This window comes from Mesorhizobium sp. B2-2-3, from assembly GCF_006442405.1.
Lineage (GTDB): Bacteria > Pseudomonadota > Alphaproteobacteria > Rhizobiales > Rhizobiaceae > Mesorhizobium.
In genome coordinates, this window is sequence record NZ_VFWC01000001.1 from 57,672 (window position 1) to 115,342 (window position 57,671).

The window sequence follows — 57,671 nt, forward strand, 5'->3', positions numbered from 1 at the left end:
CCACAGCGACTCGGCCATGCCGAAGGCGGCAGCGCCCAGGGCCGCCCGCGGCGGTGAGAGATAGCCGCCGACCGCCGTCACGAACAGGATCTTCAGCCCGTAGACGAGGCCGGAACCGAAACTGACATTGCCGTAATAGAGGCCGGCCATGACGCCGGCCAGCGCGGCGCAGAAACCGCCGAACAGCACTGCGTGGCGGAACACGGCGCGCACATCGACGCCGCACATGGCGGCCGCCTTGGGATCGTCGGAGACGGCGCGCCAGCGCCGGCCGAAATTCGAATGGGCAAAGCCCCAAGCCGCAAGCGCCACCGCCCCCAGCACCACGGCGCAATCGAGCAGCTGGATCAGCGTCAATGTCGCCTTGAAGCCGGCATTCTGCGCGAAAACGACAGGTTGCGCCAGCATAGGCGGCAGCCACAAATCATGCGTGTCGGCGGCGATGCGGCCTGCTTCCGACAAAACCAGCAGGATGCCAAGCGTGGTCACCACGATCGCGTTGGGCGAGCGGTCGGCCAGCGGTTCGAAGACGCTGCGCGACAGGACGCAGCTGATAAGCGCGGCGTAGAGGAAAGCCGCTGCGATGCCGAGCACCACCGCCGCCGTCAGCGTCAGCCACAGCACCTGGTAGCCGAAGGCGGCGGTCAGGATCATCGTCTGTCCGCAAAAGGCGAACAGCGCGCCATAGGCCAGGTTGGTGCGGTGCAGGATGCCGTTGGTCAGCACATAGCCGAACGCCAGCAGCGCATAGAGTGCGCCTGAATGCAGCCCGTTCAGGACCTGCTGGAACAGATACAGCATGCGAAAATCCTCGGGGGCATGTCGCCCAAAGCGCATAGCGGTTTTGGGACGACGATACGCTCCAGACAGAGAGCGGCAATACCCGCTTCAGGGCAGACTTGCATCGTCGAATCTAACTTGTCAAATGCCATTTATCGGTTAGATTTCGGACATGACGGTATCCTGGACCCCGCACCGCTTCACCGGCGGCCTGCTCGCGCTCGACACGGCGAACACCGTCGTGCTGCGTGCCGATCCCGAGAGGACCTTCGACCGTTTTGACGATCCGCGCGAGATCGCCCGCTTCGCGGACGCGGCGAGCGGCTTTCGCGCCGCCGAGCTTGGCGGCAGGCGGCTGGCGGTCTCCGCGCCGGCTGCAATCGCGCCTGTCGTGCTGGCGATCCGCGAGGCGACGGACCGGTTGTTTCGCCACGCGGTGTCGAAAGGCACGGTCGCTACCGATCATCTCTCAGGCTTGCTGGGGGCCTGCGCCGGCGGTCTTGCCGGCAGCCGGACCGAGATCGCAACGCCCGGAAAGCCGTTCGGCGATCCGGCAACGCCGATCGCATTCGAAGCGGCACTGGCGGTTTCCGCCCTGTCGCTTCTGCGCGAGGACACGGTCGCCAGGCTCAGGATCTGCCCCAATTGCTCCTGGCTGTTCGTCGACCGCAGCCGCAATTCCAGCCGCCTGTGGTGCGACATGGCGGTCTGCGGCAACCGCCAGAAGGCAAGCCGCCACTATCGCCGCCGCAGGGCGGCCAATGAGGTCAACAATGTCCAGGATTAGCTCTCGTTCAGCCCTGCTCGGCATAGCGCTGATCGCGGCGATGGCGCTCGGCGCCTGCCGCGACACCGCCAAGGACGGTGAAGGCAAGTTGTTCGAGATTTCGGGCAAGATATTCGTCTTCAACTATCGTCTTGCCAGGGCGACCTATGTCGTGACGCTGCGGCCCCTGCGGCCGATGGGAGAGGGCCAGGTCGCGGTCGCCAGCTTCCAGGATCCGGCCGGCGGCGCGCCGTTGGTGGTCGAGCAGAAGGTCTGGCCCAAGCTCGACAAGGTGACGCTGGAGAGCCCGGCTTTGACCTGCGTCGTCAAGAACAAGCCTTATACGATCGCCATCGCTATCAAGGGCTCCGACGGCGCGGTCCTGCAGAAGATCGACACCACGCTGATGTCCACCGAAGACCAGTCCATCCTGCCCGACCGGCCGCTCGTCATTGACCAGCTCTACACCGCCAATCCCGATCTCGTCGGCCACCCCGACGGCAAGCTGCCGGGCGAGCCGAAGCCCGACTGCTCCAAGGGCACCTGACGCTCGCCGCCAAGCCGAAAAGCAAGCGAAATTTTCGTACGCCGGACATTGCTCGCGGGGCGATTTCATACCGGGCAAGGGATGACGGCGGATCGTTCGTTGCGCGTTGCCTGGCACGTCCGATTTCGTTTGACCTGTCTTGCAAGGGGAGAAAGGATGCGTCATCCGATCCCGACGCTGGCTGCCTGCCCCCGCGCGGCCTCCGCAGAGGAAATGCCTGATGACGCTGCACGACGTCGCGCTCGACGACAAGTTCGACCTGGGGAAGGAACGCATCTTCCTGTCCGGCGCCCAGGCGGTCATCCGCATGCTGCTGATGCAGCGCGAGCGCGACCGCCGCGCGGGCCTGAACACGGCCGGCTTCGTCTCCGGCTATCGCGGTTCGCCGCTGGGCGGCCTCGACATGCAGCTGTGGAAGGCAAAAAAACAGCTCGCCCAGGCCGACATCGTCTTCCAGCCCGGCCTTAACGAGGAACTCGCCGCTACCGCCTGCTGGGGATCGCAGCAGACGGAACTGCTGGGCGAAGGCACCCATGACGGCGTTTTTTCGGTTTGGTACGGCAAGGGTCCGGGGGTCGACCGCTCCGGCGACGTCTTCCGCCACGCCAATCTGGCCGGCTCGTCGAAACATGGCGGTGCGCTCGCTTTGATGGGCGACGACCACATGGCCGAATCCTCGACCAACGCGCATGCCACCGAATTCCTGTTCGTCGACGCCATGGTGCCGATCCTCAACCCGGCCGGTGTCCAGGAGATAATCGATTACGGGCTCTACGGTTTTGCCATGTCGCGCTTCGCCGGCACATGGGCGGCCATCAAATGCGTCAAGGACAACATCGAATCGACGGCCTCGGTCGATGCCTCGATCGAGCGTCTGAACATCGTTAATCCCGAGTTCGACATGCCGCCCGGCGGCCTCAACATCCGCCACGAGATCGACATGCTCGGCCAGGAGGAGCGGCTGCATGAGTACAAGCGCGCCGCCGCGTCGGCCTTCATCCATGCCAACGGGCTGAACCGCGTCGTCTATTCGGGCGGCCGCAATCCCAGGATCGGCATCATCACCATCGGCAAAAGCTATCTCGACGTCCGCCAGGCGCTCGAGGATATCGGCATCGACGAGGCGGCCGCCGGCCGCATCGGCGTGCGGCTGTTCAAAGTCGGTTGCCCCTGGCCGCTCGATTTCCAGCACATTGCCGAGTTCGCGCGCGGCCTCGACACCATCGTCGTCGTCGAGGAGAAGCGTTCGCTGATCGAGGTGCAGCTTCGCGAGAGCCTCTACGGCACCGCCACGCAGCCCGTCATCGTCGGCAAGAAGAACGAGCGCGGCGACTGGCTGTTTCCGGCCAAGGGCGCGCTCGACCCCAACGAAATCGCCATTGCCCTTGGCGAAAGGATCGTGAAAACCATCGGTCCGTCGGAAGAGATTTCAGCGCGGGTGGCGAAGCTGCGCCAGTTCCAGGCCATGCTCGCAGACGCGTCGGACATCGGCTCCCGCACGCCCTTCTTCTGCTCCGGCTGCCCACACAATTCCTCGACCAAGGTGCCGGATGGCTCGATCGCCGCGGCCGGCATCGGCTGCCATTTCATGGCACTGTGGATGGACAGGAATACTGTCGGCTTCACCGCCATGGGTGGCGAGGGGGCGCAGTGGGTCGGCCAGGCGCCCTTTTCCAAGCGCGACCACATTTTCCAGAATCTCGGCGACGGCACCTACAACCACTCCGGCACGCTGGCGATCCGCTTCGCGCTGTCGTCGGGCGCCAACATCACCTACAAGATACTCTATAACGACGCGGTGGCCATGACCGGCGGCCAGCCGCATGAAGGCGGCCTGACGGTGGACATGATCGCCAGGCAGGTGCGAGCCGAAGGGATCGAGCGCATCGCCGTCGTCACCGACGAACCCGACAAATATGCCGGCAAGGTCGAGTTCCCGGCCGGCGCCACCATCCATCACCGCGACGATCTCGACCTCGTCCAGCGCGAGCTGCGCGGCGTCAGCGGGGTTTCGATCCTGCTCTACGACCAGACCTGTGCCGCCGAAAAGCGCCGCCGTCGCAAGCGCGGAACCTTTCCCGATCCCGACAAGCGGGTCTTCATCAACGAACTGGTCTGCGAGGGCTGCGGCGACTGCGGCGTCCAATCGAACTGCGTCTCCATCCAGCCGGTGGAGACCGAGTTCGGCCGCAAGCGCCGGATCGACCAGTCGAGCTGCAACAAGGATTTTTCCTGCGTCAATGGCTTCTGCCCGTCCTTCGTCACGGTGCATGGCGCCAAGATCCGCAAGGCCGAAGGCATCGCCGGCAAGACCGATCCGCTCGACGGCGTTCCAGCAGCCGCCGAATTCCCGCTCGGCGAACAGGGCTGGGCGGCGATCATCGACGGCGTCGGCGGCACCGGCGTCGTCACCGTCGGCGCCGTGCTCGGCATGGCGGCTCATCTCGAAGGCAAGGGCTGCGGCATGATCGACATGGCCGGGCTTGCCCAGAAGGGCGGTTCGGTGTTCACCCATGTCCGCATCGCCCGCACGCCCGATGACATCCATGCCATCCGTGTCTCGGCCGGCAAAGCCGATCTCGTGCTCGGCTGCGATCTCGTCGTGTCGGGCGCCAAGAAGGTGCTGGCCGCGGTGCGCGAGGGCCACACCATCTTCCTCGCCAACACTGCCGAGATCATGCCGGGCGAGTTTGCCCGCTCGGCCGATTTCTCGCTGCCCATCGAACGCTTGAAGAAGGCGATCCGCACTGCTGCCGGCGACGACAAGGCGCATTTCTTCGACGCCACCCGCACAGCCACCGCCCTGTTCGGCAATTCGCTGGGCGCCAACATGTTCATGCTCGGCTTCGCCTTCCAGCATGGCGGTCTGCCGCTGTCGGCGCAAGCCGTCGAAAAGGCGATCGAATTGAACGGCGAGGCGGTGGGGATGAACATCGCCGCCTTCCGCTGGGGCCGCCGCGCCGCGCATCAGCCGGATTTCGTGCGTGGCCTCGTCCAGCCGGGCAAGGACGGCCAACCCGCCACGATTGCCCAGACGCTGGACGAAATCATTGCCCGCCGGATCGCTTTCCTTTCCGCCTATCAGAACGCCGCCTATGGCAAGCGCTACGCCGGCAGGATCGCTGCCCTGCGCGCAGCCGAAGCCAAGGCCGCGCCCGGTTCGAGCGCCGTGACGGAAGCGGCGGCCAGGAACCTGTTCAAGCTGATGGCGATCAAGGACGAATACGAGGTGGCGCGGCTCTATACCGACGGCTCCTTCGCCGCCGAACTCGGCAAGCAGTTCCAGAGTTACGAAAAACTCGAATTCCACCTGGCGCCGCCGATCCTGGGCCGTCGCGGCAATGACGGCAAACCGAGGAAATCGAGCTTTGGTCCCTGGATGATGAAAGGGTTCCGCATGCTGGCGGCGCTGAAGGGCCTGCGCGGGACAGCATTCGACCTGTTCGGCTACACCGCCGAGCGGCGCATGGAGCGGCAATTGCTGGCGCAATATGAGGCCGACCTGCAACGCGTCGCCAACTCGCTGGCGCCGGACACCATCGAGGCCGCCACGGCCCTCGTCTCGGTGCCGGCACTCATCCGCGGTTACGGCCATGTTCGGCAAGCCAGCGCTCAAAAGGCGGCCGGCGAGCGCCAAAGACTGCTCGAGCGCCTGTCCGGCACGTCAGCGAGGGTGGAACTCCAGGCCGCCGAGTGATGGCCTTGTTTACCTAAAGCCCAATTCTCCCAGTCTGTCCTGCTTTGCGCGCCTTCGGCAAGCCGCCCAAAACCGCTGTTCTAAGCCTTTCTTAAGGCGGATGTGAGATGACGAGGCCTAGCGTTGGGCCGACGACATGGGCAGAACAAAGACCGAAAACATCCCAGCGGATGTTTATATCCAGTTTGTGCGGTCGTTGTTCGACAACGCCCACATGCTGGTGATCGGTGGCGTGTGCTACTGGATCCTCGGACTAATGATCTACTTGCGCACGAACAATCCGTTGTTCCTGGCTTTCTCTTTTGTTCTGCTGTCCATCTGCCTTTACCGCTATTTCGGCATTCGCGCCTTCCGGAAGGCAGGCGGTGTAATAGCCGACGTCCAGGAGGCGCATCGGTGGGAGCGCAACTACATCCTCAAGGGCAGCGTGCAGGGCCTCACGTTGGGCGCACTGTGCTTCATATCGATCTATGTCTATCCCGATCCCTTTGCCGAACTGGCCGCGACGTCGCTGGCCATCGCGACCTTGGTGACGGTTGTTGGCCGGAACTACGGCTCTCCCATTATGGTGCGGGTTTTTTCCGTGACCTTCATTGGTCCGGCAGCACTTGCACTTTTGCTGCGCATGGATGTGCCTTCGGTCATTCTCGGGCTGATGATCATCCCGTTGACTTTCGTCACGATCAACAGCGCCGACCACGTCCGCGATGTGCTTTTCTCGGCCGTCATCGGCCACAAGGAAGCGAGGAAGCTCGCGCTCAGATTCGATCGCGCGCTCAATACCATGTCGCATGGTCTCGTCATGCTTGGCCCGGACGGTCGGGTGGCGGTCGCCAATGCCGAGGCCGCGCATCTGATGTCGCTCAAATCGGCCGATGCGCTGCTTGGGCGGTCAATCCATGGTCTCTTGATGCGCGGCGTCGTGGGCGGCATGCTGGCCCCAAAGGACTGCCGCTACATCGAAGCCCAGCTGACGCGTGCATTGCGCGAGGGCCGCGACCGTAAGGTCCTGGTTTCGCTCGCCAATGGCCAGCACTACGAATTCTCCGCCCGCGAAGGCAGCCAGGAACTCGGGGTCATCACCTTCGAGGACGTGACGGCGCGCGTCGAGGCGGAAGACAAGATCCGCTTCATGGCGCGCTATGACAATCTCACCGGCCTGCCCAATCGCGCCTATTTCCACGAACTGATCGGCGAGGCGATGGCGTCAGGCGACCGTGACCGCCTCTGCGGCCTTGCCGTGCTCGACCTCGACGATTTCAAGAGCGTCAACGACACGCTCGGGCATCCGATCGGCGATGGATTGATCTACGCGGTGGCCGAGCGTCTTGCCGCCGTTGCGGGACAAGGCATCACCGTCAGCCGCTTCGGCGGCGACGAATTCATGGTTTTCTTCGACCGCATAGAGGATGAGAGCCATCTGACCCTTCAGATCGACGAGATCTTTGCAGCGTTGCAAGGGGAGGTGGACGTCGCCGGCCACGGGCTGCGCATCCAGGCCAGCGCCGGCGCCGTGCTGTCACGGGTCAGGGATACCGACGTCGATGCCATGATCGTCAAGGCGGACCTGGCGCTCTATAAGGCCAAGGAGCTCGGCAAGAACGGCTGGCGGCTGTTCGAGGCCGCCATGGACGCTGCGTTCCGCAACCGCCAGCTGATGAAGGCGGATCTGCGCAGCGCGGTGGAAGGCAAGGCCCTGCGCGTCGTCTACCAGCCGATCGTGGCGATGAGCACGATGCGCATCGCCAGCTGCGAGGCGCTGTGCCGATGGGACCATCCCGACCTCGGGCCGATTTCGCCCGGCATCTTCATTCCGCTGGCGGAGGAAATGGGCATCATTTCCGAGATTAGCACCTTCGTGCTGCAGGCAGCCTGCACCGAATGCGCCAAATGGCCGGACCACACCAGCGTCTCGGTCAATCTCTCCGCCAAGGATTTCCGCAACCGGGACGTCATCCAGAAGGTTCGCGACGCTCTGGTCAGCTCCGGCCTTGCCGCCGGCCGGCTGGAGATCGAGGTCACCGAAACTGCGCTGCTCGATGACAAGTCGCTGACACGTCAATATATCGAGGAACTGAAGCAGATCGGTGTGCGCATCGCACTTGACGATTTCGGGACCGGCTATTCGAGCCTGAGCTATCTGCACAAGCTGCCGCTCGACAAGATCAAGATCGATCGCTCCTTCCTGATGGACGTCACCCAGAGCAAGCGTTCGCTGGAGCTGCTGAAGGGCATTGTCAATCTGTCGCGGCCGCTTGGACTTTCGGTGACTGTCGAAGGCGTCGAGACCTTTGAGCAGCTCAAGATCCTGGCCTTGCAAGTGAAACCGGATCTCGTGCAAGGCTTCCTGTTCGGTGCCGCGCTCAGTGCGTCGGGTATCGAGACGATGTCGAATGTCACCTGGCCATTCGCCGCTGACCTGCGTCGCACCGGTAAACGGACGGTCCGTTAGCGCCGTAATTTTCGACTTCGCTCGATTGGATTCCCCGCGCGTTGCGAGTCGCACGATGCTCTTTGATGTCGAACTCAATCGTTCGATGAGAGGATACGGTTCCGCCGTGATTTTGCCTTTGCGCAATGCTGCTGAAAGGTCTTCCTCACTACGCAGATGTATCGGAGGCATGATCCACATCCTCTCAGTGGCAATCGCTCGGACGATTGCTCAGTAAGATATTCTCAAGCGGCTCCCGGCCATTAAGGTTAACGGAATGTAAATCAACAAGATCTAAATTTCGGCTTGTGTCTCATTTCAACTCGAATAGCCTATCCTAGGTCGAATTCGAGGACAGACGATGGATGCTGCAACAGCTACAAGGAATGCGTCTGGCGGGGTAAGCACAGCCGGGGATTCGGTGCTGAATCGATCGATGATGCAACTGCTTGAGCATGTCGATTATCGCCTCATTACCGGGGGCGAGGATTTGGAAGCGATTTACCGGCTTCGCTATAAGTCCTATCTGCGCTCCGGCATGTGCGGCCCGCTCGCCAGCGGCATGTTCGAGGATCGCTGGGACAATCTACCCAATTCCTACCGATTCGGTGTCTATTGCTACGGCGAATTGGTGAGCACAATCCGCTTCCATTACATTTCCATCGAGCACCCGAATTCGCCCTCCGTTGATGCCTATCCGGAAATGCTGATCGAGCGGCTTGCCCGCGGAGAAACCTTCATCGACGGAACCCGCTTCGCAACCGATCCTGATGCCGCGCCGGCACCCGGAGTGCTGCCGTTTCTGACACTCAGGCTTGCCATGGTGGCCTCGCTCTATTTTGGCCAGAACTCTGTGCTGACGCCGGTCAAGGTCGAGCATTCCAATTTTTATTCTCGTTACTTCAATGCCGTGCAGAGGACCGAGGCTAAGGAGTTTCCGGGCGTTCTTACCCGGATCGCCCTGTTCGAAATCCCCGCCGGCGAAAATATGCGCCTGACGCTCGAACGTTTCCCATTCTTCAGGTCGACGCCCATGGAACAGCGGTTGATGTTCGCCAATCCGGCCATCAATCGGCTGACGCCCTTGTCTATCGTGCCGACGGCGAAATATTATCGTGAGGCCGCCTGAGGCCCCTGATTTTGCAAAGCTCCGGAGCTTTCCGGCCAGATCCGCGTTTTGATGACGGCGGCGCGTTGACGCTCCGCGTCTCCATTTCGACGTATCTGCCAAAAGGACCCCGACATGCATATTTCCCAGCTCGCGCTCACGCCGCTTATCTCGCTGATCGCCGGGGTGCTGATCCTGGTCATGCCACGGCTGCTGAACTACATCGTCGCGCTCTACCTGATCATAGCCGGCCTGCTTGGATTGTTTCCGCACCTCGCCGGCTAAAGACGGACAGCGCGGTTGACGCGCCAGCCGGCTTCGTCCGGGATTGCGCGAAAACAAGCAGCCGGAGCGGTTCGGCGATTCTGCCGAACGCAGGGGCGCTTTGCTTCAAATTTCCCTTGAGGCAGTTGTAGGCTGCGATGCGGCAATAGCGCCATTGCTCTCGGCGCGGCTTTTCGCTATGTGCCTGAAAGATGTCTTCGAAGGGGTATTCCTATGGCTGAGCACACGCCGACCGGTCCTGTCGAACTGGGCGCGAAGATGGACTATGCCGAGCACGACCGCACCTATGCGGGCTTCCTCATGCTGGCCAAATACGGATCACTCTTCTGCGGCGCCATACTTCTGGCGATGGCTTTCGGTTTCTTCGCGGGCGGCTTCTTCTCGGCGACTATCCTGTTCGTCCTGATCATGGCCGTCGGCGCCTTCATTCTGCGATAGTCTTTCCAAAACCCCATTGCCTTTGACGTCGCCGGATCCCCCGGCCGACATTTTGCGCAAACAGGTTCCAGCCGAAAGGATCATGCGGTGGGACAGACGGTTTTCATCCCTCGTGAGCTCGATGCGAACGAGCCGCGCGTCGCGGCTTCGCCCGATACGGTGAAACGGCTGGCCGGCCTGGGTCTTGAAGTGGTTGTGGAGGCCGGTGCCGGCACGCGATCGCGCATTCCCGATGAGGAGTTCGCCAAGGCGGGCGCTTCAATCGGCAAGGCCGGCGATGTGGCTAAGACCGACGTGGTGCTGAAGGTGCGCCGGCCGACTGATGCGGAGCTGAAAAGCTACAAGTCAGGCGCTGCGGTCATCGCTATCATGGATCCGTATGGCAACGATGCCGCCGTCGCGGCACTGGCCAAGGCCGGGGTGACGGCCTTTGCGATGGAATTCATGCCGCGCATCACGCGCGCCCAGTCGATGGACGTCTTGTCCTCGCAGGCTAACCTTGCCGGCTACCAGGCGGTGATCGACGGCGCTGCCGAATATGACCGGGCGCTGCCGATGATGATGACGGCGGCCGGCACTGTTCCTGCCGCCAAGGTGTTCATCATGGGCGTCGGCGTTGCCGGCCTGCAGGCGATCGCCACAGCGCGCCGGCTCGGCGCAGTCGTCACCGCGACCGACGTTCGCCCCGCCGCCAAGGAACAGGTCGCCTCGCTTGGCGCAAAGTTCCTCGCCGTCGAGGACGAGGAGTTCAAGGCGGCCGAGACCGCCGGCGGCTACGCCAAGGAGATGTCCAAGGAGTACCAGGCCAAGCAGGCGGCGCTGACCGCCGAGCACATCGCCAAGCAGGACATCGTCATCACCACGGCGCTGATCCCCGGCCGCCCGGCGCCGAGGCTGGTGTCGGCTGACATGGTCGCCTCGATGAAGCCCGGTTCGGTGATCGTCGATCTTGCTGTGGAGCGCGGCGGCAATGTCGAGGGCGCCGAGGCGGGCAAGATTGTGACGACGGCCAACGGCGTCAAGATCGTCGGCCATCTCAACGTGCCGGGCCGCGTCGCGGCCTCCGCTTCGCTGCTCTACGCCAGGAACCTTTTTGCTTTCCTCGAGACCCTGGTCGACAAGGCGACGAAGACGCTTGCCATCAACCGCGACGACGACCTGGTCAAGGCGACCATGCTGACCGACGGCGGCAAGATCGTCCATCCGGCCTTCGCCAAGGCCGACCAGCAGCCGCCAAAGGGCCAATATATCGAACCGCCCGCGATACCGGCCAGCACAATGGTCGCCGATGCTTCGGCGCCCAAGCAAGCCGCGCCTAGGAAAGCCGCGTCCAAGCAAGCCGCCGCATCCAAGCCCTCGCTGCCAAAGTCGCCCTCGCCAAAGTCGCCCTCGCCCAAGCCGAAAGGGACCGCGTGATGGACCAGACCTTGCAGAAAGCCCTCGACCAACTCGACCAGGCAAGTGCTGCCGTCCGGCTGGCGGTGCAGAACCTGGCAAATGCTCCCGGAGGCGCTGAGGCGGCCGGCGACGCCGCACACGCGCTGTCGGGCGGCGCCATCGATCCCTTCGTCTTCCGCCTGGCCATCTTCGTGCTGGCGATCTTCGTCGGCTATTACGTCGTCTGGTCGGTGACGCCTGCGCTGCACACGCCGCTGATGGCCGTCACCAACGCCATCTCCTCGGTCATCGTCGTCGGCGCGCTGCTTGCCGTCGGCATTGCCGCCTCGGGCGTCGCCGCGGGCTTCGGCTTCGTCGCGCTGATGCTGGTGTCGGTCAACATCTTCGGCGGCTTCCTCGTCACCCAGCGCATGCTGGCAATGTACAAGAAGAAGGACAAGTGACGTGACCGTCAATCTCGCCTCCTTCCTATATCTGGTCTCCGGCATTCTGTTCATCCTGGCGCTGCGCGGCCTGTCGCACCCGACCACCAGCCGGCAAGGCAATCTCTACGGCATGATCGGCATGGGCATCGCCATCGCCACCACGCTGGCGCTGGCCACGCCATCGGCCGGACGCTTCGGCCTGATCGTGCTCGGCCTTGCCATTGGCGGCGGCGTCGGCGCCGTCACGGCCAGGCGCATCGCCATGACCTCGATGCCGCAACTGGTCGCCGCCTTCCATTCGCTCGTCGGCCTTGCCGCCGTCATGGTGGCGGCCGCCGCCATCTATGCGCCGGAAAGCTTCGGCATCGGCACGGCGGGCGACATCCACGCCCAGGCGCTGGTCGAAATGAGCCTGGGTGTGGCCATCGGCGCCATCACCTTCACCGGCTCGGTCATCGCCTTCCTGAAGCTTGACGGGCGCATGTCGGGCAAGCCGATCATGATCGGCGGCCGCCATTTCATCAACATCGCGCTTGGCATCGCCTTGGTCGTGCTGATCGTGCTTTTGGTCACCACCGAATCGAAGCTCGTCTTCTGGCTCATCGTTGCCGCATCGCTGGTGCTGGGCGTGCTGCTCATCATCCCCATCGGCGGCGCCGACATGCCGGTCGTGGTGTCGATGCTCAATTCCTATTCGGGCTGGGCGGCGGCCGCACTCGGCTTCACGCTCGGCAATCTGGCGCTGATCATCACCGGCGCCCTGGTCGGCTCGTCGGGCGCCATCCTGTCCTACATCATGTGCAAGGGCATGAACCGCTCCTTCATCTCCGTCATCCTCGGCGGCTTCGGTGGTGAGACTGCGGCCGCGGGCGCTGATGATGGGATCGAGCGCACGGTCAAGCAGGGCTCGGCCGACGATGCGGCCTATCTGATGATGAACGCGCAGAAGGTCATCATCGTGCCGGGCTACGGCATGGCCGTCGCCCAGGCGCAGCATGCGCTGCGCGAGATGGCCGACAAGCTCAAGGCCAATGGCGTCGACGTCAAATACGCCATCCACCCCGTGGCCGGCCGCATGCCGGGCCACATGAACGTGCTCTTGGCCGAAGCCAACGTGCCTTACGACGAAGTGTTCGAGCTCGAGGACATCAATTCCGAATTCGCGCAGGCCGACGTCGCCTATGTCATCGGCGCCAACGACGTCACCAACCCGTCCGCGCGGGATGACAAGTCCTCACCTATTTACGGTATGCCGATCCTCGACGTCGACAAGGCGCGCACCTGCCTGTTCGTCAAGCGCTCGCTCGGCTCCGGCTATGCCGGCATCGACAACACGCTGTTCTACAAGGACGGCACCATGATGCTGCTCGGCGACGCCAAGAAGATGACCGAGGAAATCGTCAAGGCCATGGATCACTGACCCGGTCACATCGTCCGCATGAAGAAGCCCGGCTCGCCGGGCTTCTTCATGCGGATTTCAGACGATGTTCAACGGCTGGTCAGGAACACAGCCTCCTCGTCGTCGCGCTGCCTGCCGCCGAGGGCGGCCGCGGCGCTGGCGATGAAGGCGCCGATGACCAGCGACAGGGCGCCGAGGAGCGCAAATGTGGCGCTCGCCTTCCTGGCGGTATCGGCCGCCTGCTGGGCCTTGGCCTTGGCGTCCTGCGCCTTTGCCAGCAGCGTATCGACACGCGTCTTGGCGTCTGCTTCCGACAGGCCGGTGCGTGCCGCGACCAGCTGCGACAGGTATGTCTTGTCCTCGGGCGAAACCTCGCCAGCCGCAGCGCTGGCGACCAGGATGCGCGATGCCTGCGCCGCCGCCGCCGCGTCGTTTTGCGGATTGGCTGCCGCCAGTCTCGCCGCGTCCGCCGGCCTGAACAACGAGTCCACCAGATAGGATGTGGCATTGTCCGTCGATGCCCCGCCTGCATTGGCCGATGCACCGGCCGAAGCGCCCTGGGCGGCGCCGGCGGCCACGCTGGATACAGCCTGGACGCCGGAACCCACAGCCGCCGACAGCGCCGAGCCGAGTACGCCGACGACCAGCAGCGTCGCCAGCGCCCATGCCAGGAAGCCATGAGCCGTATCCCGGAAATAAACCTCGTCGGTACGCACGCCCACCCATTTGGTGCGCAGCCGGCCGGCAAGATAGCCACCGAGGCCGGATGACAGCCATTGCACGACGATCAGCCAGACCGCGGTCGAAACCGCGAAGCTGGTGATAGAGGCGCTTGAGCCCGACCATGGCGAGACCATGCTCAACCCCAGGCCGGAGCCGAGCAGCATCAGGATGAAGGTCAATGTCGAGGCGGCGAAGGCACCGGCGATGATCGGACCCCAGCTGATAGCGGTGGCGGACGATTCCACCGCGCCGGGATCATCCGTGATCGACAGGGTGGACTGCATGACAGCCCCCTATCGCGCGAAAAGCATGATGAGAAGGATGATCGGGATTGGAACCCCGAGTAACCAGAGCAAGATGCCGCGTCCCATGGGAGCCTCCTTCGCCAGGAATTGTGATCGATACTGTCACAATGCTGGAAAGAAGCTTCCGTTCCGGCGGTTCGAATGAATCTCGCAACGGAAACACTGGCGCGACCGACGCGCGCCAATGGTCCCGGGATGACTCCGGATTAAATGTCCAGATTGGCCACCGACAGCGCGTTGTCCTGGATGAACTCGCGCCGCGGCTCGACCTCGTCGCCCATCAGCCGCGAGAACAGGCTGTCGGCGTCGGTGGCGTCGTTTACCTTGACCTGCAGCAGCGAACGCACGTTCGGATCGAGCGTGGTTTCCCAAAGCTGCTCGGCGTTCATCTCGCCCAGGCCCTTGTAGCGCTGCATGGTCAGGCCCTTGCGGCCGGTCGCGAACACCGCGTTGAGCAGTGCCAACGGTCCCGAGATGGGTTCCGAGACATCCTTGCGGCGCAGCACGGGCGGCGCTCCATAGACGTCGCTGAGCCGCTGCGCGTAGCGGTCGAGCTGTCGCGCATCGGCTGAATTGATCAACGCCATATCGAGATGGGCGTATTCCTTGACGCTGCGCACCGTGCGTTCGAACACATAACCGCCGATACCCTCATTCGAAGTCGACATCCGGCCGGTCCAGCCGCGCTCGGTGTCCTCGGCAATGATGTCGAGACGTTGCGCGATCCGCTCCGCCATCGCATTGGCGCGGCCAAGATCGGCGACGACGTCGGCATTGAGCCCGCCGGCGATCGCCGCCTGCTCCACGACGCCTCTGTTGTAGCGCGTGTGCAGGCCGTTGATGAGCTGGCGCACGGCGAGCGCATCGTCGATCGCCGCCCGCAGGTCCTGTCCGGCGCGAACCTCGCCGGAGCCGAGCGTGAGCGAGGCTTCTTCCAGTCCCGAGCCGATCAGGAATTCCTCGAACGCGCTTTCGTTCTTGATGTATTGCGAGCTCTTGCCTCGCGTCACCTTATAAAGCGGCGGCTGGGCGATATAGAGATGGCCGCGTTCGATCAATTCCGGCATCTGCCGGAAGAAGAAGGTGAGCAGCAACGTCCTGATATGCGCGCCGTCGACATCGGCGTCGGTCATCAGGATGATCTTGTGGTAGCGCAGCTTGTCGGCGTTGAATTCGTCCTTGCCGATCGACGTGCCGAGCGCGGTGATCAGCGTGCCGATCATGTCGGAACTGAGCATGCGGTCGAAGCGGGCGCGCTCGACATTGAGAATCTTGCCGCGCAGCGGCAGGATGGCCTGGTTCTGGCGCGAGCGGCCGCCCTTGGCGGAGCCGCCGGCCGAATCGCCCTCGACGATGAAGATCTCAGACTTCGCCGGATCGCGTTCCTGGCAGTCGGCAAGCTTGCCGGGCAGCGAGGTGACGCCCAGCGAGGTCTTGCGGGTGATGTCGCGCGCCTTGCGCGCGGCCTCGCGCGCCGCCGCGGCTTGGATCACCTTCTCGACCACGACCTTGCCTTCGCTCGGATGTTCTTCGAGCCAGGTGCCGAGCGCCTCGTTGACCAGCCCTTCGACCACGGGCCGGACTTCCGAGGAGACCAGCTTGTCCTTGGTCTGCGAGGAGAATTTTGGGTCGGGAACCTTGACCGACAGCACTGCCGTCAGCCCCTCGCGGCAATCGTCGCCGATCAGCGAGACCTTTTCCTTCTTGGTCAGGCCCGAGGAATCGCCATAGCCGGTGATCTGACGCGTCAGGGCGCCGCGAAAACCGGCGAGATGGGTGCCGCCGTCGCGCTGCGGGATGTTGTTGGTGAAGGCCAGCACATTCTCGTGGTAGCTGTCGTTCCACCACATGGCCACTTCGACGGTGATGCCGTCGCGCTCGGCCCTGATGGCGATTGGTTTGTCGATCAGCGGTTTCTTGACCCGGTCGAGATATTTGACGAATTCCTCCAGGCCGCCATCATAGTGCAGCTCATGCCGCACGACGTCGGCGTGGCGGGCGTCGGTCAGCACGATGCGCACGCCCGAATTCAGGAACGCAAGCTCGCGCAGCCGATGCTCCAGCGTGCCGAAATCGAATTCGACCATCGTGAAGGTCTCGGACGACGGAAAGAAGGTGATCTCGCTGCCGCTGCGGCCTTCATAGGTGCCGGGCTGCTTGTCCTGTTCATAGCTGCCGGTAACGCTCAGCGGCGCGTCGGCATTGCCGTGTGTGAAGCTCATCTCGAAGATCTTGCCATTGCGGCGGATCTTGAGCTTCAGCCAGGCCGACAGGGCGTTGACCACAGAGACGCCGACGCCGTGCAGGCCGCCGGACACTTTGTAGGAGTTCTGGTCGAACTTGCCGCCGGCATGCAGCTGCGTCATGATCACTTCGGCTGCCGAAATGCCTTCGCTGGGATGGATATCGGTGGGAATGCCGCGCCCATTGTCGATGACGGTGACCGAACCGTCGGGATTGAGCGTCACCGTGACGAGATCGGCATGACCGGCCAGTGCCTCGTCGATGGCGTTGTCGACGACCTCATAGACCATGTGATGCAGGCCCGAACCGTCATCGGTGTCGCCGATATACATGCCGGGCCGTTTGCGGACGGCATCCAAGCCCTTCAAAACCTTGATGGAATCTGCGCCGTATTCGGCTTCGGCGCCGTTGGCGTTCTCAGTCTGGTCGCTCATGAAAACCTGTTGTCTAGAGGCGGCTGGTGGAGCGCGAAAAATCGCCCCCGAATCGCGCTTTCAATATGGCCTAGATATAGGCGTTAAAGGTGGTTTTTCCAAGGTTTGCAGGCATTTCCGGGCGGAAAAGCGCACCGTCGGCCAGCTATTGGCGAGAGGCTTTGTCCTTAGCCAGCCGGTCGCGCAGGAATTTTGATCGTGAACTTCTATCTTGGCGCCGGCTGCCGCGATGGCGGCCATCAAAAGCATCAGCAGCAAAGCGCATGGCAAACGCAGGCCGAACCGCCCACCGTTCGGTCGTTTGCCGACATTCCGCCTGTCTACGGCGCGGGCGAGCCGGCTTGCATCAGCCGGCGCGCATCGGCTTCAGCGCCTCGCTCCAGCGCAGCAACTCCTCCAGCATGGTTCTTGCCCCGCCCTGCACCTGCTCGCTCGCTTCGAAGGAGCCGTCGGTCCCCAGCAGCTTCTGATACAGCGGCAGCGCGATGCCTTCCGGAACCGGCATGACGCCGACGGAGGTCAGCAGCGGCTTGAGCGCCTGTGCCGCGCGCAGGCCACCGGAAACGCCGCCATAGCTGAAGATGGCGGCGGGCTTGTATTTCCATTCGCGCGAGAGATAGTCGATCGCGTTCACGATGGCCGGTGCGACGAAGTAATTATATTCCGGTGCCACGAAGACGAAAGCGTCGGCGGCATCGACGGCCTTCGACCAGGCCTTGGTATGATCGTTCAGGTAGTTGCCGAGCCTGGGATGGTGCGGCTCGTCCAGCACCGGCAGATCGAAGGCGGCGATGTCGGTCAGCACCGGTTCGAATTTGCCGTGCTCGCGCGCGAACCGCTCCAGCCAGTGAGCGAAAACCGGCCCGGCCCGGCCCGGGCGGGTGCTGCCGATGATGATGTTCAACTGGTGCTTCAAGGCGGGCTCCTTCGATTGACGGTATCTGTTGGTGACTGTGACCTACGGCAGAGCGCCGTCATGGACAAGACCGCGCCGTTTGGCGAGCGGTCACAATCAGATGATGGGAGCATCGCTCCGTCCCTTCGGGGGCACGGGCTTTTATCGTCAGGCCACATGGACGCGCCGTGCGTCAGTCACTACATCGAACGGAGGCAAGGACTAGCGCGACGCGCTTGCCAGCGGAGCAGCCATGGACACTCAGCCCGCCCCCTTCGTTCCGCCGGCGCCGAGGCCGCGCACATCGCCGCCCTCGACGCTGGAGATGATGCGCATCGTCTACCGCAACCCGCTCGAGCTGTGGGGAGAGCCGACCTACAACGAGCCCTGGATCTCGGTGAACGGCGTCGGTGGACCGCTGGTCATCGCCAATGACCCGGGGCTCATTCGCCATGTCCTGGTCGACAATGCCAGGAACTACAAGATGGCGACGGTGCGCCAGCTCATCCTGCGGCCGATCCTGCGCGACGGCTTGCTGACGGCCGAAGGCGAGGTCTGGAAGCGTTCGCGCAAGGCGATGGCGCCGGTGTTCACGCCGCGTCACATCTTTGGTTTCGCGGGACCGATGCTCAAGCGCACGCTTGAATTCGCCTCCCGCTACGAGGATGGCGGCATCTCCGACATTGCCCACGACATGACGCTGCTGACCTACGACATCCTGGCCGAGACGCTGTTCTCCGGGGAAATCGCGGGGGAGCCGGGCAGTTTCGCCAAGGAGATCGACCGGCTGTTCGAGACCATGGGCCGCGTCGATCCGCTAGACCTGCTGCGCGCGCCCGAATGGCTGCCGCGGCTTACCCGCATCCGCGGCCGCAAGACCATGGCCTATTTCCGCAAGATCGTCAGCAATACGGTCAAGATACGCGAACAGAGACTCAGGCGCGATGCCGATGCCGTGCCGCAGGATTTCCTGACCCTCCTGCTCAAGGCCGAGGGGCCGGACGGGCTGACACGCTCGGAAGTCGAGGACAACATCATCACCTTCATCGGTGCCGGCCATGAGACCACGGCGCGAGCCTTGGGCTGGACGCTCTATTGCCTGGCCGAGGCGCCATGGGAGCGGGAAAAGATCGAGCGCGAGATCGATGCCGTGCTGGCGCGCGAGCCCGATCCGACCAGATGGCTGGACGCCATGCCGCTCACCCGCGCCGCCTTCGACGAGGCGCTCAGGCTCTATCCGCCGGCGCCGTCGATCAACCGCGAGCCGATCGAGCCGGAGAACTGGAGGGATCTCCACATCCCGGGGCGCGCGGCCGTGCTGGTCATGCCTTGGGTCGTCCACCGTCACAGGAAGCTGTGGGACAGGCCGGACGCGTTCATGCCGGAGCGGTTCCATCCGGGCAACCGCGAAAAGATCGACCGCTTTCAGTATCTGCCGTTCGGCGCCGGGCCGCGCGTCTGCATCGGCGCCAGCTTCGCCATGCAGGAAGCGATCATCGCGCTCGCCGTCCTGCTGTCGCGTTTCCGCTTCGATTCCATCGCGCAAACCAGGCCGTGGCCAGTCCAGAAGCTGACCACCCAGCCGCAAGGCGGGCTGCCCATGCGGATCACTTCGCGCCTGTAATCGCCCGCCGTCGGCCTATGTTCAGACCGCCGGTTTTGCGCTGGAACTGGCCGGCCGCGCGAAAACGCCAGAGATAGCTTGGCAGGATCGTCCCGAGCGCATGCGGCTGGATGCCGAGGCCGGCGAGCGTGCGGTTGGCTTTGGCGGCCTCCTCCGACACGACATTATGCTCGCGCAATTGCAGCACCTGGTCCTTGGTCAGCAGCGGGTTGGGCAAGAGGCCCAGGATCGACGCCTGCAGGTTCGCCACCCACCACGGCACCGGAACCAGTAGGCGCTTGCGCTCGATCACCGCGAGCATTTCCTGCATGCTTTCCTTGAAAGTAAGCACCTGCGGGCCGCCAAGCTCGTAGATCTGACCGCCCTTGACCTTGCCATCGACCGAGCGCGCCACCGCTTCGGCGACGTCGCCGACATAGACCAGCTGGAACTTGGTGTGGCCGCCGCCGATCAGCGGCAGTGCCGGCGAATAACGCGCCATGTTGGCGAAGCGGTTGAAGAAACTATCTTCCGGTCCGAAATTGATCGACGGCCGCAGGATCACGGCGTCCTTGATCGTCTCCAGAACGGCCTTTTCACCAAGCGCCTTGGTGCGTGCATAGTTGGATGCGGCTTCCAGGTCGGCGCCCAGGGCCGAAATATGGGTCAGGCCGGCGCCCGCTGCGCGTGCCGCTTCGGCCACGGCGCGAGCGCCGAATTCGTGCACGGCCGTGAATTTCTGCCGCCCGCTCTCATGCAGCACGGCAACCAGGTTGACGACATGATCGGCGCCCTGCACGGCGCGATCGACCGACCAGCGCACGCGCACATTGGCCTGCACGGGCTGGATCTGGCCGACATTGCCGAGCGGCTGCAAATGGCCGGCGAGATCGGGCCGGCGGCAGGCGACCCTGATGCGATAGCCGCGCTTGGCCAAGGCCCGCACCACGTGGCGGCCGACAAAGCCCGACCCGCCGAAAATGACGACGAGCTTGGGGGTCTGCAGGATTTCGGTCATGGCTGGCTCCGGCGCTCGAAAGCTTGGCTGAAGCCGTTTCATAATCCGTTTCGCGTCAAACGCAAAGGGTGACGCGTCGTCGCTGTGAAGCGGCTTTCCCAGGAAAAACAGCTTGGGAATTGCATCAGGACAAATGCGCTTCAGAACGCCTTGCCTGACGCAGAAAACCCCGCCGAGGCGGGGTTTTCCGGATGACATCCATGCGAAGCCAGGGGCCGACGGAGCGGCCTGACCTGAGACGGTATCAGGAGGGCGTGAAGCAAGTACGCCCACCCCAGCCCTGGACATCCGACATGGTGCCACCGACCTTCTTGCAGGCCGCGATGAAATCGGCGCTGCAACTGGCGAATTTCGCGTGACCGTTCTTGCAATAGTGGTCCTCGGTAGCGCCGCCGCCCGGCGCGGCAATGACGCCTGGACTGGACGGCTTGACCGGCGCGGCCTTCAGGTTGGCCGCCTGGGTCGCGCCCATGAACGAGCCGAGGAGAAGGACTGCGGTCAGAATGGTTGTCTTGGTGCTGGTCATGGTGGTATCCTTTCATTGAGGTTGGGCTTTCCGGGACGCGAAGGGCATGCCTTGGCGTGGAGCAGGTTTCGATGTGACTTGCTGTTCCCCCGGTCTGAATCGGGCAAGCTCATCCTGCCCTGGACAGGCATTGGTCGCCCCGACGCTCGAAAAGGTTCAGACCGCGCGCGAAAAAAACACGCATGGCCATGCCGCGGGCAGGCGCCGGCAGCTGATGAGCTGAAAAGAAGAATTTAGTTCAGGCCGAATAGCGCTCGGCGAATTCGGAAATGCGCTGCACCACGGCCTTGGAGACCTTGATGCCCCGTGCCGCGGCCTTCTCCGCCGCCTCGGCCCGGGAGCGGCCCGGTATGTGCACGCCGTAGCGCCGGCGCAGCCGGTCGAGCTGATCCTTCATCCGCTGCTCGAAATCCGGATCGAGCAGCTTGGGCTCGACGGCCAGCACGAACAGGCCGGTGCCGGGATTGTCCGGGCCGCCGGTGAACCAGGGCGCATCGAGCGACCAGTTTGCCCCCGACAGACCCGCCGCCAGCACCTCGACCATCAGCGCGATGTTGGCGCCGCGCTGGCCACCGAAGGCGAGCATGGCCCCCTTCATGGCTGCGGCCGGATCTGTAGTGGGATTGCCGCTGGCATCGAGCGCCCAGCCTTCGGGGATCTTCTTGCCGTCCTCGGCCGCCTTGCGGATATTGACGAAGGCGGTGGCGCTCGACGACTGGTCGATGACCAGCGGCGGACCGTCGGCGGCGGGTGCGGCGAAGGACATCGGGTTGGTGCAATAGACCGGCTTGACCGAGCCCGAACCGGCAAGCACGGCGGGACCGTTGGTGGCGGCGAAGGAGACTAGCCCCTGCGCTGCCAGCCTTCCGGTAAAGTAGCCGAGGGCGCCGCATGTATAGGCATTCTTCTGCGAAAAGATGGCGACGCCGAACAGTCTTGCCGCCTTGGCGAGCTCGTCGAGCGTGCGGTCGAAGCCGGTATGCGCCAGCCCGCCTTGCGCATCGGAAAGATAGACTGCTAGCGCCGGCCGGGTGATCACCGGCTCGGCATTGCCGTCGATGCGGCCGGCCTCCAGCGCTTCGAGATAGTCGATGAAATGCGACAGCCCGACGGTCGAGAGTCCTTCCGCCTCGGCCGATATGATCGAGGCGGTGAGCGATTGCGCCGCTTCCTCGTTGGCGCCCGCACCCAGCGCCGCCATGCGGCACAGCCCGGTTGCCTGTTCGAGACTGAGTTGCATGGCGACTGCCTTTAGTGAGTGGTGAGTAGTGAGTAGTCAGCAATGGGTGGTGGCGACTAGCCACTTCCTACTCACTAACCCCTACTCACTAGGTCCCTAGCCGATCTTGTTCGGAATCCGCGCCTCGATCCTGCCGAAGGCGAAGACCAGAATGCCGGTGATCGCCATATAGATCAAGGCAAGCAGCAGCAAGGGCTCATAGGTGAGGTAAGTGTCCTGTCTGACTTTCGACGAAACGGCGAAGATGTCGATGACGCTGATGGTAGCCACCAGCGGCGTCGATTTCAACTGCAGCACGGTTTCCCCCGTCAGCGTCGGCAGCGCCCGGTAGAAGGCCTGCGGCAGCCAGATACGCCGGAAGATCTTCCAGCGGCTCATGCCGAACGCACGTGCGGCTTCGAGCTGCCCCTTCGGCACGCCGGCAAAGGCGCCGCGCATCACTTCGCCCTCGTAACCCGCGAACGAGAGCGTCAGCGCCAGGACGGCGTAAGGCCATGCCTGCCTGAGATAGGGCCACATCCAGGATTCCCGGATCCACGGATATTGCGGAAACAACGAACCCAGCCCGTAGTAAAGCAGCCACAGCTGTAACAGCAGCGGCGTTCCCCTGATGATGGTGCAGAAGATCTTCGCCGGCGCCGCGAACCAGATCGGGCCGCCAGCCTGTGCCAATCCGACCGGCACGGCGATCAGGAAGCCCAACAGACAGGTGACGGCCAGGATCCACAGCGCGCGCCAGATGCCGAGCAGGGCCAGGCCGTAATATTGCGGCAGCCAGTCCCAGCGCATGAAGAACGCAGCGGACAGCACCAGCCCCAGCGCAATCAGGATCAGCACGATGCGATGCGGTTGCAGCCAGAGCGAGGCGCGAGCCGCGCTGTTGATGATGGCCGCTTCGCTCGCCATCAGTGTGCTTCCTTGATCGAAGGCATGCCGCGCCGCGCCCATTTCTCGACGCGACCAAGAATGAGGTTCGAAAACAGCGTCACGGCCAGATAGAGCATGCCGGCCGCGAGATAGAATATCAGATAGGCCTTGGTGACGCCCGCCGCCTGCCGCGTCGCCAACGTCAATTCGAAGAAGCCGACCACGGCCAGCAGCGCCGTATCCTTGGTGGCGATCAGCCACAGATTGGCGAGACCTGGAATGGCGAAGGGCAGCATTGCCGGCAACGTGATGCGCCGCAAGAGAAGGCCGGGAGACATGCCGTAAGCGCGGGCGGCCTCGATCTGGCCTTGTGGGACGGCAAGGATGGCGCCGCGTATGACCTCGGTCGAGTAGGCGCCTTGGACGAAACCGAGCACCGCGATGCCGGCCACCAGCCCGCTGATGTCGATGCGTTGATAGCCCATGGCGGTCAGCATCTGGTTTATCAGGTCGGTACCGGCGTAGTAGAGGAGCAGGATCAGCACCAGTTCCGGTACCGCGCGCACGATGGTCGTGTAGACCGCCAGCAGGTCGCGCACCACGGGGCCGCCATAAAGCTTGCCATAGGCACCGCCGGTTCCGATCAACAGTCCGACGATCGTGGCGCCGACGGCGATCTCAAGCGAATGCAGCAGCCCAAGCATGAGCGTCCCGCCCCAGCCGACGGGCGCGGGCGACAGGAGTTCGATGATGCCGGCCGCAGAGGCCGGAAGAAATGAATCGATCAGCTTCGCCCCCGGATTGCTGGCTCAATCCGCCGGCGCAAGCCGCCGGCGGCAAGGGTGCGTGGGAAAGGTCGGGTTGGAGGACTTGGCGTCAGCGCCTTGTCTTCCAGCCCATGCGAAGGTCGTCAGTCCGACTGCGTGGCGATGCTACGTCAGTCCGACTGCGTGGCGATGCTACGTCAGTCCGGCTACGTGGCATCGCCACGTCAGTTCGACTGCGCGCCGCTGCCGCCATATATGTCGAAATCGAAGTATTTCTTCGAGATCTCGTCATACTTGCCATTGGCGCGGATCGCCTTGATGCCGGCGTTGATCTTTTCCTTCAGCTCGGTGTCTTCCTTGCGCACGCCGGCGCCGACGCCCGGTCCGAGCACTTCGTCATCCGGAGCCACCATGCCCTTCAGGTCGCAGCAGGCTTTGCCCTGGTCGGTCTTGAGGAACTCGCCAAGCGCGATGGAATCGGCCTGCACCGCATCGAGGCGCCCGGCGGCAAGGTCGTTGTTGGCCTCGTCCTGCGTCTGGTACTCCTTGATCTCGGATGCCGTGGCGCCGAAATGCTTCTTGGCGTAGACGGCATGCACGGTCGATACCTGGACGCCCAGGATCTTGCCCTTGAGATCGTCCGGCGCGGAGCCGAATTTCTGGTCCTTCGGTCCGATGATCGCCGTCGGCGTGTTGTAGTACTTATCCGAGAAGTCGATCGTCTTCTTGCGTTCGTCGGTGATCGACATCGAAGAGACGATGAGGTCGATCTTCTTGGTGGTCAGCGCCGGGATGATGCCATCCCAGGCGACGGGCGTGATGACGCAGTCGAGCTTCTCCTCGGCGCAGACGGCGTCGATGAACTCGATCTCCCAGCCGACCCATTTGCCCGAAGCATCCGGCGAGGTGAACGGCGGATACGGCTCGGCGGCGATGCCGATCTTGACCGGATCGGCCTTGGCTACGCCCATGGCGGCGACGCCGAGCAGCAGCGCTGCGGCGAACGTCTTCAGAACAGTCTTCATTTCACGACTCCCAGTTTGTTGTTGGTTCCCGGTTTTCTTCCGCCCTCGGTTTGCTAGCCGATGTTGCGAATGAATTGCTTGAGCCTTTCGGATCTGGGCGCGCCGAAGATCTGCTCCGGCGGGCCTTCCTCCTCGACCAGTCCATTGTAGAGATAGACGACATGCGTCGCGACCTCGCGCGCGAACTTCATCTCGTGGGTGACCAGCACCATGGTGCGGCCTTCGCGCGCCAGATCGCCGATCACTCTAAGCACCTCGCCGACCAGTTCGGGGTCGAGCGCCGAGGTCGGTTCGTCGAACAGCATGACGCGCGGATTGATCGCCAATGCGCGAGCGATCGCGGCGCGCTGCTGCTGGCCGCCCGACAGGTAGGCCGGATAGACATCCCGCTTTTCGGCGAGGCCGACGCGGACGAGCAGTTTTTCGGCCTGGGCGATCGCCGCGTCGCGCTTGACGCCCAGCACATGCACGGGAACCTCGATGACGTTCTCGATCAGCGTCATGTGGCTCCACAGATTGAAATTCTGGAACACCATGCCGAGCTTGGAGCGGATGCGTTCGATCTGCCTGCGGTCGGCCGGCACGGTATGGCCGTGGCTGTCCGCCTTCAGCTTGATCTCCTCGCCATTGACGCGAATGATGCCGCTGGTCGGATTCTCCAGGCAGTTGATGCAGCGCAACAGCGTCGATTTGCCTGAGCCCGAACCGCCGATGATGGCGATGACCTCGCCGTCGCGCGCCGACAGCGAGACGCCCTTCAGCACGTGCAGCTCACCGAATTTCTTGTGCAGGTTCTCGACGTGGATGGCTTCGGCGGCGCCATTTTGCGCCTCACCGGATGGGGCTGCGGCAACTCCCGCCGTGCTCAACAGGTGACCTCCGTGTAGTCATTGGCAGCTCGTCGAACGTCTACCCGGCTAATCAACATACGCTGTACTGCCCCGCTCCAGACTTCAGCATGGACCCAACTGCGCGAGCCCGTCAATCCCGCTCATTACGGCACTTGCGGCCTTGTTGTGCAAGTGTATAAATAGCCTTTCATGAAATTTTCTCGATTTTTTTCAGCTAAAAAGGGCACCGATGAGCGCTTTCGGATCACAGTCCATGGCGGCGACGCTGCGGCGCGTGCTGATGCGGTCGGCGGCCAACGCCATGCGCGACGCCGACAGATCTGCCTGGCACTATGGCCCGGGGTTCAATCCGGCGAAAGCTGCCTCGCAGCACGCGGCCCTTGCTGAGTTGGTAGCGGCTTCCGGCGCTGAAATCGAATGGGTCGAAGACAAGGCCGACGGACTTTCGGATTCGGTGTTCACGCACGACCCATCGCTGATGACCGGTCGCGGCGCGCTGATCCTGTCCATGGGTAAGCCACTACGCGCCAGGGAGCCCTCGCTGCATGAGGAAACCTACACAAGGCTGGGCATTCCGATCCTCGGCCGCGTCGAGGCTCCTGGTCAGGTCGAAGGCGGTGATTGTGTCTGGGTGGACGCCCGCACGCTGGCGATCGGGCGCGGTGTCCGCTCCAACCAGGAAGGCATCCAGCAGGTTTCCAACCTGCTGACGCCGCTGGGCGTTTCCGTCTACGGCTTTGATCTGCCGCTGTGGCAGGGCGAAGAAGCGTGCCTGCACCTGATGTCGGTGATCAGCCCGTTGGCCGACGACCTCGCGCTGGTTTATTCGCCGCTTTTGCCGGCCCCGTTCTATCAAATGCTGAAGGCACGCGGCATCCGGCTGGTCGAAGGCGATGCCGAGGAGTTCGCTGCTTCCAACGGCCTCAGCCTTAACGTACTGCCGACTAGCCCGCTCAAGGTCATTGCCGTTGCAGGCTTTCCCAAGACCAAGGCCGCGATGGAGGCCGCGGGCTGCATGGTTGAAGTCTTCGAGGCGGATGCGCTCTGCATCGCCTGCGAAGGTGGGCCGACATGCCTGACGCGGCCGATCCTGCGCCAATGAATGCGCCATCCCGCCGCAAGTTTCGTCGCGAGGGCGAGGAGCGGCGGCGGCAGGATCTGATCGAGGCGACTCTGGACAGCGTGGCCGAACATGGGCTGCAGGGCGCCACCTTGCGCACCATCGCATTGCGTGCCGGCGTCACCGCGGGGCTGATCCGGCACTATTTCCCCGGCAAGGAAGAACTGCTGCAGGAGGCCTATACGGCACTGGTCGGCCGCATGACCGAGCAGGCGAAAGCAGCATTGGTCATGGAAGATGCCTCGCCGCGGCAACGCCTTGCGGCTTTCGTCACCGCCAACCTCAACGCGCCGATCATCGACGCGCGGGTTTTTTCGCTCTGGGCAACCTTCATCGGCCGCGCCGGTGCGGATCCGACCCTGGCCCGTGCCCACCGCGAAGGCTATCTCGGCTTTCGCAACGAGGTGGAGGCGGTTGTGGCCGAAGTGCTCGCCGCCGAACAGTGCAAGCCGGACGCAAGCCAGTTGCGCCACCATGCCATCGCGATCAACGCGATCATCGACGGACTCTGGATCGAAGGCTGCCTGGCCGGCGAGATGTTCTCGCCCGGCGAATTGGCGGCGATTGGGATCAAGGCTGTCGAAGCCGAGCTCGGCCTCGAGCCGGAAAGGGGAGAACACTAGTGACCACCATTGGCGAAGCGTTGATTTCACTGCTCGAGGCGCATGGCGTCGACACCGTGTTCGGTATTCCCGGCGTCCACACGGTCGAGCTTTATCGCGGGTTGGCGCGTTCGGGGATCCGCCATGTCACGCCGCGCCACGAGCAGGGCGCGGGCTTCATGGCCGACGGCTATGCGCGCGCCGGCGGCCGGCCGGGCGTCGCCTTCGTCATCACCGGCCCGGGGCTGACCAACACCATCACCGCCATGGCACAGGCGCGCGCCGATTCGGTGCCGATGCTGGTAATCTCGGGCGTCAACGCCACGCCGACGCTTGGCAAGGGCCTGGGCTTCCTGCACGAGCTGCCGGACCAGCGCGGCATGATGGAAAAGGTGGCGCTGTTTTCGCAACGCATCACCGAGGCCGGCGAACTGCCCAGCGCGCTCGCCCGTGCCTTCGCGCTGTTTTCCTCGTCGCGGCCGGGCCCGGTGCATATCGAGATTCCGACCGACGTCATGGTCAAGCCTGCCGATGGGATCGCGGCGGTGCTGAGCAATGCCGCGCCACCGGCTGCCGGGGCGACGGCCATCGCCGCGGCGGCCAGCCTTTGTGCGGCGGCTCGGCACCCGCTCATCCTGGCCGGCGGCGGCGCCAAGCGCGCCGAGGATGCGCTGCGGCGCCTGGCCGAAAGGCTGGGCGCGCCGGTCGTCGAGACGACCAATGCGCGCGGCCTGCTCCACCGCCATCCGCTCTGCGTACCGGCCAGTCCCAGCCTGAAAGCCATCCGCGCGCTGATGGGCGAGGCCGATCTGGTCATTGCCGCCGGCACCGAGTTCGGCCCAACCGATTATGACGGCTATGGCGATGGCGGATTTGTCCTGCCGGCCAATCTGATCCGCATCGACATCGGCGCCGATCAGCTGGCGCGCCGTCCGGCGACGGTGGCCATCCAGGCCGATTGCGCCGAGGCGATCGAAGCCTTGCTTGCCGCGCTCGGCTCGGTCGACGCGGGCAGGCAGGACGGGAAGAACCGCGCCGCGGCGGCGCGAAAGGCGGCTCGCGCCGAACTGACCCCCGTCCATGCGGCGCAGGTCCATGCGGTGGAAGCCATCCGCGACGCCCTGCCGGGCGCGATCATCGTCGGCGACTCCACCCAGCCCGTCTACGCGGCCAACCTCTATTACGATCACGACCGGCCGGGCGGCTGGTTCAACGCCGCCACCGGCTTCGGCGCGCTGGGCTACGGCCCGCCGGCGGCGGTGGGCGCGGCGCTCGCCATGCCCGACGCGCCGATCGTCTGCCTCACCGGCGACGGTGGCTTCCAGTTCACCTTACCCGAGCTCGGCGCGGCGCTCGATGCCGCGGCACCCGTTATCTTCGTCGTCTGGAATAACAGGGGCTATCGCGAGATCGAGACTTCGATGCTCGACGTCGGCGTGGAACCCGTCGGCGTGTCCCCGGCACCGCCGGATTTCTGCAAACTGGCCGAGGCCTATGGCATCGGCGCCGAACGGATCGCCGATACCGGCGCCTTACCACTCGCGCTGAAGCGCGCCCGGGCAACGGGGTTGCCGCGCGTCATCGAAATCACGGTCGAGTGAAGCTTCACGCGGCGTCGATTTTCCTACCTGCATCGTGGTCATTCGCCGGCTTGGCTTTTGCGCGGCAACAATCGCCGCTGCCCGACACATGCAAAGACGCGACGGCTGCCATGTCGAGATATCAATTGAGTGATCGCACGAAAGGCGCGACGCTTCGCGTCGGCGCGGCGAAACAAGCGACATAATCAAAAAAAGACAGGAGCGGTCCAGGATGACGGAAACACTTCAGGGCAGGCATATCGTTGTGACCGGTGGAACCGGTGCGCTCGGCGGCGCGGTCGTCGGCAAGCTGCTGGGCGAGGGCGCGGTCTGCCATGTGCCGAACGCCCATGCCGCGGCACCTTCGCATTTCCCTTTCACCACGCACGAGAACGTCAGGCTGGCGCACAATGTCGACCTCTCCGACTCCGCCAAGGTCGAAGCCTTCTATGCCCAGGTTCCCGCCTTGTGGGGATCGATCCATCTGGCAGGCGGCTTTGCCATGGCGCCGGTGGAGAAGATCGAATCCGCCTCCTTTGCCGAGATGATGGACACCAATGCCCGCACCGCGTTCCTGTGCAGCCGTGCGGCGGTGCGCTCCATGCTGGCGGCGGGCACCGCCGGCCGCGTCGTCAATGTCACGGCACGCGCCGGGCTTGATCCGCGCCGCGGCTCGGGCATGGTCGCCTATGCCGCCTCCAAAGCAGCGGTCGCGGCGATGACGGTGGCCATGGCGGAAGAGCTGAAGCACCAGGGCATCCTGGTCAATGCGGTGGCCCCCTCGACGCTCGACACGCCGGCCAACCGTGCCGACATGCCGGATGCCGATTTCAGCAAATGGGTCAGCCTCGAAGCGGCGGCCGAGGCCATCGCCTACCTTGCCTCGCCCGCCAACCAGGCGATGAGCGGCACGCTGGTGCCGCTCTACGGTCGCGCATAACGCGCATAGTTGACTTCGACGATCCTCGGGCTGCGTCCGAGTTTCCGACAAAGAAGAACCCCGCCGGATCGCTCCGGCGGGGTTTTGTTTCGGGCCTGTGCGAAAGGGCGATTAGCTGCCCTGCTTCTTCAGCGCGGCGCCCAGGATGTCGCCCAGCGAGGCGCCGGAGTCGGTCGAGCCGTACTGGGCGACCGCTTCCTTCTCCTCGGCGATTTCCAGCGCCTTGATCGAGACCTGCAGCTTGCGGGTCTTCTTGTCGAAGGCGATGACGCGGGCGTCGACCTTCTGGCCGACGGTGAAGCGCTCGGGGCGCTGCTCGTCGCGGTCACGGGAAAGGTCGGAGCGCTTGATGAAGGTCTCGATGCCGCTTTCCACCAGCCGCACTTCCAGACCGCCATCCTTGACGCCGATGACCTCACAGGTGACGACGGCGTTCTTGCGCAGCTCGCCTGAAGTCGCCGCTTCGCCAACCGTGTCGCGGGCCAGCTGCTTGATGCCGAGCGAGATGCGCTCCTTCTCGATGTCGACGTCGAGCACCTGCGCCTTGACCATGTCGCCGCGATTGTACTCCTCGATCACCTGCTCGCCCGGACGGGTCCAGTCGAGGTCGGAAAGGTGCACCATGCCGTCCACGTCGCCTTCCAGGCCGATGAACAGGCCGAACTCGGTCTTGTTCTTGACCTCGCCCTCGACCTGGCTGCCGACCGGATGGCTGCGAGCGAAAGCCTCCCACGGGTTCTCCAGCGTCTGCTTGAGACCGAGCGAGATGCGGCGCTTGGCCGGATCGACTTCGAGCACCACGACATCGACTTCCTGCGTCGTCGACAGGATCTTGCCGGGATGCACGTTCTTCTTGGTCCACGACATTTCCGAAACGTGGATAAGGCCTTCGATGCCCGGCTCCAGCTCGACGAACGCGCCGTAGTCGGTGATGTTGGTGACGGTGCCTTTGATCTTCTTGCCGATCGGGAACTTGGTGCCGATCTCCGACCACGGATCGCTCTCGAGCTGCTTCATGCCGAGCGAGATACGGTGCGTTTCCTGGTTGATGCGGATGATCTGCACCTTGACCGTCTGGCCGATGTTGAGGATCTCGGTCGGATGGTTGACGCGGCGCCATGCCATGTCGGTGACATGCAGCAGGCCGTCGATGCCGCCGAGGTCGACGAACGCACCGTAATCGGTGATGTTCTTGACCACGCCTTCGACCACCTGGCCTTCTTCGAGGTTCTGCACGATTTCCGAACGCTGTTCGGCGCGGCTCTCCTCGAGCACGGTGCGGCGCGACACCACGATGTTGCCGCGGCGGCGATCCATCTTGAGGATCTCGAAAGGCTGCGGGTTGTGCATCAGCGGCGACACGTCGCGGATCGGGCGGATGTCGACCTGGCTGCGCGGCAGGAACGCCACGGCGCCGTCGAGGTCGACGGTGAAGCCGCCCTTGACCTGGTTGAAGATGACGCCTTCGACGCGCTCACCCTTGGTGAACTTCTCTTCGAGACGCACCCAGCTCTCTTCGCGGCGAGCCTTCTCGCGCGACAGCATGGCTTCGCCAAGCGCGTTCTCGATGCGCTCGACATAGACTTCGACCGTGTCGCCGACCTTGAGGGTGGATTCCTTGCCCTTGGCGCCGAATTCCTTCAGCGGCACGCGGCCTTCGACCTTGAGGCCGACGTCGATGATGGCCATGTCCTTTTCGATCGCGGTGATCGTGCCCCGGACAACCTGGCCCTCGCCGGAATGGCCGGCGGTGAATGATTCTTCGAGCATGCTCGCGAAATCGTCGCGAGAGGGATTTGCTACAGACATTGTTTCTCCTGGAATACCCCGCATCTTTAGCGGGGCGTGCGCCGTGGGTTAGCGTTGCGTTGGCCTGCCGGCGTTCCGGGCAAAGAGCCCTTGGCCGCTTAAGGCGGCAAGTCCGGCGCATGAAGAATGCTGGCAGGCTGGTTCGTGCCCGATATGGGTATTTCCTTTGCCTCCAGCAACGGAAACTCGAGGGAAAACCCGGATCAGGCCTTGTTTCCCTTGGACAGCACGTCGTCGATGACAGTTCTGGCCGCGAGAAACGCGGCTTCTATAGCCATTTCGCTGGTATCAAGCAAGTGCGCGTCGGGGGCAGGCTTCAAGGGCGAGTCGGCGCGGCCCATGTCACGCTCGTCGCGGCGCCGGATATCGGCGAGGATTTCGGTGAAATCAGCCGTGCCGCCGATGCTCTCGATCTCCGCCAGCCGGCGCCTTGCCCGCACCTCGGCGCTCGCGGTCACATAGAGTTTGATGTCGGCATCGGGGCACACCACGGTGCCGATGTCGCGACCGTCGAGCACGGCACCCGGAGGGGATTTGGCAAACTCGCGCTGTTTCTCCACCAGGATGCGCCGCACCGTTGGAAACACCGCGACCTTCGAGGCCGCTTCGCCAACCGCATGCGCCGACAAGACGGCCCGGTCGAGCTTCGCCAGGTCGACTTGGCGCGCGGCCGTCTCGGCCGCCGAGACATTGTCGAGCGGCAAGCCAAGCCGCAGCAAGGCATGGGCGACGGCACGGTAGGTGAGGCCGGTGTCGAGCAGGTTCAGTCGGTAGTGATCGGCCAGACGCCGGGCGAGGGTGCCCTTGCCGGCTCCGGCCGGACCGTCGATGGCGATGGTGAAGACGTGTGTCATTGGCAGGCCAGCATACCTGAAACCGAACAGCGTAGCGGTCCGGAGAGAGCTTGCGATCCGTCGCGCCCCCCTCTGTCCTGCCGGACATCTCCCCCACAAGGGGGGAGATTGGCAGTTCCGACGCCTCGCTCACTTCTGCAACGCGGGCGATTTGCGAAGGCCGCTGTGACGGCTGATCTCCCCCCTCGTGGGGGAGATGTCCGGCAGGACAGAGGGGGGCGCTGTCCTGCCGGCATTTCAGTTTGGCCCCAACCCATCAACTCTCACCCGATCTCCGCCCCAAGCCCCGTCATCAGGCTCATGAACTCCGGGAAACTTGTCGCGATCATGTTGGCGTCGTCGATGGTCACCGGCTTCTCGGTCGCCAGCCCCATGATCAGGAAGCTCATGGCGATGCGGTGGTCGAGATGCGTCTGCACGGTCGTGTCCGGGCCATTGGGGTGGCCGCCGAGCCCCTTGCCGCCGGGCTTTCCGCGCACCGCGAGCGATGCCTCACCCTCTGTGCAGTCGACGCCGTTGAGCTTGAGCCCATTGGCTACCGCCGACAGCCGGTCGGATTCCTTTACCCTGAGTTCCTCCAGCCCCTGCATCAGCGTCTCGCCCTCGGCGAAGCTGGCGGCAACCGCCAGCACCGGATATTCGTCGATCATCGACGGCGCCCGTTCGGCCGGCACGGTGACGCCCTTGAGTTCGGAGTAACGCACGCGCAGGTCCGCGACATCCTCACCGCCGGCGTTACGCGGGTTCAAGATCTCGATCTGCCCGCCCATCTCCTGCAAAGTCAAAAGCAACCCGGTGCGGGTCGGGTTCATCAGCACGTTTTCGATCACGATCTCGGAACCCGGCACGATCAGCGCGGCCACCAGCGGGAAGCCGGCCGAGGATGGGTCGCCCGGCACGGCGATCGTCTGGCCGGTGAGCTTGCCCTGGCCCTCGATGAAGATATGGCGCACGCCGCGCTCGTCGGTCTCGACCGACAAATTGGCGCCAAAGCCTTTCAGCATCTTTTCGGTGTGGTCGCGCGTCATGACAGGCTCGATGACGGTGGTGATGCCGGGCGTGTTGAGGCCGGCGAGAAGCACCGCCGATTTCACCTGCGCGGAGGCCATCGGCACGCGATAGGTGATCGGGGCGGCATGCTTTGGCCCATGCAGCGTGATCGGCATGCGGTCGCCGGGCGTTGCCTTCAGCACCTGCACGCCCATCTGGCGCAGCGGCTCCAGCACGCGGCCCATCGGCCGGCCTGACAAGGAAGCATCGCCGATGAAGGTCGTTTCCATGTCATAGGTGCCGACCAGCCCCATGGTCAGCCGCGAGCCGGTACCGGCATTGCCGAAGTCGAGCGGCCCTTCCGGCTGCAGCAGCGCGCCGTTGCCGGTGCCGCGGATCACCCATACGTCGCCGCGCTTCTCGATATGCGCGCCCATCGCCTTCATGGCGGCGCCGGTGCGCATGACGTCCTCGCCTTCGAGCAGGCCGGTGATGCGGGTCTCGCCGGAGGCGAGCCCGCCGAACATGAAGGAGCGGTGCGAGATCGACTTGTCGCCCGGCACGCGCGCCGTACCGGAAAGCGCTTGACATTTACGGGCGGTGGCCGGCTTGGAAGCGGCGGCGTGAGACATGGAATTTCCCTGGACGGAATGCCGGCGGGCCGGCGCTTTTCATTTGTTGCGGCGGTCTCGTATCACGGTGGGCCGAAATGGTCATCCCCCATGGTCGACGCTTGACGCTAGGCCTTTCAACGCATGGTTTTGTGACGCCGGCTTTTGGCTTTGACAGCGCTGCAAACAGTGGTTAAGGGGACCACTCTTTTATCGACGAGGCTTGCCGTGGCAAAAACCGAACTTGGCACAAAGCGTATCGACCCTGAAACGGGTCGAAAATTCTACGACCTGAACAAGGACCCGATCGTCTCGCCCTACACCGGCAAGACCTATCCGCGTTCCTATTTCGAGGAAGGCAAGATCGCCGCCCTCGAGGAGGAAGAGGAAGTGGCCGAGAAGGAAGTGGACGCCGAGGACGAGGAGGGCGTAGAAGTCGTCTCGCTCGAAGAGGCTGACGAAGACGTCAAGGGCGACGATCTGCCCGATCTCGGCGACGACGAGGATGATGTCGACCTGGGCGACGACGAGGACGATACGTTCCTCGCCGACGAAGAGGAAGAGGACGACGATGTCGCCGACATGATCGGCGTCGGCGACGACGACGACGAGGTCTGACAAGGCCGGGAACGCAAGCGTTTGCCGGCTTTCGCAGCTTGTGAAGAAAAAGCCGCTGATGAAGGCTTGATATTGACGAAGGGCGGGGTTAGAAGCCGCCTGCACTAACGGCGCGGTCTCCAACCCGCGCCGGATCTCTTCGCCGGAAACGGCGCCGGTTGACTGCCGGAAGTGGGGCCATAGCTCAGTTGGGAGAGCGCTTGAATGGCATTCAAGAGGTCGTCGGTTCGATTCCGATTGGCTCCACCAAACAGTCTCTTTTCCAATTTTCAGGTTTTAGAAACCGGATTTAGCGTCGGACATCGCTGCGCGCGGTAGGCTGATGCGCGCCGCTCAAGTGGTCGACGGGGTCGATTTCGTTCTGGCCGCCCGCTCCAGGGGCAGCGTCATCGCCGAATAGATTGGCAAGTGAGGATGAGCCGGCGGCGCAGCGCGGTGCCGGCTGCCGATTTCACTGCCGTCGGGCGCGCCGGTGCTTACGCAATATGCGGCCATTGACTAAAACGGTTCCTGTTTGATTCGCTTTGAACGGGACCGTCATGAGCAAAGCCCTCACGTCCTTCGCCCTGGTCGCGGTGCTGACAGCGCTGCTCATGGCCTTGAGCCTGGTGGTGGCCAGGCACGGCTACCCCTACGGTGCGATCGGCGTCAGGCGCCTCGACGGCATTGCCGATGCCGGGATGTTCATACCACTCGCCGCCGTCTATTTCTTCAGCGCGCTGCTGATGATGATCCTGCCGATCAGAGCCGCCAGCATCGTGCTCACCCATGCAGCCGATGCCATCTTCTGGACCGTGATCGTGCTCCTTGCCTCCATCGTAGGCTGTCTCGTCGCCAGATGGGCATTCGGCCAGCGCGACGCCCTATGGGCGCTGCTGAACTGGCGGTTCCTGTTTGCGGCGGCTATCGTCGGTTGCCACTTCGTCATGAACGAGCTTCGCCGCAACGTGCTCTTGCGCAGTCTGTTTTTCGTTGTCTTCGCGGCGGCCACGCTGGCCTGCCTGTTCTGGTCGTTCACGCTCTGAGAGCCGTTTCGATCCACGTCCAGAGATAGGATGCCAGGCCGCGATCGATATGGATGCGCAGTCTGTCCCGGTGGCGGTAGACGATGGCGCTGACGCCGGCGAAGGAAAGTGCGGCACTGGCGCTTTCCTTGTTTGGGTCAAGCGTTGATCCGCGCGCGATGAAAGCGTCGATCGCCGAGCCTTTGACCTCGAACACATGAAGTCCAGCGCTGATCGCCGTCACCGCGAAACCTTCCGCGTGCCAACCCGCGGCGATGGCGAGCGGTGTGCTCGACACGACGAGCAGGCGGTCGCGCGCCAGACGCGCCGCATAGCGCTCACCTTGCGCGCTGCCAAAGGCGCCCACGCCGTTGCCATCCATGCCGGATATCCGCGCCCAGGCGTCGAGATCGCCGCTGACCAGCAATTGGTGAAGGCCCGGGATCGTGCGCGCCTCGAGACCCGGTGCACCGATGGTTGCCGACTGCCAGTCCGGCGCTACCGGCCATTTTTGGGCGAGATCACGCATTGAGCCGGTCTCCTGCCGGGTCGAAGGCGCAAGGAGCGGCGATCGTCGCCGTCATCGCCTTGCCGAGATGTTGGATTTCGATCGTTTCGCCGTGGCGGGCCGCACCGCGCTCGATCAGGCCGAGCGCAACCGGCCGGCCAAGCGTAGGGCTCCGGTAGCTCGATGTGACAAAGCCCTGGCTGCGCAGCTTGCCGCCGCTACGCTTGATGCCATGCGCGCCAGTTGGCAGCGGCGCTTCGCCGGACGGGACCGCCAGCCCGACCAGCTGCATGCGGTCGCCGCGCGAAGCCTCTTCGGTGAACAGCGAGCGGCGGCCGACGAATCCGGTCTGGCGCTTTGCCCGCGGGCCCTCGACGCCGAGGTCGTGCGGCAGCGTGGTGCCGTCGGTGTCCTTGCCGATCACGATGAAGCCTTTCTCGGCGCGCAGGATCATCAGCGCCTCGAGGCCGATGACAACCGCATCGAACGCTTGCCCGGCGTCGCGCAGGCGCGCCCACAAAGGCTCGGCGCGATCGGCCCGGATGGAGATCTCGTAGCTTCTGTCGCCGGTGAAGCTGACGCGGGTGATGCGCACCTCGTCGCCGTCATAGCTGCCCTGGCCGACCGCCATGTGCGGCAGCTCGCCATCCTCGAGCGAAAGGCCGAGATCAACCGTCTCGAGCAGTTTCCGGGCGTTCGGTCCCGAAACGGTCAGGGTCGCCATTTCCGCGGTGGCGTTGTGGATGTAGACCGCGCCGCGCCCGAACCGGTCCTGGCGCCACTCCTCCAGCCGCGCATGCACGGCGGCCACGTGCGAGGACGAGCACGACACGACGAAGCGATGCTCGTCTAGCCGCACCAGCACGCCGTCATCGAAGACCACGCCATTCTCGGACAACATGAAGCCGTAGCGGCAGCGGCCCGGCTTCAGCGTCGACATCGTGTTGTAATAGACGAAATCGATGAACGCGGCCGCCTTGGGTCCGATCACCTCGATCTTGCCCAGCGTCGAGCCATCGAACAATGCGACGGACTGGCGGGCGCGGCGCGCCTCGTCCTGGATCGAGCGATCCGTATCGCCGCCGCCGCCGTAGTGGGCCGGGCGCAGCCAGCCGCCATACTCCTGGAACACGGCGCCGCTGGCACGATGCACGCTCTCCAGCGGCAGCCGCCGCACCGGCGCCATCAGTTCGCCGCTGCGCGCGCCGGCGAAGCTCGCCAGCGGAACCGGCGTGAACGGCGGACGATAGGTCGTGGTGCCGACTTCCGGCACCGTGCGGCCGGTGATCCCGGCCATCAGCGCCAGGCCCGGCAGGTTGGAGGTCTTGCCCTGGTCGGTCGCCATGCCGAGCGTCGTGTAGCGCTTCAGATGTTCGACCGAGACGAAATTTTCGCGCGCCGCCAGCTCTATGTCCTTCACCGTCACGTCGTTCTGGTAATCGATCCAGATGCGTCCCTTCGAACCCGGCGTTGGCCATGCCGCTACTATCCCGCTGGTCGCCTCCGTTCCGCTGCTGCGCGGCACTGCTGCCTTCGTCGAACCGAGCGACGCGACGGCTTTCAGCGAGCCGGCGAATACCTCCGACAAGGAAACCGCGCCGGCGGCAGCTCCGGCCACCGCTATGCCCTCGACCGGATCGCCCGGCAGGAAGGCCGCGTGCGCCTCGCTCCAGGCGAGCTTGCCCTTGGCCTGGCCGAAGAGATGGATGGTCGGCGTCCAGCCGCCCGACACCAGCACGCAATCGGCATCGAGCCTGGTGCCGTCGTCCAGCATCACACCCTCGACGCGCAGCTTGCCGGCCGCGGCGGTGAGCGCGCGGCCCTTGAGCATCCGCACCTTGGCGGGCGCGGCGGGCATACCGTCGCGCCTGATGTCGACAAGCGTGACGTCGGCGCCAGCCTCGGCGGCCGCCTCCGCCACTTCATAGGCGCTGTCATTGTTTGCGGCGACGACGATATGGCGGCCGGCCAGCACCGCATGGCGCCTGAGATAGCTGAGCGCTGCGTCCGCCGAGAGAATGCCCGGCAGGTCATTGTTGGCGAATGGCAGGGGCCGCTCGATGGCGCCCGTCGCCAGCACGATCCGGCGCGGCCTGACCCGCCACAGCGTGTCCGGCCGGCCGTCGAAATGCCGCTGGTTAAGCCCGACCAGATTATGGTCGTAGATACCGAAAGCGGTGGTCGAAGGCAGGACCAGGTGACCGCCGGCGGAAAGCCCCGCAACCGTCTCCTCGACCCAGATGCCGGCCGGTTTGCCGTCGATCTCGCCAACTCGGTGACCGAGCGATCCGCCGGGCTTTTGCTGGTCGTCGACCAGCATGACGGACCGGCCTGCGCCGGCCGCCAGCCTTGCCGCTGCCAGCCCGGCCGGTCCGGCGCCGATCACCAGCACGTCGCAATGGTGGTTGATCTGGTCGGCCCGGCCGGGCGACGTCCAGTCCTTGTCTACCTGACCCAGTCCCGCCATGGCGCGAATGCGTGGCTCGAACATGTGCCAGTCCGGCCACATGAAGGTCTTGTAGTAGAAGGCGGCCGGAATGAAGCGGGAAAAGCGGTCGAGGAAGGCGTTGCGGTCGGCCAGCGCATTGGGTGTCGCGTTGACGCTTTTGGCGACCAGCCCGTCGCGCGCCGGCTCGGTCGTCGCACGCGTGTTCGGCGTCGTCTGCGGGCCGCTGATATCCACCAGCGCGTTCGGCTCTTCGACGCCCGCGCCCCAGATGCCGCGCGGCCGGTGGTATTTGAAGCTGCGGCCGACGACCGCGACATCGGCGGCCAGCAGCGCGGAGGCGATGGTGTCGCCGGCGAATCCCTGCACGGTGGCGCCGTCGAAGCTGAAGCGGATCGGGCGCGAGCGGTCGATGGCGCTGCCACCCGTGCTAAGGCGCGAGGCGGTCACGCCGCGTGCTCCCCGCCCAGGGCAGCCGAAGACAGCACCTTGTGCGTAACCGTGTCCCGCTCCATGACGAAGAATTCGCCGCAGTTCATATGCACCCATATCTCGCGCGCCGCGCCTTTTGGGTTGGAGCGCAGATAGAGATAGTTGGCCCAATGCTCGATCGGCACCTCGGCGCCATCAGGCCTGACATTGCCGGCATCGCCGCCATAGTGGAATTCGGTCTCGTCGCGCGGGCCGCAGAACGGGCAAGGGAAAAGCTGCATGGCAAACCTCAGTCTTCGTCTTTATGCATGTCGTCGCCCTAAGGCCGCTCGGCGCTTTTGCGCGACATGCATCAATGCGCGATGCCGGAACCAGCCGCTTCGTCGATCAGCCGCCCGCTGGCAAAGCGGTCGAGATCGAAGGGGCGGCTGATGTCGTTGTGCCTGCCCGTTGCCAAAAGGTTCGCCAGAAGCGTGCCGCCGGCGGGGATCGCCTTGAAGCCGCCCGTGCCCCAGCCGCAATTGAGGAACAGATTTGGCAGTGGCGATTGACCGATGATCGGCGAGGAGTCCGGCACGACGTCGACGATCCCGGCCCATTGCCGCATCAGCTTCAGCTGGCCGAAGATCGGGAACATTTCCAACAGCCCCGCGATCACCCCCTCCAGCGTCGGCAGGTTACCGCGCTGGGCATAGGAGGGAGTGCGGTCGAGCCCGCCGCCGATGACGATCTCGCCCTTGTCGGACTGGCTGACATAGACGCCCGTGCCGGGCGACAGCACCACCGTGTCGAGGATCGGCTTGACCGGTTCGGTTACGCAGGCCTGCAGCGCATAGGAATTGATCGGCAGGCGGAAGCCGGCCTTGGCCGCCAGCACCGAGGAATGTCCTGCCACGGCCATGCCGATGCGGTCCGCGCGGATGGCGCCACGCGTCGTCTGGACGCCGCGGCAGCGGCCGCCCTCGACGATGAAGTCGGTGATTTCGCAGTTCTGGATGATGTCGACGCCGAGTCGGCTCGCGGCCCGTGCATAACCCCAGGCGACCGCGTCGTGGCGCGCGGTGCCGGCCCGGCTTTGCCAGATGCCGCCGAACACGGGAAAGCGCGCATTGGCCGTGAAATTGTAGATCGGCGCCACCCGGCGCACATCCTGGGGCGAAAACAGCTCCGCATCGATGCCGTTGATCTGCATGGCATTGACTGTGCGTGCCCCGATCTCCATTTCGCCGGTCGAGTGGCACAGGCTGACCATGCCGCGCTGCGACAGCATGACGTTGTAGTTGAGGTCCTTCGACAGTCCCTCATAGAGCCGGTGCGCCAGCCCATAGAGCTCGACGCTCTGCGGATAGTAATAGTTGGAGCGCACCACGGTCGTGTTGCGGCCGGTATTGCCGCCGCCGATCCAGCCCTTTTCCAAAACCGCTACTCTGGCGATGCCGTGATTCTTCGCCAGGTAATAGGCCGTCGCCAGCCCGTGGCCGCCGCCGCCGATGACGATCGCGTCGTAGGACGGCTCCGGCTCGGGCGAGCGCCAGGCCGGCTCCCAGCCGGTCTGGCCGGCGAGGCCTTCCTTCAAGAGCGACAAAGCGGAATAGCGTCTGGTCATGGCGTGCTGGAGGAGGTTGGTTCAATGGGGTGAGGCGTAACGCGATTGTACATATATGTCTAGTTCGTGCCGTGGTGTGAAAGCGGCGGCTGTCGCTAACGGCTGCGCGAAAGCGTTTCCTCGACATAGCGTGAAAAATCCTCGACGTCCTGCGCCGTGGGCTCCTGGCCGGTGAAGCTGCGCAGATAGGACGCGACGTGCGGCAGGCGGCTGCTCATCGGTTCGTCGAGCTCGAGCGAGTAGTAGCCGATCTGCATGAAATAGAGCACGCGGGCGCGCACGAAGGCGTCTTCCTCGTCATAGCCGTGGCGCCTGAACATGTCGCGAATGGCGTCGACGCGCTCCTCGTCGGCCTCGTCGAGAGCCCGCCTGATGGCGGGCGATCGCCGGGCCCACGCCCTGATCGCGAAATCCAGCTGCGGATCGAACAGCTTCTCGTCCACCCAGCACTCGAAGATGCTCATCACCCCGCGGATGACGGTCGCGGAAGGCCGCGCGGCGCGTTCGACGATGAACCTTGTATTGGTCTGCCGCCAATAATCCAGCAATTGGTCGAGCAGGTCCTGGCGGCTCTTGAAGTACCAATAGAAACTGGAACGCGACACATCGAGCTTCTGGCCGAGCGTCTGCACACGGACGCTTTCGACGCCGTCCGAAATCAACGTTTCAAGCGCGAGCTTGAGCCAGTCTTCCCGGGTGACCTTGATGTTGCCGGTGGCGCCGGCGCGCTGGGTTGTCGTGTCGGTGGCTTCCATCGGCACGACGCATGACACGCCGCCCCGGGCAAATCAAGACTATGGACATATATGTACATACCCGTTTCGCGGTGATTGGAACGATGTGTCGCCGAAGCTGTTGGGCCAAGGGCGATGCCCTGCGGGCAGCAGGTCGCGCGGGGCCGCGAACCGAGAGACTTTGTCGCGGCCGTCCGCGCAAAGCGTGCTTTCCCGCAGAGCAATTGTCTGGCAAATACAAATTACACAGATGCCGCCGCGCGGCGAACCAGCAGGAAAGACACGACATGGCACCGCTTCGACAGAACCTCATCGACGGCGAGTGGGTCGGCGATGCCGGCTCCCGCAACATCAACCCGTCCGATACCGGCGACATCGTCGGCGAATACGCTTCCGCAGGTGTCGAACAGGCGGCACAGGCGATCGCCGCGGCCAAGGCGGCCTTTCCCGCCTGGTCGCGCTCGGGTCTGCTGGTCCGTCACGCGGTGCTGAAGAAGACGTCGGACGAGATCCTGGCGCGCAAGGACGAGATCGGCCGCAACCTTGCGCGCGAGGAAGGCAAGACGCTGGCCGAAGGCATTGGCGAGACCATTCGAGCCGCCCAGATCTTCGATTTCTTCGCCGGTGAGACACTGCGCCTCTCGGGCGAAGTCGTGCCTAGCGTGCGGCCGGGCGTCGGTGTCGAGATCACGCGCGAAGCGGTCGGCGTGGTTGGCATCATCACCCCCTGGAACTTCCCGATCGCCATTCCCGCCTGGAAGATCGCTCCGGCGCTTGCCCACGGCAACACCATCGTCTTCAAGCCGGCGGATCTCGTTCCCGAGAGCGCCTGGACCATCGTCGACATACTGCACCGTGCCGGCCTGCCCAAGGGCGTGCTCAACCTCGTCATGGGCAAGGGCTCGGTGGTCGGCCAGGCGATGCTTGACAGCCCGGACATCAACGCCATCACCTTCACCGGCTCGGTTGGCACCGGCAAGCGCGTCGCCGCGGCGAGCGTCGAGCACATGCGCAAGTTCCAGCTCGAAATGGGCGGCAAGAACCCGCTGGTGGTGCTCGATGATGCCGACCTCGCTACGGCTGTCGATTGCGCGATCAACGGCGCTTTCTTCTCGACCGGTCAGCGCTGCACGGCTTCGTCCCGGCTGATCGTGACGAACGGCATTCATGACCGTTTCGTCGAAGCGCTCAAGGAACGGATGGACAAACTGGTCGTCGGCGATGCGCTCGACGCGCAGACCCAGATCGGTCCCGTTGTCGATGCGACGCAGCTCAAGCAGGACGAAGACTATATCGCCATCGGCGTCAGGGAAGGCGCCACGCTCGCCTTCGGCGGCGAGCGGCTTGACCGCAAGACGCCGGGCTTCTTCCTGCGGCCGGCGCTGCTGACCGATGCCACCAACGCCATGCGCAGCTCGCGAGAGGAGATTTTCGGACCTGTCGCCAGCGTCATCCGCGTCAAGGACTACGACGAGGCGCTCGCCGTCGCCAACGATACGCCATTCGGGCTGACGTCCGGCATCTGCACGTCCAGCCTCAAGCACGCCACGCATTTCAAGCGCAATTCGGAGGCCGGCATGGTGATGGTCAACCTGCCGACGGCGGGTGTCGATTTCCATGTTCCCTTCGGTGGCCGCAAGGGCTCGAGCTACGGTCCGCGCGAACAGGGCCGATACGCCATGGAATTCTACACCACCGTGAAGACCGCCTACACGTTTGCAGGCTGATCGGGGCGCCGGCTGACCGGGCCGGCGAAGCCTTCGCGTGCACCAAGAGACAAGGCGATGACAGTTCAAGACAAGGATCTGACCTGGCTCAATCCGCCGCCGCATCATTCCATCGACGGCGATGCGGTTCATGTGCGCACCGGCAAGGAGACGGACTTCTGGCGCGAGACCTTTTACGGTTTCTGGCGCGACAACGGCCATTTCCTCTACAAGCGCGTAGAGGGCGATTTCACCGCGGAAGTCACCGTCAACGGACGCTATGAGGTGCTCTACGACCAGGCGGGGCTGATGCTCCGCCTCAGCGAAACGCATTGGATCAAGGCCGGCATCGAATATACCGACGGCGTGGTGTACTTCTCGGTTGTCGTCACCAACGATGCCTCGGACTGGTCGTTGGCCACCATTCCGGCCGGTCCGGATGGCGTCGCGATCCGGTTGACCCGCCATGCCGAGACCATCCGCGTCCAGTACCTGGATGTCTCCGACGGTCATTGGAAGCCGGTGCGGCTCGCCTACTTCCCGGTCTCGAAGGCGGTCGATGTCGGCATGATGTGCTGTTCGCCGCAGCGCGAAGGCTTCGAGGTCACCTTCACCGGCTTTTCGGTCGGCCCGCCGATTTCGCGGGACCTGCACGGCTGAAGCCCGCGCCAACGCCGACGGGACACAAGTGTCATCGCCTGGACCACGCCAGCCAGCGTGCCGCCAGATGCCTCCACAAAGGGGTGAACCGCGTTCGCCGGTAAGCGTCGCCGGCCATTTTGATGCCTTGCGCCTGTGTCGGGAAGGGATGGATGACGTCGGCCAGCGCGTGCAATCCCATGCCCGACCTGATGGCGAGCGACACCCCGTTGATCATCTCGCCGGCATGGGCGGCGACCACGGTCGCACCGAGGATGCGGTCTGATCCTTCCCTGACATGGATTTTGACGAAACCCTCTTCCTCGCCGTCCATCACCGCGCGGGCGACATCGTGCATCAGCACCGTATAGGTCTTGACCGGAATGCCGTCGCGGCGCGCCTCCACCGGATAGAGGCCGACATGGGCGATTTCCGGATCGGTGTAGGTGCACCACGGAACCACCAATTCGCTCAGCCTCTTGCGCCCGAGAAACAGGGCGTTCTGCACGACCATGCGGGCTGTTGCTTCAGCGGTATGCGTGAATTTGTAGTCGAGGCAGACATCGCCCGCCGCATAGATGCGCGGGTTTGAGGTCCTGAGATAATCGTCCACCTTGATGCCTTTGGCATCGTGGGCAACCCCCGCCTCGTCGAGGCCAAGACCGTCGACATTGGGCGAGCGGCCTATGCCGGTGATGATCTCGTCGACGGAAATCGTCATCATGTCGCTGTCCCGCACCAGGTCGGCGAGCTTCTTGTCGCCGTCCCTGCGCACCGCCACCACTTCGGTGTTCAGTCGGACCTCGACCCCCTCGCGCGCCAGCGCTTCCGAAAGGATCTGCGCGGCGTCGCGTTCCTCGCCGGGCAGGAACATCGGATCGCTCTGCGCCAGGATGACCTTCGCGCCGAGCAGGCAGAAGGCCTGCGCTGTCTCGCAGCCAAGCGGCCCGCCGCCGATGACCAGCAGCCGCTTCGGGCAGTCGACAAGGTCGAACATCGTCTCGTTGCTGAGATAGCCGGCCTCGACCAGGCCGGGAATGGATGGAAACTCCGGCCTCGCGCCTGTCGCAATCAGCGCCTTGCGGAAGCGCAGCGTGGTTCCCGCGACGGTCACGCAATCGCTTCCCTCGAACCGGGCTTCGCCGAAATGAACGTCGATGCCCAGCGCAGCAAGCGCCTCAGCGCTGTCGGCATGGCTGATCCGTTGCCGGATGCGCCGCATCCTGGTCATCGCGCGCTGGAAATCGACGCGAAGATGGTCCGGCGCATCGGCTCCGAAATTCTCGGCATCGCGCATGTCGGCATAGAGCCTGGATGTACGGATGATCGACTTGGACGGGATGCAGCCGGTGTTGATGCACGTGCCGCCGATCAACCCGCGTTCGATCAGCGCCACTTTCGCGCCGAGGCTTGCCGCTTCGGTCGCGGCAGTCAAGCCGGCAGGCCCGGCGCCGACGACGACGAGATTGTATGGTCCGGTGGGCGGCGGGTTTCGCCAATGCGGCGGATGGGCGCCCCTGACCAGCTCGACATCATTGTGGTCGGCCGGAAAACCGGCAGCTTTCGTCCCTTCAAGCGACATCGCGGCCATCCGGGCTTGCCGGCTGCGACAGCCATCCGCCTGTGAACCCCGCCTTGTTCAGGCCGCGGCGGATGTACTGGTTGGAACGCATCAGCTCCCACACCAGGCGCGAGCGGTGGTTCTCGATCATCATCACCACGATGCCTTGGTCGAGGCCGAAATGGCCTTCCGACACCCAGCCGTCGCGGCCAAATTTTCGCCGGTTGGCCAGCGTCGGGTTGAAGCCGCTCGGCAGCCGGAAATTGTCGATCACCTGGGGGTAGCGATCCGCGAGATGGCGCAGCGCCGCCATGCAGATATCAGGCGCAAAAGGCAGCGACGCCGGATAGGACCACGGCGCGATCGTGCCGTCGTCCGGCCCGAAGGGCGCACCGCGCGCGACGTAGCCGGAAAACCGGCGCCGCCGCCGTTGTATGCTGCTGCGAAAGCCGCCCGGTCCGTCCCCGGCCGAAAGCCCCCAGAGGTTCTCTCCGTAGCCGTCATAGCCATGGGGATTGTGCCGAGCATAGTCGCGGTGGAGGTAGGTCGAGCGGCGGCTGTTTTCGAAATAGTCCGAATTCTTCTCGCGCATGAAAGCATCGCGGATGCCGGCGAAATCGATCCAGGCATGAGAGAACTGGTGCATGAACAACGGACCGCCATAAAGCACGTCGTAGCCGTAGATGTTTTCCCACTGATAGGTCGCCGTCCAGCCCGCGTAGCTGTCGTCGGACGTCGGGCTGTCGGGCGAGGCCATCGACAGGACATAGAGGATCGTCGCCTCATTGTAGCCTTCCCAGCCATAGTGGAGAAAGCCGCTCTTCGGTTTCCAGCCCTGTCGCAACGTCGGACTGCTGCCTTGCGCCCATCGCCAGTCGACGCGCCGGTAGAGCGCCTCGGCCAGCCGGCGGATTTCGGCTTCCTCGTCATTGTCGCCCCGGAAATAGGCGCCCGCCACGAGAATGCCGGCCATCAGCAATGCCGTATCCACCATCGACAGTTCGCAGCGCCACACCCGAAGTCCGGTGCGAATGTCGAGGAAATGATAGTAAAAACCCTTGTGGCCGGTGACATCAGCGCCACTGCCTTGCGTGCTGGTCCAGAAGAAACGCAGCGCGGCGAGCGTCAGGTCCACCGCTGCTTCCCGCTCCATCCAGCCGCGCTCGACCCCGATCGGATAGCAAGAGAGCGCAAAGCCTACGACCGCGATGCTGGCCGGTGAATTCGACCGCGACGTGTCGGCGACCAGCCCGTTTGCGGGGTTCACGTTTTCCAGAAAATAGCCGAAGGCCGCGCGCTGGAAACGATCCAGAAGGTCGTCGTCCGACAGGATGGCAGGCTCGACCTTAAGCAAATGCGGCAAGCTCCGGTCCGGTCGTCGCGATTGTCGGAGAAAGGTGCAGGAATTGCGCGCGGGCCGAACTGTCACGCCTGGTCATGTCTTCGCCCTCATTGTTGCCGTTGCCGGGTTCCGGCTTCGGCCACTGTACGCTTGTCCAGCTCCGTTGGTTGCTTCCTCACGCGCAATTGTAGTGGCTTGCCGCCAGCCGGAAAGCGCCGCACCACATCAGTAGGTGGCGCGGCCGCCGGAGACGTCGAAGACGGCAGCCGTCGTGAACGAACATTCCTCCGAGGCGATCCAGCAAATCAGCGCCGCCACCTCGTCGAGCTCGCCAAAGCGCGCCATCGGTATCTTGGAGAGCATGAAATCGATATGCTCCTGGCTCATCTGCTTGAAGATCGCCGTGCGCACCGCCGCCGGCGTGACGCAGTTCACGGTTATGCCGGTCTTGGCCAGTTCCTTGCCGAGCGATTTGGTCAGGCCGATCACCGCGGCCTTGGATGTGCTGTAGGCGGAAGCGTTGGGATTGCCTTCCTTGCCGGCGATCGAGGCGATGTTGACGATGCGGCCGTAATTGCGCTCCAGCATGTGCGGGACGAGCGCCTTGTTGCAGTAGAAGACACCGTTGATGTTGATGTCGATGACCAGACGCCAGTCCTCCACCGGATAGTCCCAGGCGGTCATGTTGGGACCGGTGATGGCGGCGCTGGTGATCAGGATGTCGACCCCGCCATGCGCCTCGATCGTCGACCGCGCCGCCCGATCCACCGCCGCCGGGTCGGCGACATCGACGGTCTGGCCATGCAGCGCCGGGATCGAAGCCCTGGCCGCTTCGATCTGGGCGGGATCGCGGTCCCAAACCGAAACGCGCCCGCCTTCTTGGATCAGCCTCTGTGCGACGGCGAGGCCGATGCCGGATGCGCCGCCCGTAATCACCGCCGAGCGTCCGGCAAACCGTTCCGCGAAAATCGTCGGCATCTCATTTTCCCCTGTCCTGGCGCAAATCGGCTCCGCTCGGCGAAACCATGTTCGGGGGTGACTGTGAGGTCGCCGCCGGCCAAGTTCAAGCCGGCATGCACCTCGATCGTCTGGGCCAATCCCTGAGGCGCGTTATGCCGGGCTCCCCTCGATCTGCCTGTCCAGCGCTTGCACCAGCGCCAGGCCTATTTGTCCGAGCGGTACAGGAAGAACTGCAGGAACAATTCCCGCTCGGTGGTGATGTCGAGTTTCTCATAGATGCGCCGGCGATGGTTCTTGACCGTGCCGACGGTGATGCCGAGCCGCTCGGCAATGTTGGCGGTCGGATGGCCGGCCAGGATCAGTTGCACGAGCTCCCTTTCCCTGAGCGACAGTTCCGGCCACAGGCTCGCCGGGATTGTGGGCTGCTGGCGCGGCGAGGCGCCGGGGCTGGACGGCGCCGAGCTGCGCGAGAAATCGCTTCCGCGCGTCTTGATGTCGAGCGCGTGCAGCGCCTCGAACACCGGCAGCCGCTCAGCCAGCAGGGCGATCTCGTTGTCCTTGAACGCCGTCGTCGAGCGATCGAGGAAAATGCCGAGGCACCAGTCGCCGCCATCGGCCAGCATGATGCCGACTTCATCGCAGATCTCCGATTGCGCGAGGAAGCCGGCTATGTACTGGCCGCGTTTGGCCTCGTCGTCGGACAGCCGCTTGAGCGGCATGATGCCCAGCCGGCGCTCGCGCCGCCAGGAAGCGTAGAAGGGGTCGAACACGTAATAATTATCAAGGTAGCGCCGCACCATCTCGTCGGAGAAGCGCCGGTGCTTGACGAATTGCGGCGTCTGCGTCGCCGAGTAGCGCGTCACCGTCACCAGGTCATGCGCGATGTCGGCGCCGATCAGGTCGATCAGGCAGTCGACATGCCTGTCGGTGCCGGTGGCGGCGATCGCCATGGCGAGCGGCGCCCAGATGTTGCCCATGCGCATGCCTCTTTTTCGGCGACGAGCTCCCGTCCGTCATTGTGCCTTTAGGCATATGGCGCGATCCGGTCCCGCGAATCTAGCCTGTGGTCATGCTCGGCAAGGGAAGGCGACCCGTGGACCATATCTCTACCAATCCCATCGTCATCGGCATCGACGCCGGCGGCACCATGACCGACACCATCCTTGTCGATCAGGACGGCCGCTTCAAGATCGGCAAGTCGGCAACGACGCCGAAGAACGAGGCCGAGGGGTTCCTCGCCTCGGCCGAGGACGCGGCGGACGCCTGGGGCATCTCGCTCGAGGCCCTGTTTTCGGGCGTCAATGTGGTGCTCTATTCCGGCACCGGCATGCTCAACACGCTGCTGTCGCGCACCGGCAGGAAACTCGGCCTGATCACCACCAAGGGCCTTGAGGACATGATCCTGATGGGTCGCGGCCTGCAGGCCTGGGCCGACTATTCCTATGCCGACCGGCTGCACGCTGTGACGCATCATCATCCCGATCCGCTGGTGCCGCGCCGACGCACTCACGGCGTCACCGAGCGCATCGACCAGTTCGGCGACATCATCCTGCCGCTCTATGAGCATGAGGTCCGTGCCGCGGCGAAAAAGCTGATCGCCGACAAGGTCGAGGCGGTCTGCATCATGACGATCTTCTCGCATGTCAATCCGGTGCATGAGAAGCGCATCGCCGAGATCTGCCGCGAGGAGATCGCCGCCGCCGGAGCCGACATCCTCGTCTACAGCAGCCATGAGGTGCGCCCGGTCATCCGCGAGCAGTCGCGGCTGAACTCGGTGCTGATCGAGGCCTACGCCACCTCGCGCGGCCGCAAGCAGCTCAAGGGGATCGAGGACGTCTCGAAGAAATACGGCTTCAGATATGGCGTCCAGACGCTGCTCTCCTTCGGCGGTCTCACCTCGATCAACCACCCGCGCCTGCACGAAACCATGATCTCCGGCCCGATCGGCGGCATTCTGGGCGCGGCCTATGTCGGCAAGCTGATCGGCAATGACTCGCTGATCTGCTCGGACATGGGCGGCACCTCCTTCGACATGGGCGTCATCACGCGCGGCCAGACCCGGATCGAGAACGAGCCCCTGATGGACCGGTTCAAGCTCAATGTGCCGACGCTGCATCTCGACACGATCGGCGCCGGCGCCGGCATGATCCTCAAGGTCGATCCGCTGACGAAGAAAGTCTCGCTCGGGCCCGAAAGCGCCGGTGCCGATCCCGGCCCGATCTGCTTCGCCAGGGGCGGCACCGAGCCGACCATCGCCGATTGCGACGCCATCCTCGGCCGGCTGAACCCGCATTATTTCCTCGGCGGCAAGGTCGTGCTGCAGGTCGAGAAGGCGCGCAAGGCCTTCGAGGAGAAGTGCTCCCGTCTGCTCGGCGTCGGCGTGGAGGAAGCCGCCGAAGGCATGATCGATATGCTGGAGGCCGACGCCAACAACGCGCTGCGCCGCGTCATCTCCGGCCAGGGGATCCACCCTTCGGAGTTCACATTGCTTTCCTATGGCGGCTCGGGGCCGTTGCATCTGGCCGGCTGCTCCAGGGGCATCGGCTTCAAGGATATCATCACCTTCCAGTTCGCGGCCGCTTTCTCCGCCTTCGGCTGCACCACGGCGGATTTCATGCGCCGGCATTCGGTATCCACGCAGATCGACATCGGCGCGCGCGCAAGCGAGGCCGAACTGCTGGCCTTCGGTGCCAGAGTGACCGCGGTCTGGGACGATCTCACCAGGGCCGCGGTCGACGAGATGGTGGCCGACGGTCATGCGCTGGACAAGATCAGGACGGCGCCGTTCCTGATGATGCGCTATACCGGCCAGCTCGAGGATGTCGAGGTGATGGCGCCGCTCTCGGCGATCAATTCGGTCGACGAGATGCGCAAGGTCATCGACGAGTTCGAGGCGGTCTACGCCAAGGTCAACCATCGCGTCTCGCGTTATGGTGAAGCCGGCTTCTCGATCACCGAACTCGGTCTCATCGCCACCGCCGACAAGGTCAAGCCCGTGCTGCTCAAGCGGCCGCTCGGCGCCTCAAGCCCCGCATCCGCGCACAAGGGCGTGCGCGAGGCCTATATTGGCGGCCGCTGGCACAAGGCCGATCTCTACGAGATGGATCTTCTGCTGCCGGGGCATGAGGTGACCGGCCCGGCCATCATCGAACACCCCGCCACCACCCTCGTCGTCCATCCGCGGGACCGTGTCTTCGTCGACGAATGGACGCTGCTCCACTACTCCCACGCTTGAGAGGGCGAACGCCATGCTGGACAAACCCGCCTCCGCCCTGCGCCTCCGCGAGCGGCTGATCGAATCCGAACGGCTCATGGACGAGACCGGCTGCTATGACGGCATCACCGATCTCGAACTGCGCAACCAAGATCCGCTGAAGTTCGAGACGCTGCACACCAAGCTGCGCGCCTACTGCGTCTCGGCGCGCGAGATGGCGCGTCGCATCTCGGCTTCGCCCGGCGTGCGCGAGGTCGGCGAGATGGTCGTCGCCATCTACACGCCCGAGGGCGACGCGATCGCGCTCTCCAACGGCATCATGGTGCATGTGCACACGATGAGCCGCTTCATCAAATGGATGATCAGACAAGGCTACGAGGAAAATCCCCGCATCGTCGACGGCGACATCTTCGCCAACAACGACGCCTTCATCGGCACCGTGCAGGTGCCCGACGTGATGGACGTGGTGCCGATCTTCCACACGGGCAAACTCGTCGGCTGGGCGGGCGCGGTCTGCCACGAACTTGAGGCCGGCGGCATCACGCCGGGCGGCGACGTGGCGCTGGCACAGGAGCGCTTCACCGAAGGCCTGTTCGTCTGCGCCGAAAAAGTCGGCCAGAACGACGAACTGCGGCGCGACTACGTGATCCGCTGCGAGCGCAATCTGCGCATGCCCATCTACTGGGTGCTGGACGAGAAGGCCAAGGTCGCCTCCTGCATCGACATGCGCGAAAGCGTCAAGGCGCTGATCGACGAGATCGGCCTCGACTACTGGATGAAGGTGTCGAAGGAATTCATCGAGGAGGGCCGCCGCGCGCAACTCGCCCGCACGCGACAACTGACCGTTCCCGGCATCTATCGGGGGCATACTTTTTACGGTCATGTCACCAAGGGCAAGCCGGGCTACCAGCCGCTCGGCGACCCCGACTGGCTCTACAACATTCCGATCGAAATGGAGATCACCACGGGCGGCAAGATCATCATGGATTTCGAGGGCACGCAGCCCTGGGGCTACCATTCCATGAACTGCACGCCGGCCGGCATGGATGGCGGCATGTTCGTGACGCTGACCCAGCACATGAATTTCGAAGGCCTGGTCAATGACGGCGCCTGGATGGCAACGGAGCTCAAGCTGCCGCATGGCACCTGGACCAATCCCGACAATGAGATGGTGGCGACGGCCACGTCCTGGGCGCTGCTCCTGCCGGCCTATGGCGTTTTCCAGCGGCTCCTGTCGAGATCATTCATCGCCCGCGGCTTCGTCGAGGAGGCCTTCGTCGGCCAGGTCAACAGCCCGATGATCGAGATGGGGGGAACCAGCCAGTACGGCACGCTGTTCGGCATGGCGCATTTCGAATGCGCGGCCGCCGGTTCCGGCGCGCTTGCCATCAAGGACGGGCTGGACACCGCCTATGTCGGCTGGAACCCTGAATCCGACATGGGCAACATCGAGATCTGGGAACAGAACATGCCGATGGTCTATATCGGCCGCTCGATCGTTGCCAATTCCGGCGGCGCCGGCAAATATCGCGGCGGCTGCGCCTTCCTGTCGACCTGGCTGGTCAGCAAGACCGACCATCTCCGGCTGGTCACCTCGGAACACTCCTCGCGCGTCTTCGACAATGGCGGGCTCTGCGGCGGCTATCCGGCGCCGACCTGCCAAAAACACCGTGCGGTGCGCGACAGCAACATCTTCGAGCTCGCACAAAAGGGCGCGCCGCTGGCGCACCATACCGGCACCAATCCTTATCGTTCCGAACTCGAGGTCCGGCTCGAAGGCCAGCACGTGACGATGGAAGGGCCCTATATCACCGCGCCCCACAAAACCGGCGACGTGTTCACCCATTCCTACAATGGCGGTGGCGGCTATGGCGACGTGCTGGAGCGCGACCCGCTCAAGACGGCATCGGACGTCGAGAACGGCTATCTCACCAGGGAAGCTGCCGAAAATGTCTTCGGGATCGTGCTTGACGAGGACGAGGACGGCTATCCCGTCGCCAATCTCGAAGCCACCAAGCGCCACCGCGCCGAGATGCGGTCGCGCCGGCTCGCTCGGGCCAGGCCGGTCTCGGAGTGGATGGCCAAGGAGCGCGAGCGGGTGAAGGCGGTCGATTTCGCGCCCGAGGTGAAGAAGATGTATGCCAGCGCCATCAAGCTTTCGCCGCGCTTCACCAGGGATTTTTCAACCTTCTGGGATGTCGATGCCAAATCGACCTTCGGCGTGGAGTAGGGACCATGACCTCATACAGCAAGGAAGTCATCGCCGATCTGGTCGCGGGCACCCTGCCTTGGCCGCAGACGCGCCGCGTCATGAGCGCCTACAAGGACGACGACCGGTTCTTCAAATATGTCGCGGTTTTGCAGGACCGCGTCGGCTGGAGCGATCCGATACTGCTCCCTGTTGGCGACCACCTCTTCATCTGCCAGAGCGGCGATGAGCGGGTAACCCGTTGCGAATGCGGCCATTCCTTCGGCGACTACCGCAAGAACTGGAAGCTGAAGGCTTCGATCATCGTGCGCGACAGCGAGGAGGCGCTGCGCGAGATCTATCCCAACAGCGACCTGCCGGATCCCGAATGGATGGAAATCCGCGAGTTCATCTGTCCGCAATGCGGCACGCTGCACGAGGTCGAGGCCGCGGCGCCGGGTTATCCCATCGTCCATGATTTCGAACCCGACCTGGAAGGTTTCTACCGCGATTGGCTGGGCAAGCCGCTGGAGCCGCTGGAGCCGATGGACAAGGAAAGCTGATGGCAAGGACACAAGTTTCGTCACCGGCTCCGAAGGTTATGTTGGCCTATGAAGTTCAGATACTCTCGGGACTGATGGACCGTCCCGTGCCGCGCGGAGGCCATGCCCGATGACAAACCTTTCCGGCCGCGGCGCAATCGTCACCGGTGGCTTCTCCGGAATGGGCCTGGCGATTGCCACGGCATTGGCGCAGGCCGGCGCCAATGTCGCCGTCGGTTCCTATGTCGCACCTGGCGGCGTGGAGAGATCCGACGCCGCCTACTATCCCGGCGCTGACGAGATAGAGCGCGTGCGTTCGGCTCTCGGCGCGCATGGAACGAGGATTTACGCCGCCCATCTTGACGTGCGCGACAGCGACGTCACGAACCGTTTCGCGGCCGACGCCGAGGCGGCGGTGGGTCCTGTCGACATCCTGGTCAACGCCGCCGGCACCACGGCCGAGCAGCCGGTCTGCGGCCATTCCGACGCGCTGTGGGACAAGATCGTCGACACCAATCTCACCGGCGCCTTCCGCGCCACCCGCGCTGTGCTGCCCGGCATGATCGAGCGCGGCTGGGGCCGCATCGTCAACATCGGCTCGACCGCCGCCTCGGTCGGGTGGAAGGACAATCCCGCTTACTGCGCCTCCAAGGCTGGTCTCCTCGGCCTCACCCGTTGCGTGGCGCTCGAAGGGGCGGCGCATGGCGTCACCTGCGTCATGATCAGCCCGACCTGGGTCGAGACCGAACTGATGCGCCGCAACGTGGCGCAGGTCGTCGAGCGCGAGGGCAAGGGCCGCACGGCCGAGGACGCGATGGCCGAGATCGCCAGGGGCAACCCCCAGCAGCGCATTCTCCAGCCGCAGGAGATCGCGGCGCTGGCCGTGTTCCTCTGCTCGGATATGGCCAAGGGCATTACCATGGAAAACATACAGGTCACCGGCGGAGCACTTTGGTAGCGCGCACGGCTGTTTGCGGGCCTCGATGGAGAGGCCGGCAATGGAAAGAGAAATCCGATCCCGTCCGGGCGGCTGTCCCGGACCTGATCTCTCGGCGCTCGCCTGGCTGTAAGACAAGGTGACCGCATTTGCCATTGAGCGCGCGGCGCGATAGGTTATATTGCACTGCACAATGGAGATGCCGTCGATTGCACCCTTCTTACGGAGATGCCTGCCGGCTACGCGGCGGTCCGGGGTAGGCTCGGCGAGAACCTGAGATGAAGATTCCAAAGTCCTTGCTGGTCGATCCCGAGAGGAACTCGGTCTACGGCAGTTTTGCCGTTGCCGTCTCGGTCTGGGCATTCTCCTACTCCGTCATATTCGGCCAGGTGCTGATCCTGGCCTATTATGCGGTGTGGCTGCCCCTCATCATGGTCGACTACAGGCGGTTCCTGCGGCATCTGTCCAGCGCCTGGCTGCCATTGTCGTTCGCGGCCTATGTATGCTTCTCCGTCTTCTGGTCGGACGCTCCCGGCATCACCGCGAGAACGGCCGTCCAGTACTTCTCCCACATCGCCTGCGCCTATGTCGCGGCGCGAGCCGTCAGTGTGCGGACCCTGACAATAGGCGCCCTGGTCGGCATATTCGTCGTCCTGCTCTACTCTCTCAAGGTCGGGGCCTATTCCGAGGACGTCCTCGACGGCACTTATAATTTCGTCGGCGCCTTCGCCTCCAAGAACCAGATCGGCTTCGTCGCCTCGCTCGGCATCTATTTCAGCGTCGTCTTCATCGCCTTCCTCAGGCACGGCCGGCTGAGCCTGTTCCTGACCGTGCCGGTGGTGCTTTTGTCGGCCTATCTGCTGGTCATCTCGCATTCGGCCACCTCGATGGCCTCGACACCGGCGGTGCTGGCGCTGGTGATGCTGCTTGCCATGAGCAAGGTGCTGTCGCGACGCTACCGCCGGGTGATCTTCCTGGTCGGCACAGGCATGCTGGTCGTCGCTATCCTTGTGGCGCTGAATCTCGGCCTCATGGACTTCGTCCTCGGCCTGTTCGGCAAGGATTCGACGCTCACCGGGCGCACCTATCTGTGGGAGCAGGGCTGGAACGCCGCGCAGAGGGCGCCCATGCTCGGCGTCGGTTATGCCGCATACTGGGTCCAGGGCTTTGCCGAGGCCGAGCGCCTGTGGAACGAGTTCTACATCACCACCCGCACCGGCTTCCACTTCCACAACACCTACATCGAAGCCCTTGTCGAACTCGGCTTCGTCGGGGCGACGCTGGTTTCGCTGGTCATCCTGCGCACGCTCTACGGCCATGTCTCGGCGGTGGCGTTCGGGACATGGCGGGCGGATTCGGTCGTTCTGGCCGGCGTCATGGTGCTGCTCCTGATCCGCTCCTTCGTCGAGGTCGAGATCCTCAACCCCTACATCATGGGTTCCTTCCTGATGTATTTCAGCTTCTTCAAGCTGGCGCGACTGCCCGTTGCCCGTCCTCGCCTGTCTGCGGCAAGGATCGAAGAGGCAAATGCCGCCAGAGGCTGGAGCGGCCCCGAGCCTGGCACGGACGCCGCTCGATGAATACCGATCGGTTTCCCGTTTGGGATTGCGTCAAAGCAAGGCGATAGAGCGGCTGGCGATTCCCTCAAACGCCGCCCCGCTCCAGCAATTTCAGGAAAGTGTGTACGGCTTCCCCGGGAAACGCGCGCAGCGCTTTCCGTCCGGAATTGCGCAAAAACAAAGGGATAGAGCAGCTCACCGTTTTCGTGAACGGTGAGCTGCTCTTATCTCGGCCGTTCGACCACTTACTGGCTGGGCATTGGCGCCAGCTTGACCTTGATCACATCGCCCGGCAACACGGGGGTGTCTTCCTTGACCGCAATCTCGCTCGTCTTGCCCTCGGCAGCGCGCAGCAGTGAATAGATCAGGGTGGGCTCTTCGTTGGTTGCGCTGGCGGCCACGGTGGCGGGATCGGTGGCCTGGGCCATCAATCCTTTCTGCATGTTGACCCTCAGCGCGGCCTCGTTCAGGTCGGCTTCGGTCTGCTGCCGGTCGGCGGCGAGGCTCGAGCTCAGCGTGTTCTGGGCATCGATGGCATCCTGCGTTGCCTTGCTGATCGCTTGCTTGGCGGTGAGGATGGCCGTTTCGTAGTCCAGGATCTTGCCCTGAAGGTCGGTGACGGACTGTTGCGAATCCAGCAGTCTTGCGTTGGCGACCAGGCCTTTCTGGGCCAGCGGACCGATGCTGGTGAGTTGCTGCTGCGCCAGGTCGACCTGCTTCTGCTGGTTGACGATCTTCTTCTGCAGCGATTCGATCTCGGCCTGCAGAACCCCTTTCAGATCGCTGAGCGCCTCGAGCTTCAGCTTCAGCGCCTTCTGGTCAGCCGTGAGGATCGTCATCTCGTCCGCGACGATGGCCTGCAGTCTCGGATCGCCCTCGACCTCCTTCGGCACGTCGAAGCTCGACTTGCCCGCAAGGTCGGCATCGATGCGCGCGCGCTTGACGATCAGTCGAACGCGCTGATCGTCATATATATCGAAATTGCCTTTGGCGGTGACCAGGTCCTTGCCGAGCTGCGGGCCGTAGTCGGCGCTTCGCCGGATGCCGCCGGCGATGCTGACCGCCTTCAACACCGTAAGATCGGGCACATAGGGGAATTGGCCGGGGTTCTGCACCTCACCCGAAATATAGAACGGCCGGAACTGCGCCATTTCGACCGATGCCTCGGGCCGGTCCGACAAAGCGAGCTTGTGCTGCAGCGCCTCGCCGATCGCCGCCGCGACTTCGGCCGTTGTCTTGCCGGATGCCGGCAGCTCGCCGACGAAAGGCACCGACAGCATTCCGGCCGGCCCGACCGTGTATACGCCATTCACCGCCGACCAGTCGCGGAACGTGCCTTCGACGGTCTGCCACTCCGCGATACGGATGGTGAGCTTGTCTTGCGATCCGAGATGGTA

General features: G+C 64.1%; 48 protein-coding genes and 1 tRNA gene (2 of these 49 cut by a window edge). 25 read left to right on the forward strand and 24 right to left on the reverse strand.

The genetic code is table 11. The features are described 5' to 3' along the window. Positions 1-801 carry the 5' portion of a branched-chain amino acid ABC transporter permease gene (locus FJ951_RS00270; RefSeq protein WP_140512846.1) on the reverse strand. Its footprint begins 105 nt before the window's first position, so 801 of the gene's 906 nt are visible here — the first part of the coding sequence; the start codon lies at positions 799-801; its stop codon lies beyond the left edge, outside the window. 151 nt (positions 802-952) lie between these two features. On the opposite strand from FJ951_RS00270, the gene FJ951_RS00275 reads away from it, so the two are divergent. The 10 genes from FJ951_RS00275 to FJ951_RS00320 all read left to right on the forward strand — a co-directional run bounded on the left by FJ951_RS00275 (position 953) and on the right by FJ951_RS00320 (position 13,295). Beyond that, entirely contained in the window at positions 953-1,567 is a 615-nt protein-coding gene (locus FJ951_RS00275; RefSeq protein WP_140512848.1) for a CGNR zinc finger domain-containing protein, read from the forward strand. Next, complete coding sequence (locus tag FJ951_RS00280) at positions 1,542-2,093, forward strand: hypothetical protein (RefSeq protein WP_140512850.1); 552 nt, start codon at positions 1,542-1,544, stop codon at positions 2,091-2,093. The genes FJ951_RS00275 and FJ951_RS00280 overlap by 26 nt, the downstream gene beginning before the upstream one ends. Before the next feature lie 220 nt (positions 2,094-2,313). After that, positions 2,314-5,790, forward strand: a complete 3,477-nt coding sequence (locus FJ951_RS00285) for an indolepyruvate ferredoxin oxidoreductase family protein (protein ID WP_140512852.1) — start codon at positions 2,314-2,316, stop codon at positions 5,788-5,790. Positions 5,791-5,926: 136 nt separating this feature from the next. Continuing rightward, positions 5,927-8,242 carry an EAL domain-containing protein gene (locus FJ951_RS00290; protein WP_140501121.1) on the forward strand — a complete coding sequence of 772 codons (2,316 nt, stop codon included), beginning with the start codon at positions 5,927-5,929 and terminating at the stop codon, positions 8,240-8,242. 340 nt (positions 8,243-8,582) lie between these two features. Continuing rightward, a complete protein-coding gene (locus FJ951_RS00295; protein WP_140512854.1) occupies positions 8,583-9,350 on the forward strand; it encodes a hypothetical protein in 768 nt (255 codons plus the stop codon). Positions 9,351-9,464: 114 nt separating this feature from the next. Continuing rightward, positions 9,465-9,614, forward strand: a complete 150-nt coding sequence (locus FJ951_RS00300) for a DUF3096 domain-containing protein (protein ID WP_140501117.1) — start codon at positions 9,465-9,467, stop codon at positions 9,612-9,614. Between the two features lie 213 nt (positions 9,615-9,827). After that, a complete protein-coding gene (locus FJ951_RS00305; protein ID WP_140501115.1) occupies positions 9,828-10,052 on the forward strand; it encodes an aa3-type cytochrome c oxidase subunit IV in 225 nt (74 codons plus the stop codon). An 87-nt stretch (positions 10,053-10,139) separates the two neighbouring features. Continuing rightward, positions 10,140-11,468: a Re/Si-specific NAD(P)(+) transhydrogenase subunit alpha gene (locus FJ951_RS00310; protein WP_140512856.1), complete on the forward strand. Its 1,329-nt coding sequence runs from the start codon at positions 10,140-10,142 to the stop codon at positions 11,466-11,468. After that, complete coding sequence (locus FJ951_RS00315; protein WP_140512858.1) at positions 11,468-11,893, forward strand: NAD(P) transhydrogenase subunit alpha; 426 nt, start codon at positions 11,468-11,470, stop codon at positions 11,891-11,893. The genes FJ951_RS00310 and FJ951_RS00315 overlap by 1 nt, the downstream gene beginning before the upstream one ends. 1 nt (position 11,894) lies before the next feature. After that, a complete protein-coding gene (locus FJ951_RS00320) occupies positions 11,895-13,295 on the forward strand; it encodes an NAD(P)(+) transhydrogenase (Re/Si-specific) subunit beta (protein WP_140512860.1) in 1,401 nt (466 codons plus the stop codon). Positions 13,296-13,363: 68 nt separating this feature from the next. On the opposite strand, the gene FJ951_RS00325 is transcribed toward FJ951_RS00320, so the two are convergent. The 3 genes from FJ951_RS00325 to FJ951_RS00335 form a co-directional block, all read right to left on the reverse strand. Continuing rightward, entirely contained in the window at positions 13,364-14,281 is a 918-nt protein-coding gene (locus FJ951_RS00325) for a hypothetical protein (RefSeq protein WP_140512862.1), read from the reverse strand. Between the two features lie 227 nt (positions 14,282-14,508). Next, a complete protein-coding gene (gene gyrB / locus FJ951_RS00330) occupies positions 14,509-16,980 on the reverse strand; it encodes a DNA topoisomerase (ATP-hydrolyzing) subunit B (RefSeq protein ID WP_140512864.1) in 2,472 nt (823 codons plus the stop codon). A 346-nt stretch (positions 16,981-17,326) separates the two neighbouring features. Beyond that, the gene (locus tag FJ951_RS00335; protein ID WP_140497272.1) at positions 17,327-17,896 is read right to left on the reverse strand and encodes an NADPH-dependent FMN reductase; all 570 of its coding nucleotides are present in this window, start codon (positions 17,894-17,896) and stop codon (positions 17,327-17,329) included. 232 nt (positions 17,897-18,128) lie between these two features. Here FJ951_RS00335 and FJ951_RS00340 point away from each other — a divergent pair, with 232 nt between their 5' ends. Then, complete coding sequence (locus FJ951_RS00340; protein ID WP_140512865.1) at positions 18,129-19,499, forward strand: cytochrome P450; 1,371 nt, start codon at positions 18,129-18,131, stop codon at positions 19,497-19,499. Here FJ951_RS00340 and FJ951_RS00345 read toward each other — a convergent pair. The 7 genes from FJ951_RS00345 to FJ951_RS00375 all read right to left on the reverse strand — a co-directional run bounded on the left by FJ951_RS00345 (position 19,483) and on the right by FJ951_RS00375 (position 25,790). Continuing rightward, positions 19,483-20,496 (reverse strand): complex I NDUFA9 subunit family protein, encoded by a 1,014-nt coding sequence (locus tag FJ951_RS00345; protein ID WP_140512867.1) that lies wholly within the window; start codon positions 20,494-20,496, stop codon positions 19,483-19,485. The genes FJ951_RS00340 and FJ951_RS00345 overlap by 17 nt on opposite strands. Before the next feature lie 244 nt (positions 20,497-20,740). Then, on the reverse strand, positions 20,741-21,022 hold the full coding sequence (locus FJ951_RS00350) for a hypothetical protein (RefSeq protein WP_140512869.1): 282 nt from the start codon (positions 21,020-21,022) through the stop codon (positions 20,741-20,743). Positions 21,023-21,260: 238 nt separating this feature from the next. Next, the gene (locus tag FJ951_RS00355) at positions 21,261-22,262 is read right to left on the reverse strand and encodes an Ldh family oxidoreductase (protein ID WP_140497264.1); all 1,002 of its coding nucleotides are present in this window, start codon (positions 22,260-22,262) and stop codon (positions 21,261-21,263) included. Positions 22,263-22,358: 96 nt separating this feature from the next. Beyond that, positions 22,359-23,168, reverse strand: coding sequence for an ABC transporter permease (locus tag FJ951_RS00360; RefSeq protein ID WP_140512871.1), 810 nt, complete (start codon positions 23,166-23,168; stop codon positions 22,359-22,361). After that, on the reverse strand, positions 23,168-23,833 hold the full coding sequence (locus FJ951_RS00365; RefSeq protein WP_140512873.1) for an ABC transporter permease: 666 nt from the start codon (positions 23,831-23,833) through the stop codon (positions 23,168-23,170). The genes FJ951_RS00360 and FJ951_RS00365 overlap by 1 nt, the downstream gene beginning before the upstream one ends. Positions 23,834-24,120: 287 nt before the next feature. Next, a complete protein-coding gene (locus FJ951_RS00370; RefSeq protein ID WP_140512875.1) occupies positions 24,121-24,921 on the reverse strand; it encodes a transporter substrate-binding domain-containing protein in 801 nt (266 codons plus the stop codon). Positions 24,922-24,974: 53 nt separating this feature from the next. Further along, on the reverse strand, positions 24,975-25,790 hold the full coding sequence (locus FJ951_RS00375) for an ABC transporter ATP-binding protein (protein WP_140497256.1): 816 nt from the start codon (positions 25,788-25,790) through the stop codon (positions 24,975-24,977). A gap of 211 nt (positions 25,791-26,001) precedes the next feature. On the opposite strand from FJ951_RS00375, the gene FJ951_RS00380 reads away from it, so the two are divergent. The 4 genes from FJ951_RS00380 (at position 26,002) to FJ951_RS00395 (ending at position 30,014) form a co-directional block, all read left to right on the forward strand. Then, on the forward strand, positions 26,002-26,874 hold the full coding sequence (locus tag FJ951_RS00380; protein WP_140497254.1) for a dimethylarginine dimethylaminohydrolase family protein: 873 nt from the start codon (positions 26,002-26,004) through the stop codon (positions 26,872-26,874). Beyond that, positions 26,844-27,515 carry a TetR family transcriptional regulator C-terminal domain-containing protein gene (locus FJ951_RS00385; RefSeq protein ID WP_140497252.1) on the forward strand — a complete coding sequence of 224 codons (672 nt, stop codon included), beginning with the start codon at positions 26,844-26,846 and terminating at the stop codon, positions 27,513-27,515. Before FJ951_RS00380 ends, FJ951_RS00385 begins: the two co-directional genes overlap by 31 nt. Continuing rightward, positions 27,515-29,095: a 5-guanidino-2-oxopentanoate decarboxylase gene (locus FJ951_RS00390; RefSeq protein WP_140512877.1), complete on the forward strand. Its 1,581-nt coding sequence runs from the start codon at positions 27,515-27,517 to the stop codon at positions 29,093-29,095. The genes FJ951_RS00385 and FJ951_RS00390 overlap by 1 nt, the downstream gene beginning before the upstream one ends. Positions 29,096-29,306: 211 nt before the next feature. Further along, positions 29,307-30,014 (forward strand): SDR family NAD(P)-dependent oxidoreductase, encoded by a 708-nt coding sequence (locus tag FJ951_RS00395; protein ID WP_140512879.1) that lies wholly within the window; start codon positions 29,307-29,309, stop codon positions 30,012-30,014. A 111-nt stretch (positions 30,015-30,125) separates the two neighbouring features. On the opposite strand, the gene rpsA is transcribed toward FJ951_RS00395, so the two are convergent. The 3 genes from rpsA to aroA form a co-directional block, all read right to left on the reverse strand. Next, on the reverse strand, positions 30,126-31,823 hold the full coding sequence (gene rpsA, locus FJ951_RS00400) for a 30S ribosomal protein S1 (protein ID WP_140497246.1): 1,698 nt from the start codon (positions 31,821-31,823) through the stop codon (positions 30,126-30,128). A 203-nt stretch (positions 31,824-32,026) separates the two neighbouring features. After that, on the reverse strand, positions 32,027-32,677 hold the full coding sequence (cmk, locus tag FJ951_RS00405; protein ID WP_140512881.1) for a (d)CMP kinase: 651 nt from the start codon (positions 32,675-32,677) through the stop codon (positions 32,027-32,029). 263 nt (positions 32,678-32,940) lie between these two features. Beyond that, positions 32,941-34,299, reverse strand: a complete 1,359-nt coding sequence (aroA, locus tag FJ951_RS00415; RefSeq protein WP_140512883.1) for a 3-phosphoshikimate 1-carboxyvinyltransferase — start codon at positions 34,297-34,299, stop codon at positions 32,941-32,943. Between the two features lie 207 nt (positions 34,300-34,506). Here aroA and FJ951_RS00420 point away from each other — a divergent pair, with 207 nt between their 5' ends. The 3 genes from FJ951_RS00420 (at position 34,507) to FJ951_RS00430 (ending at position 35,921) form a co-directional block, all read left to right on the forward strand. After that, positions 34,507-34,896 carry a TIGR02300 family protein gene (locus FJ951_RS00420; RefSeq protein ID WP_140497238.1) on the forward strand — a complete coding sequence of 130 codons (390 nt, stop codon included), beginning with the start codon at positions 34,507-34,509 and terminating at the stop codon, positions 34,894-34,896. A gap of 173 nt (positions 34,897-35,069) precedes the next feature. After that, positions 35,070-35,145: transfer RNA gene (locus tag FJ951_RS00425), tRNA-Ala, on the forward strand. A 290-nt stretch (positions 35,146-35,435) separates the two neighbouring features. After that, positions 35,436-35,921, forward strand: coding sequence for a hypothetical protein (locus tag FJ951_RS00430; RefSeq protein WP_140512885.1), 486 nt, complete (start codon positions 35,436-35,438; stop codon positions 35,919-35,921). On the opposite strand, the gene FJ951_RS00435 is transcribed toward FJ951_RS00430, so the two are convergent. The 5 genes from FJ951_RS00435 to FJ951_RS00455 all read right to left on the reverse strand — a co-directional run bounded on the left by FJ951_RS00435 (position 35,911) and on the right by FJ951_RS00455 (position 41,647). Next, positions 35,911-36,429: a hypothetical protein gene (locus tag FJ951_RS00435; protein ID WP_140512887.1), complete on the reverse strand. Its 519-nt coding sequence runs from the start codon at positions 36,427-36,429 to the stop codon at positions 35,911-35,913. The two genes, FJ951_RS00430 and FJ951_RS00435, sit on opposite strands and share 11 nt — an antisense overlap. Continuing rightward, positions 36,422-39,304, reverse strand: coding sequence for a sarcosine oxidase subunit alpha family protein (locus tag FJ951_RS00440; RefSeq protein WP_140512888.1), 2,883 nt, complete (start codon positions 39,302-39,304; stop codon positions 36,422-36,424). The genes FJ951_RS00435 and FJ951_RS00440 overlap by 8 nt, the downstream gene beginning before the upstream one ends. Next, positions 39,301-39,567, reverse strand: coding sequence for a sarcosine oxidase subunit delta (locus FJ951_RS00445; RefSeq protein ID WP_140512890.1), 267 nt, complete (start codon positions 39,565-39,567; stop codon positions 39,301-39,303). The genes FJ951_RS00440 and FJ951_RS00445 overlap by 4 nt, the downstream gene beginning before the upstream one ends. Positions 39,568-39,638: 71 nt before the next feature. Then, positions 39,639-40,892 (reverse strand): sarcosine oxidase subunit beta family protein, encoded by a 1,254-nt coding sequence (locus tag FJ951_RS00450; protein ID WP_140512891.1) that lies wholly within the window; start codon positions 40,890-40,892, stop codon positions 39,639-39,641. A gap of 95 nt (positions 40,893-40,987) precedes the next feature. Then, positions 40,988-41,647 (reverse strand): TetR/AcrR family transcriptional regulator, encoded by a 660-nt coding sequence (locus FJ951_RS00455; RefSeq protein ID WP_181165292.1) that lies wholly within the window; start codon positions 41,645-41,647, stop codon positions 40,988-40,990. A 266-nt stretch (positions 41,648-41,913) separates the two neighbouring features. On the opposite strand from FJ951_RS00455, the gene FJ951_RS00460 reads away from it, so the two are divergent. Beyond that, positions 41,914-43,353, forward strand: coding sequence for an aldehyde dehydrogenase family protein (locus FJ951_RS00460; RefSeq protein ID WP_140512893.1), 1,440 nt, complete (start codon positions 41,914-41,916; stop codon positions 43,351-43,353). Positions 43,354-43,410: 57 nt separating this feature from the next. Then, entirely contained in the window at positions 43,411-43,992 is a 582-nt protein-coding gene (locus tag FJ951_RS00465) for a DUF1349 domain-containing protein (RefSeq protein WP_140497223.1), read from the forward strand. A 31-nt stretch (positions 43,993-44,023) separates the two neighbouring features. On the opposite strand, the gene FJ951_RS00470 is transcribed toward FJ951_RS00465, so the two are convergent. The 4 genes from FJ951_RS00470 to FJ951_RS00485 all read right to left on the reverse strand — a co-directional run bounded on the left by FJ951_RS00470 (position 44,024) and on the right by FJ951_RS00485 (position 48,817). Further along, a complete protein-coding gene (locus FJ951_RS00470) occupies positions 44,024-45,553 on the reverse strand; it encodes a mercuric reductase (RefSeq protein WP_140512895.1) in 1,530 nt (509 codons plus the stop codon). Next, positions 45,543-46,886: a glucoamylase family protein gene (locus FJ951_RS00475; RefSeq protein ID WP_140513546.1), complete on the reverse strand. Its 1,344-nt coding sequence runs from the start codon at positions 46,884-46,886 to the stop codon at positions 45,543-45,545. Before FJ951_RS00475 ends, FJ951_RS00470 begins: the two co-directional genes overlap by 11 nt. 213 nt (positions 46,887-47,099) lie before the next feature. Then, entirely contained in the window at positions 47,100-47,852 is a 753-nt protein-coding gene (locus FJ951_RS00480) for an SDR family NAD(P)-dependent oxidoreductase (protein WP_140512897.1), read from the reverse strand. A gap of 185 nt (positions 47,853-48,037) precedes the next feature. After that, positions 48,038-48,817 (reverse strand): helix-turn-helix transcriptional regulator, encoded by a 780-nt coding sequence (locus FJ951_RS00485; protein WP_140512899.1) that lies wholly within the window; start codon positions 48,815-48,817, stop codon positions 48,038-48,040. Positions 48,818-48,903: 86 nt separating this feature from the next. Between FJ951_RS00485 and FJ951_RS00490 the strand changes: the two genes are divergently transcribed. The 5 genes from FJ951_RS00490 (at position 48,904) to FJ951_RS00510 (ending at position 56,295) form a co-directional block, all read left to right on the forward strand. Then, complete coding sequence (locus tag FJ951_RS00490) at positions 48,904-51,069, forward strand: hydantoinase/oxoprolinase family protein (protein ID WP_140512900.1); 2,166 nt, start codon at positions 48,904-48,906, stop codon at positions 51,067-51,069. A 13-nt stretch (positions 51,070-51,082) separates the two neighbouring features. Then, positions 51,083-53,278, forward strand: coding sequence for a hydantoinase B/oxoprolinase family protein (locus FJ951_RS00495; protein WP_140512902.1), 2,196 nt, complete (start codon positions 51,083-51,085; stop codon positions 53,276-53,278). 5 nt (positions 53,279-53,283) lie between these two features. Next, entirely contained in the window at positions 53,284-53,799 is a 516-nt protein-coding gene (locus FJ951_RS00500) for an acetone carboxylase subunit gamma (RefSeq protein WP_140512904.1), read from the forward strand. 109 nt (positions 53,800-53,908) lie between these two features. Next, a complete protein-coding gene (locus FJ951_RS00505; RefSeq protein ID WP_140512906.1) occupies positions 53,909-54,736 on the forward strand; it encodes an SDR family NAD(P)-dependent oxidoreductase in 828 nt (275 codons plus the stop codon). 257 nt (positions 54,737-54,993) lie between these two features. Further along, complete coding sequence (locus tag FJ951_RS00510; RefSeq protein WP_140512908.1) at positions 54,994-56,295, forward strand: O-antigen ligase; 1,302 nt, start codon at positions 54,994-54,996, stop codon at positions 56,293-56,295. Between the two features lie 224 nt (positions 56,296-56,519). Here FJ951_RS00510 and FJ951_RS00515 read toward each other — a convergent pair whose 3' ends face one another. Further along, positions 56,520-57,671: the 3' portion of a polysaccharide biosynthesis/export family protein gene (locus FJ951_RS00515; RefSeq protein WP_181171603.1), read on the reverse strand. 114 nt of this gene lie beyond the right edge of the window; only the last 1,152 of its 1,266 coding nucleotides appear in the window; its start codon lies beyond the right edge, outside the window; the stop codon is at positions 56,520-56,522.

Excerpts from the sequence above, each read along its gene's own strand:
- FJ951_RS00435 (WP_140512887.1), bottom strand. The coding sequence starts at position 36,429 with ATGCGTGATCTCGCCCAAAAATGGCCGGTAGCGCCGGACTGGCAGTCG.
- FJ951_RS00360 (WP_140512871.1), bottom strand. The coding sequence starts at position 23,168 with ATGGCGAGCGAAGCGGCCATCATCAACAGCGCGGCTCGCGCCTCGCTC.
- FJ951_RS00315 (WP_140512858.1), top strand. The coding sequence starts at position 11,468 with ATGGACCAGACCTTGCAGAAAGCCCTCGACCAACTCGACCAGGCAAGT.
- FJ951_RS00505 (WP_140512906.1), top strand. The coding sequence starts at position 53,909 with ATGACAAACCTTTCCGGCCGCGGCGCAATCGTCACCGGTGGCTTCTCC.
- FJ951_RS00495 (WP_140512902.1), top strand. The coding sequence starts at position 51,083 with ATGCTGGACAAACCCGCCTCCGCCCTGCGCCTCCGCGAGCGGCTGATC.
- FJ951_RS00480 (WP_140512897.1), bottom strand. The coding sequence starts at position 47,852 with ATGCCGACGATTTTCGCGGAACGGTTTGCCGGACGCTCGGCGGTGATT.
- FJ951_RS00430 (WP_140512885.1), top strand. The coding sequence starts at position 35,436 with ATGAGCAAAGCCCTCACGTCCTTCGCCCTGGTCGCGGTGCTGACAGCG.
- FJ951_RS00345 (WP_140512867.1), bottom strand. The coding sequence starts at position 20,496 with ATGACCGAAATCCTGCAGACCCCCAAGCTCGTCGTCATTTTCGGCGGG.
- FJ951_RS00295 (WP_140512854.1), top strand. The coding sequence starts at position 8,583 with ATGGATGCTGCAACAGCTACAAGGAATGCGTCTGGCGGGGTAAGCACA.
- FJ951_RS00350 (WP_140512869.1), bottom strand. The coding sequence starts at position 21,022 with ATGACCAGCACCAAGACAACCATTCTGACCGCAGTCCTTCTCCTCGGC.
- FJ951_RS00340 (WP_140512865.1), top strand. The coding sequence starts at position 18,129 with ATGGACACTCAGCCCGCCCCCTTCGTTCCGCCGGCGCCGAGGCCGCGC.
- FJ951_RS00275 (WP_140512848.1), top strand. The coding sequence starts at position 953 with ATGACGGTATCCTGGACCCCGCACCGCTTCACCGGCGGCCTGCTCGCG.
- FJ951_RS00380 (WP_140497254.1), top strand. The coding sequence starts at position 26,002 with ATGAGCGCTTTCGGATCACAGTCCATGGCGGCGACGCTGCGGCGCGTG.
- FJ951_RS00465 (WP_140497223.1), top strand. The coding sequence starts at position 43,411 with ATGACAGTTCAAGACAAGGATCTGACCTGGCTCAATCCGCCGCCGCAT.
- FJ951_RS00365 (WP_140512873.1), bottom strand. The coding sequence starts at position 23,833 with ATGCTTGGGCTGCTGCATTCGCTTGAGATCGCCGTCGGCGCCACGATC.
- FJ951_RS00485 (WP_140512899.1), bottom strand. The coding sequence starts at position 48,817 with ATGCGCATGGGCAACATCTGGGCGCCGCTCGCCATGGCGATCGCCGCC.
- FJ951_RS00325 (WP_140512862.1), bottom strand. The coding sequence starts at position 14,281 with ATGCAGTCCACCCTGTCGATCACGGATGATCCCGGCGCGGTGGAATCG.
- aroA (WP_140512883.1), bottom strand. The coding sequence starts at position 34,299 with ATGTCTCACGCCGCCGCTTCCAAGCCGGCCACCGCCCGTAAATGTCAA.
- FJ951_RS00285 (WP_140512852.1), top strand. The coding sequence starts at position 2,314 with ATGACGCTGCACGACGTCGCGCTCGACGACAAGTTCGACCTGGGGAAG.
- FJ951_RS00290 (WP_140501121.1), top strand. The coding sequence starts at position 5,927 with ATGGGCAGAACAAAGACCGAAAACATCCCAGCGGATGTTTATATCCAG.
- FJ951_RS00370 (WP_140512875.1), bottom strand. The coding sequence starts at position 24,921 with ATGAAGACTGTTCTGAAGACGTTCGCCGCAGCGCTGCTGCTCGGCGTC.
- FJ951_RS00510 (WP_140512908.1), top strand. The coding sequence starts at position 54,994 with ATGAAGATTCCAAAGTCCTTGCTGGTCGATCCCGAGAGGAACTCGGTC.
- FJ951_RS00470 (WP_140512895.1), bottom strand. The coding sequence starts at position 45,553 with ATGTCGCTTGAAGGGACGAAAGCTGCCGGTTTTCCGGCCGACCACAAT.
- cmk (WP_140512881.1), bottom strand. The coding sequence starts at position 32,677 with ATGACACACGTCTTCACCATCGCCATCGACGGTCCGGCCGGAGCCGGC.
- FJ951_RS00490 (WP_140512900.1), top strand. The coding sequence starts at position 48,904 with ATGCTCGGCAAGGGAAGGCGACCCGTGGACCATATCTCTACCAATCCC.
- FJ951_RS00305 (WP_140501115.1), top strand. The coding sequence starts at position 9,828 with ATGGCTGAGCACACGCCGACCGGTCCTGTCGAACTGGGCGCGAAGATG.
- FJ951_RS00460 (WP_140512893.1), top strand. The coding sequence starts at position 41,914 with ATGGCACCGCTTCGACAGAACCTCATCGACGGCGAGTGGGTCGGCGAT.
- gyrB (WP_140512864.1), bottom strand. The coding sequence starts at position 16,980 with ATGAGCGACCAGACTGAGAACGCCAACGGCGCCGAAGCCGAATACGGC.
- FJ951_RS00300 (WP_140501117.1), top strand. The coding sequence starts at position 9,465 with ATGCATATTTCCCAGCTCGCGCTCACGCCGCTTATCTCGCTGATCGCC.
- FJ951_RS00385 (WP_140497252.1), top strand. The coding sequence starts at position 26,844 with ATGCCTGACGCGGCCGATCCTGCGCCAATGAATGCGCCATCCCGCCGC.
- FJ951_RS00280 (WP_140512850.1), top strand. The coding sequence starts at position 1,542 with ATGAGGTCAACAATGTCCAGGATTAGCTCTCGTTCAGCCCTGCTCGGC.
- FJ951_RS00500 (WP_140512904.1), top strand. The coding sequence starts at position 53,284 with ATGACCTCATACAGCAAGGAAGTCATCGCCGATCTGGTCGCGGGCACC.
- FJ951_RS00450 (WP_140512891.1), bottom strand. The coding sequence starts at position 40,892 with ATGACCAGACGCTATTCCGCTTTGTCGCTCTTGAAGGAAGGCCTCGCC.
- FJ951_RS00355 (WP_140497264.1), bottom strand. The coding sequence starts at position 22,262 with ATGCAACTCAGTCTCGAACAGGCAACCGGGCTGTGCCGCATGGCGGCG.
- FJ951_RS00395 (WP_140512879.1), top strand. The coding sequence starts at position 29,307 with ATGACGGAAACACTTCAGGGCAGGCATATCGTTGTGACCGGTGGAACC.
- FJ951_RS00455 (WP_181165292.1), bottom strand. The coding sequence starts at position 41,647 with ATGGAAGCCACCGACACGACAACCCAGCGCGCCGGCGCCACCGGCAAC.
- FJ951_RS00445 (WP_140512890.1), bottom strand. The coding sequence starts at position 39,567 with ATGCAGCTTTTCCCTTGCCCGTTCTGCGGCCCGCGCGACGAGACCGAA.
- rpsA (WP_140497246.1), bottom strand. The coding sequence starts at position 31,823 with ATGTCTGTAGCAAATCCCTCTCGCGACGATTTCGCGAGCATGCTCGAA.